This is a genomic window from Methylobacter sp. BlB1 (assembly GCF_015476545.1).
Classification (GTDB): Bacteria; Pseudomonadota; Gammaproteobacteria; order Methylococcales; family Methylomonadaceae; genus Methylobacter.
In genome coordinates, this window is sequence record NZ_JADMKV010000023.1 from 15,644 (window position 1) to 62,624 (window position 46,981).

37 protein-coding genes and 1 tRNA gene are annotated in these 46,981 nt (G+C 53.6%); 20 read left to right on the forward strand and 18 right to left on the reverse strand.

What is annotated here, in order from left to right:
• Nucleotides 1-78: 78 nt before the first annotated feature.
• From IT781_RS10710 to orn, 8 genes are all read right to left on the reverse strand, one after another.
• A tRNA-Ala gene (locus IT781_RS10710) sits at nt 79-154 on the reverse strand.
• A 31-nt stretch (nt 155-185) separates the two neighbouring features.
• The gene (gene gltX, locus IT781_RS10715; protein ID WP_194970150.1) at nt 186-1,604 is read right to left on the reverse strand and encodes a glutamate--tRNA ligase; all 1,419 of its coding nucleotides are present in this window, start codon (nt 1,602-1,604) and stop codon (nt 186-188) included.
• Nucleotides 1,605-1,611: 7 nt separating this feature from the next.
• Nucleotides 1,612-2,061, reverse strand: coding sequence for a tetratricopeptide repeat protein (locus tag IT781_RS10720; RefSeq protein ID WP_194970151.1), 450 nt, complete (start codon nt 2,059-2,061; stop codon nt 1,612-1,614).
• Nucleotides 2,062-2,633: 572 nt separating this feature from the next.
• Nucleotides 2,634-3,137 carry a hypothetical protein gene (locus tag IT781_RS10725; RefSeq protein WP_194970152.1) on the reverse strand — a complete coding sequence of 168 codons (504 nt, stop codon included), beginning with the start codon at nt 3,135-3,137 and terminating at the stop codon, nt 2,634-2,636.
• Nucleotides 3,138-3,443: 306 nt separating this feature from the next.
• Nucleotides 3,444-4,715, reverse strand: a complete 1,272-nt coding sequence (gene serS / locus IT781_RS10730; protein WP_194970153.1) for a serine--tRNA ligase — start codon at nt 4,713-4,715, stop codon at nt 3,444-3,446.
• A gap of 23 nt (nt 4,716-4,738) precedes the next feature.
• The gene (locus tag IT781_RS10735; RefSeq protein WP_194970154.1) at nt 4,739-5,056 is read right to left on the reverse strand and encodes a DUF190 domain-containing protein; all 318 of its coding nucleotides are present in this window, start codon (nt 5,054-5,056) and stop codon (nt 4,739-4,741) included.
• Nucleotides 5,053-5,760, reverse strand: a complete 708-nt coding sequence (gene crcB / locus IT781_RS10740; protein ID WP_194970155.1) for a fluoride efflux transporter CrcB — start codon at nt 5,758-5,760, stop codon at nt 5,053-5,055. Before crcB ends, IT781_RS10735 begins: the two co-directional genes overlap by 4 nt.
• Before the next feature lie 6 nt (nt 5,761-5,766).
• The gene (gene orn / locus IT781_RS10745) at nt 5,767-6,330 is read right to left on the reverse strand and encodes an oligoribonuclease (RefSeq protein WP_194970156.1); all 564 of its coding nucleotides are present in this window, start codon (nt 6,328-6,330) and stop codon (nt 5,767-5,769) included.
• Nucleotides 6,331-6,420: 90 nt separating this feature from the next.
• On the opposite strand from orn, the gene IT781_RS10750 reads away from it, so the two are divergent.
• From IT781_RS10750 to IT781_RS10760, 3 genes are read left to right on the forward strand one after another with little or no spacing between them, the layout of a single operon-like run.
• Nucleotides 6,421-7,671, forward strand: coding sequence for a M48 family metallopeptidase (locus IT781_RS10750; protein WP_194970157.1), 1,251 nt, complete (start codon nt 6,421-6,423; stop codon nt 7,669-7,671).
• Complete coding sequence (gene rsgA / locus IT781_RS10755; RefSeq protein ID WP_194970158.1) at nt 7,671-8,558, forward strand: ribosome small subunit-dependent GTPase A; 888 nt, start codon at nt 7,671-7,673, stop codon at nt 8,556-8,558. The genes IT781_RS10750 and rsgA overlap by 1 nt, the downstream gene beginning before the upstream one ends.
• Nucleotides 8,559-8,615: 57 nt before the next feature.
• Nucleotides 8,616-12,332, forward strand: a complete 3,717-nt coding sequence (locus IT781_RS10760; protein WP_194970159.1) for an FAD-dependent oxidoreductase — start codon at nt 8,616-8,618, stop codon at nt 12,330-12,332.
• Between the two features lie 56 nt (nt 12,333-12,388).
• Here IT781_RS10760 and IT781_RS10765 read toward each other — a convergent pair whose 3' ends face one another.
• From IT781_RS10765 to IT781_RS10785, 5 genes are all read right to left on the reverse strand, one after another.
• Nucleotides 12,389-12,841, reverse strand: coding sequence for a hypothetical protein (locus IT781_RS10765; protein WP_194970160.1), 453 nt, complete (start codon nt 12,839-12,841; stop codon nt 12,389-12,391).
• A 184-nt stretch (nt 12,842-13,025) separates the two neighbouring features.
• Entirely contained in the window at nt 13,026-13,754 is a 729-nt protein-coding gene (locus tag IT781_RS10770) for a response regulator transcription factor (RefSeq protein WP_228779074.1), read from the reverse strand.
• The gene (locus IT781_RS10775) at nt 13,751-15,349 is read right to left on the reverse strand and encodes a HAMP domain-containing sensor histidine kinase (RefSeq protein WP_194970161.1); all 1,599 of its coding nucleotides are present in this window, start codon (nt 15,347-15,349) and stop codon (nt 13,751-13,753) included. Before IT781_RS10775 ends, IT781_RS10770 begins: the two co-directional genes overlap by 4 nt.
• A 5-nt stretch (nt 15,350-15,354) precedes the next feature.
• Nucleotides 15,355-15,927, reverse strand: a complete 573-nt coding sequence (locus tag IT781_RS10780; RefSeq protein WP_194970162.1) for a hypothetical protein — start codon at nt 15,925-15,927, stop codon at nt 15,355-15,357.
• 7 nt (nt 15,928-15,934) lie between these two features.
• Nucleotides 15,935-17,395: an ATP-binding protein gene (locus tag IT781_RS10785; protein WP_194970163.1), complete on the reverse strand. Its 1,461-nt coding sequence runs from the start codon at nt 17,393-17,395 to the stop codon at nt 15,935-15,937.
• A 370-nt stretch (nt 17,396-17,765) separates the two neighbouring features.
• Here IT781_RS10785 and IT781_RS10790 point away from each other — a divergent pair, with 370 nt between their 5' ends.
• From IT781_RS10790 to IT781_RS10840, 11 genes are all read left to right on the forward strand, one after another.
• Nucleotides 17,766-21,416 (forward strand): hypothetical protein, encoded by a 3,651-nt coding sequence (locus IT781_RS10790; RefSeq protein WP_194970164.1) that lies wholly within the window; start codon nt 17,766-17,768, stop codon nt 21,414-21,416.
• Nucleotides 21,417-21,878: 462 nt separating this feature from the next.
• On the forward strand, nt 21,879-23,303 hold the full coding sequence (locus IT781_RS10795; protein WP_194970165.1) for an undecaprenyl-phosphate glucose phosphotransferase: 1,425 nt from the start codon (nt 21,879-21,881) through the stop codon (nt 23,301-23,303).
• A gap of 14 nt (nt 23,304-23,317) precedes the next feature.
• Nucleotides 23,318-24,436: a polysaccharide biosynthesis/export family protein gene (locus tag IT781_RS10800; protein ID WP_194970166.1), complete on the forward strand. Its 1,119-nt coding sequence runs from the start codon at nt 23,318-23,320 to the stop codon at nt 24,434-24,436.
• A 51-nt stretch (nt 24,437-24,487) separates the two neighbouring features.
• Nucleotides 24,488-26,884, forward strand: a complete 2,397-nt coding sequence (locus IT781_RS10805) for a polysaccharide biosynthesis tyrosine autokinase (protein WP_194970167.1) — start codon at nt 24,488-24,490, stop codon at nt 26,882-26,884.
• 3 nt (nt 26,885-26,887) lie between these two features.
• Entirely contained in the window at nt 26,888-28,135 is a 1,248-nt protein-coding gene (locus IT781_RS10810) for an O-antigen ligase family protein (protein WP_194970168.1), read from the forward strand.
• 22 nt (nt 28,136-28,157) lie between these two features.
• Nucleotides 28,158-29,471 (forward strand): lipopolysaccharide biosynthesis protein, encoded by a 1,314-nt coding sequence (locus tag IT781_RS10815; protein ID WP_194970169.1) that lies wholly within the window; start codon nt 28,158-28,160, stop codon nt 29,469-29,471.
• 90 nt (nt 29,472-29,561) lie between these two features.
• A complete protein-coding gene (locus IT781_RS10820) occupies nt 29,562-30,506 on the forward strand; it encodes a bifunctional 2-polyprenyl-6-hydroxyphenol methylase/3-demethylubiquinol 3-O-methyltransferase UbiG (protein ID WP_194970170.1) in 945 nt (314 codons plus the stop codon).
• 40 nt (nt 30,507-30,546) lie between these two features.
• Entirely contained in the window at nt 30,547-31,323 is a 777-nt protein-coding gene (locus IT781_RS10825; protein ID WP_194970171.1) for a glycosyltransferase family 2 protein, read from the forward strand.
• Nucleotides 31,324-31,334: 11 nt separating this feature from the next.
• A complete protein-coding gene (locus IT781_RS10830) occupies nt 31,335-32,216 on the forward strand; it encodes a glycosyltransferase family 2 protein (RefSeq protein WP_194970172.1) in 882 nt (293 codons plus the stop codon).
• A 30-nt stretch (nt 32,217-32,246) separates the two neighbouring features.
• Nucleotides 32,247-33,449, forward strand: a complete 1,203-nt coding sequence (locus IT781_RS10835; protein WP_194970173.1) for a glycosyltransferase — start codon at nt 32,247-32,249, stop codon at nt 33,447-33,449.
• Nucleotides 33,442-34,383 carry a glycosyltransferase family 2 protein gene (locus IT781_RS10840; RefSeq protein WP_194970174.1) on the forward strand — a complete coding sequence of 314 codons (942 nt, stop codon included), beginning with the start codon at nt 33,442-33,444 and terminating at the stop codon, nt 34,381-34,383. The genes IT781_RS10835 and IT781_RS10840 overlap by 8 nt, the downstream gene beginning before the upstream one ends.
• Before the next feature lie 95 nt (nt 34,384-34,478).
• Here IT781_RS10840 and IT781_RS10845 read toward each other — a convergent pair whose 3' ends face one another.
• Together IT781_RS10845 and IT781_RS10850 are read right to left on the reverse strand one after the other, a co-directional pair.
• Nucleotides 34,479-35,219 (reverse strand): TSUP family transporter, encoded by a 741-nt coding sequence (locus tag IT781_RS10845; RefSeq protein WP_194970175.1) that lies wholly within the window; start codon nt 35,217-35,219, stop codon nt 34,479-34,481.
• A 379-nt stretch (nt 35,220-35,598) separates the two neighbouring features.
• The gene (locus IT781_RS10850) at nt 35,599-36,327 is read right to left on the reverse strand and encodes a hypothetical protein (RefSeq protein ID WP_194970176.1); all 729 of its coding nucleotides are present in this window, start codon (nt 36,325-36,327) and stop codon (nt 35,599-35,601) included.
• Nucleotides 36,328-36,428: 101 nt separating this feature from the next.
• Between IT781_RS10850 and IT781_RS10855 the strand changes: the two genes are divergently transcribed.
• The 5 genes from IT781_RS10855 to IT781_RS10875 all read left to right on the forward strand — a co-directional run bounded on the left by IT781_RS10855 (nt 36,429) and on the right by IT781_RS10875 (nt 43,891).
• Nucleotides 36,429-38,585: an amylo-alpha-1,6-glucosidase gene (locus IT781_RS10855; RefSeq protein WP_194970177.1), complete on the forward strand. Its 2,157-nt coding sequence runs from the start codon at nt 36,429-36,431 to the stop codon at nt 38,583-38,585.
• 530 nt (nt 38,586-39,115) lie between these two features.
• Nucleotides 39,116-41,275: a S8 family serine peptidase gene (locus IT781_RS10860; RefSeq protein WP_194970178.1), complete on the forward strand. Its 2,160-nt coding sequence runs from the start codon at nt 39,116-39,118 to the stop codon at nt 41,273-41,275.
• 20 nt (nt 41,276-41,295) lie between these two features.
• Nucleotides 41,296-41,955 (forward strand): hypothetical protein, encoded by a 660-nt coding sequence (locus tag IT781_RS10865; protein ID WP_194970179.1) that lies wholly within the window; start codon nt 41,296-41,298, stop codon nt 41,953-41,955.
• Between the two features lie 179 nt (nt 41,956-42,134).
• Entirely contained in the window at nt 42,135-42,785 is a 651-nt protein-coding gene (locus tag IT781_RS10870; RefSeq protein WP_194970180.1) for a hypothetical protein, read from the forward strand.
• Between the two features lie 164 nt (nt 42,786-42,949).
• Nucleotides 42,950-43,891, forward strand: a complete 942-nt coding sequence (locus tag IT781_RS10875) for a hypothetical protein (protein WP_194970181.1) — start codon at nt 42,950-42,952, stop codon at nt 43,889-43,891.
• A 77-nt stretch (nt 43,892-43,968) separates the two neighbouring features.
• Here the strand turns inward: IT781_RS10875 and IT781_RS10880 are convergent, their stop codons facing one another.
• Complete coding sequence (locus IT781_RS10880; RefSeq protein WP_194970182.1) at nt 43,969-44,577, reverse strand: nitroreductase family protein; 609 nt, start codon at nt 44,575-44,577, stop codon at nt 43,969-43,971.
• 11 nt (nt 44,578-44,588) lie between these two features.
• Nucleotides 44,589-45,287 carry a pirin family protein gene (locus tag IT781_RS10885; RefSeq protein WP_194970183.1) on the reverse strand — a complete coding sequence of 233 codons (699 nt, stop codon included), beginning with the start codon at nt 45,285-45,287 and terminating at the stop codon, nt 44,589-44,591.
• A 421-nt stretch (nt 45,288-45,708) separates the two neighbouring features.
• On the opposite strand from IT781_RS10885, the gene IT781_RS10890 reads away from it, so the two are divergent.
• Nucleotides 45,709-45,969: a hypothetical protein gene (locus IT781_RS10890; RefSeq protein ID WP_194970184.1), complete on the forward strand. Its 261-nt coding sequence runs from the start codon at nt 45,709-45,711 to the stop codon at nt 45,967-45,969.
• 395 nt (nt 45,970-46,364) lie between these two features.
• On the opposite strand, the gene IT781_RS10895 is transcribed toward IT781_RS10890, so the two are convergent.
• Nucleotides 46,365-46,571, reverse strand: coding sequence for a C2H2-type zinc finger protein (locus IT781_RS10895; protein WP_370526984.1), 207 nt, complete (start codon nt 46,569-46,571; stop codon nt 46,365-46,367).
• Between the last annotated feature and the right edge of the window lie 410 nt (nt 46,572-46,981).

The window sequence follows — 46,981 nt, forward strand, 5'->3', positions numbered from 1 at the left end:
GTTACCGCCGTGAAAGGGCGGTGTCCTAGGCCACTAGACGATGGGGACTAAAACGGGTTTAGTCAGCCTTTGGCTTCTTGGTGGAGCCAGGCGGGATCGAACCGCCGACCTCAACACTGCCAGTGTTGCGCTCTCCCAATTGAGCTATGGCCCCTTAGTTAAGAACCGCCATTTTACAGGTTTTTTCAGCTTTGTCCACTATTATTTTGAGCTTTTATATAATTTATCGCTCGCAGTATCCGAGACAGGGTTTTTTCTTGGCCAAGAAGCGATAAAGTCACATCGATCGCCGGTGAAACAGAAGTCCCGGAAACAGCGACACGTAAGGGCTGCGCCACTTTCCCCAAATTGAGTTCCATCTCTTCGGCAAGGTTGACGACGATCTGATGTAATTTATCGCCTTCCCATTCGGCGATTGCGGAAAATTCATCATGCAATCGGGCCAACACTTCTTCCGTCCCTGCCGTGAAATTCTTTTTAGCCGCTTTCTCGTCATAGGCATCGAAGTCTTTATAGAAGTAAACACTTGCTGCCGCCATTTCAACCAATGTTTTGCTTCGTTCCCTTTGCGCTTTTACGATATCAATCAGATCCGGGCCTTCCGAAGGATCAATGCCCAGTTCGCCCATATGCCAGCTTAAATGACGTGCAACATGAGCTGGATCACTGTTCATAATATACTGATGGTTCAGCCATAACAGCTTTTCAGGATTGAATGTGGAAGCCGATACGTTGACATTTTCCAGTTTGAAATACTCAACCATTTCATCCAGGGAAAAGACTTCCTGATCACCATGAGACCAACCCAGCCTGACCAGATAATTAAGCAGCGCATCCGGCAGATAGCCATCATCACGGTATTGCATGACACTGACGGCGCCATGCCGCTTTGACAACCTAGCGCCATCCGAACCCAATATCATAGGCAGATGGGCATATTTCGGCAGTTCAGCGCCCAATGCTTTCAGGATATTCATCTGCCGAGGCGTATTGTTTATATGATCATCGCCGCGAATAACATGCGTCACCCCCATATCCATATCGTCAACCACAACGGTCAAATTGTAAGTTGGCGTACCATCCGCCCTGGCAATAATCAAATCATCGAGTTCTTTATTGGCGACGACAATTTCACCTTTAACCAGATCAGGAATGGTAACAACCCCGTCAGTCGGATTCTTGAAACGAACGACCGGCATCCCCTCGCCGTGGGGCACGGCAGAATCCCGGCATTTGCCGTTATAGCGCGGCTTTTGCTTGTTAGCCATTTGCTCGGCGCGCAACTGCTCGAGTTCTTCTTTGCTACAGTAGCAATAGTAGGCATCGCCTTGATCCAGCAATTGTTGAATAACTTCTTTATAGCGATCGAAGCGATGAGTTTGATAAAAAGGTCCCTCATCGTACTCTAGCCCCAGCCAGGTCATACCTTCCAGAATGGCATTCACCGATTCCTGTGTTGAACGCTCCAGATCGGTATCCTCGATCCTTAAGATAAACCTCCCTCCATGCTTGCGCGCATAAAGCCAGGAAAACAAGGCGGTACGAGCGCCGCCTATATGCAAGTAGCCCGTTGGACTCGGGGCAAATCGTGTTTTGATACTCATTTGATATTTATTTCTTCAGTAAAATTTTTTTCGCATATTCTGCTGGAATTTGCCTGGCTGCAGTTAAGCGGGCCGTTTTGTAATTAAAGGCAACGCTGCCTTTAGCCGTCTCATTCCTTCCCAGAAGTGCAAGCGAGGCACCATGACCTTTGACAGCGGCTTTTTCATACCATTGCGTTGCCGTATCAACATTTTGCGGCACCCCCATTCCTCTGTCATATAGCGCCGCCATAACCACTTCCGCTTCAATAAGCCCCTGCTTTGCGGCTTTCAGCATCCACTCGGCCGCTTTCTGTTCATCTTTGTCTACGCCATCCCGTCCCAATATGTACATCGCGCCCAATTTAGCCTGAGCTAAAGCGTCACCCTGCTCCGCCATTTGTTGGATATCGCTTTCGACTGCTTGTATGGCACTACTTGACGCTAACAGCACTGATAAAACCAATACTCTAATCATTTCCAACCCCATAGTTAATAAACCATTTGTATTATTTCACGTCATATTATAAAGATGAATTATTCATTTATGAAAAGTCAATGATCTGCATTTTTAACTAATTGATAGTAAATAGAAATATCAATATTTCCACTCAGCATAATCAGAGAGAAAAAATAAAAATTAGGCAAGTTATGGAATGTTGCGAACTGCAATTACGACATAACAGTTGATAGCATCGACATTCCTGGCGATATAAGTAAATTTATCTGTAGCATTTTACTAAAATGCTGCCGTACCGGTCGCAATTGAAGTCGATGATGACGGGGCGGCGTTCCTAAAAGCCGGGGCTAATGCCCAGGTACAATCAGCTCATCCGATTTAATACATCAAATACACTGTTGGAAGCACAGCTATGAATTGAATATAAGAAAGGCAGACAAAAAGGGGTTAACTTTGAGTAAATCAAGCGGGAACCAAGTTAAAGTTCTGCAAGTTTCACAAGCATAGCGGCGCTTGTCGCTCATGAATTTAAAAAATAAAACCGAGGATGCAACTCTACATCCTCGGCCTCTTGAATGATTGTTTACAAATTAATGTTTGTGATTGTCATCAGCATGATCATCGTCAGTACCATGATGATGTTCTGAATCAGGGAATCCAACGACTTCCCAATTCATGGAACTGCCACGCTGTTCCATTGTAATATCATATCTTTTACCGTTGACATCTAAGCAAGGAATGAATAACTCTCCTTTATGCCCATCATTCAAGTTAACAACCGGCTCGGCATCGCAATAGCTTGATACGCACGAGCTGACATCAACTGTAGCCACAGCTCCAGTGCTTGTAGTAACAAATGCTGTGCCGTCTTTAACAACGACATCAGTTGCATTGGGTACTGGAGTAGTTGCTGGACACGAAGCGTCTGATGGCAGAACCAGCTTGAGCGGATCAACTGCATCAACCAGTCGGACAGTCAATGAACCATTAGCCGCTGTAAAAACGGCCCCGCCCTCTACTACAGTAGGAGCAGCTACCGCTGCGTTAGCCGCCAATAAGCCGGCAACCAAAGAACTTAAACCAAATTTTTTCATTATTATCTCCCAAATATACGTATCACCATGATACATATTGGGTATAAGTATATACGCTTAAAACTTAACAAAGCGTTAACCGGCTCGCATTTTTTTTAAGGAAAATGTGTTACGAAATTTGTCATTTTGTTACCAAATTTGTCACTTGCATTATTATATAATTCATTTAAAAAAATATTATGTGGAACTGTATGTTTATTCCGTTAAGCACAAAATCGAATATTGTCGCGCTTTTATTTCGATTAATAAAATAGCCGGCAGATTTCATAATCTGCCAACTTACTTAATGAATACATTGATATTCAATTACTCAATAATCTCCAGCCCGCCCATATAAGGCAGCAACACATCGGGAATGCGAATGCGTCCCTGGCCGTCCTGATAATTTTCCATAATCGCGATCAAGGTTCTGCCGGCCGCCAAGCCTGAGCCATTCAAAGTATGCACCAGTTCAGGTTTGCCGGTTTCCGGATTGCGCCAGCGTGCCTGCAGGCGACGGGCCTGAAAATCCTTGAAATTACTGCAGGAAGATATTTCGCGATAGGCGCCCTGCCCCGGCAGCCAGACTTCGAGATCGTAGGTTTTTGCTGAGGAGAAGCCGGTATCACCGGCGCACAGCAACACCTTGCGGTAAGGCAGTTTCAGTTTTTTCAGGATATTTTCGGCATGCTCGGTCAGTTCTTCATGCGCTTTGGCGGAATCTTCAGGCTTGACGATCTGCACCAGCTCGACTTTTTCAAACTGATGCTGACGGATCATGCCGCGCACATCCCGCCCGTATGCACCGGCTTCGCTGCGGAAGCAGGGCGTATGGGATACGAACTTCAGCGGCATGTCCTTGGCGTCGACGATAACGTCTCTGACCATGTTCGTGACCGGCACTTCAGCAGTCGGAATCAGATAGAAAGGCGTGTCATTTTCGACCTTAAACAAATCGGCCTCAAACTTCGGCAACTGGCCGGTACCGCGCAGACTATCCGCATTGACCAGAAACGGCACATAGGTCTCGCTGTAACCATGCTCCAGCGTATGAGTATCCAGCATCAACTGAATAATTGCGCGCTGCAGTCTTGCCAATGGACCGCTCAAAACCACAAACCGGGCGCTGGCAATTTTGGCGCCCAACTCGAAATCCATGCCCCTCTTCGCTCCCAGATCGACGTGATCCTTGGGCTCGAAATCGAATGCGGGAATGTCGCCCCAGCGGCTGATTTCAACGTTATCGTCTTCGCTTTTGCCCTCCGGCACGCTGACATCGAGTATATTGGGAATACCCTCCATCAAGGCAGCCATTTGCGCCTGGACTTCGGACAATTCCGTTTCCGCCTCTTTCAATTGATCGCCCAAATGCTGAACCTGATCCAGAAGAGGCTGAATGTCTTCGCCTTTGGCCTTGGCCTGCCCAATCGCTTTGGACCGGCTGTTGCGCTCGTTCTGCAATTCCTGGGTTTTAACTTGTATGTCTTTGCGTCTGGCTTCCAGCGCGGTGTAGAACTCCGAATCAAAACTGAATGAACGTCTGTTTAATTGTTCTTTTACAAAATCAAGATCAGCTCTAAATAAATGGGGATCTAACATGACGGTGTAGTTACCTTCTAAAATTAAGAAATTGAATGAATATGTGCCGTTGCGGGCCAACTAACGATATGTTTGAGATTCAGCCTTGACTGAAGTTCATGGATGGCTTTTTCGACTTTTAAAGGCTCATCGTAAAACTCGATGATCAACGGCAATTCCAATGACAGATCAAGCAGCGATGAAGTATGGATCTCACCTGACGCGCCCGCTCCGGCAATACCGCGAATCACTGTGAGGCCCTTGATCTTCTCCTCGTTATGCAGAATATCCAGGATCCGATTAAGATGATCGCGCCCTTCCATGGTATAAACTCTGGCAATTGTGATTTCAGTTGTAGTCATATCTGTCTGCCCACCCATAAGCCCGTCCAGAGCACCAAGATACTGATTAAACCGTTGCCGGCAAAAATGCCGAGCATTAAATTCAAATGGTTTTCAAATGAATAACCATGCTCGATCATATATAAAATTAAATATAAACCGGATAAGGTTAAGTAAAGACCCACGATAACTATCATAATCGCAGCCCGATACTCCATCGATAGCGACGCTTTCTGCAATAAAATAGTTGCTACAATACCTATTAAAAAAGCGCCGATGGCATTCACGATAACCAGGGCGTAAGGAAATAATCCGCCCGGCCATTGTATGGCGCCGCCCGAGTAAAGAAATAACGATCGGCCGGAAAGCAGTCCCAGCCAGACAGCCAGCAGACACGCAGCAATGCTGATCAAAATATTCAGTGCGGCTTTAGCGAAACTGCCCTGTTCGATCAAATAGATCGTTTCCAGCGAGAAACTCGAAAACGTCGTAAAGCCGCCCATGATACCCACCAGAATTCCGGCCCGATATTCCAAGGCAAAGGCGATACGTTGCAGAATAAGGGCTTCAGCCAGCAAGCCTATTAAAAACGAGCCGATCACATTTACGGCTAACGTGCCATAAGGGAATCCTCTCCCTAGCCATTGATAAGTTCCCGTTGAAACTAAAAAGCGCAGCACCGAGCCAAGCGAGCCGCCCAATGCCACAGCGATCAATTGATTCATGTTGACTCAGGCGCTACCTGTGCCCTTATAGGCAATGAAATGATCCCGATAATAACGCAGCTCTTCAATCGATTCGATAATATCGCTTAAAGCCATGTGTGTAGCTTTCTTGCTAAAGCCGCTTCTCAATTCCGGCGCCCAACGGGCAACCAGTTCCTTCAGCGTTGACACATCCAGATTGCGGTAATGGAAGTAGGCTTCCAGTTTAGGCATATACCGATAAAGAAAACGCCGGTCCTGGCAAATACTGTTGCCGCAGATAGGTGATTTGTTTTCGGGCACCCATTCCTTGATAAACTCCAGAGTCAGCCGTTCGGCTTCGGCATCATCAATGGTTGAAGCTCTGACTCTATCAATCAAGCCCGACTGCCCGTGGTATTTCTGATTCCAGTCATCCATAGCCGTCAGCGCTGCATCGGATTGATAGACCGCCAGCACAGGCCCTTGAGCCAGGATATTCAAATCTTTATCGGTAATGACCGTGGCAATCTCAATGATTAAATCAGTATCAGGATTTAATCCGGTCATTTCCAGATCTATCCAGATGAGATTCTGTGAGTCCTGCGCCATATTATTGTTTCCATAATATTAATAAGGTTGCGGTAAATTGTAGCATTGGCTATCTTGTATGCCTAATTCTTAAACTTTTGCTTCAAACCCATGAATACTTTTACCATTATCTTCATAATCGCATTGATTATTTCCTACTCGGTTCAATTCTGGCTGTCCAAACGCCAGGCCGCTTATGTTAAAAGTCATCGCAACGCCGTGCCTGAAGCGTTCAAAAACAGCGTCTCTCTGGAGGCCCATCAAAAAGCGGCCGACTATACCATCGCAAAAGGAAAACTCGGCGATATCGACAGCATTATCGGAGTAATCGTCTTGCTGCTTCTGACGGTGGGCGGCGGCATCAATGCCGCTTTTGAATTATGGGCCTCTTTTGACTTGTCGCCGCGAATAGCCGGCATCGGAGCCATAGCCACTCTTTTTCTGGTCATGCATCTGATTGATCTCCCGACCAGCATTTATCAGACATTCGTCATTGAAGAAAAATTCGGTTTTAACAAAAGCACTCCCAAACAGTTCATCAAAGACCAGTTTCTGCAACTGGCTTTATCTGCCGCTATCGGCCTGCCTTTGCTGGCCCTGATTTTGTGGATCATGGACAGCATCGGCTCCCTTTGGTGGCTATGGACGTGGGTAGTTTTGATCAGTTTCTCATTGCTGATGAGCTGGCTTTACCCTACCGTCATCGCGCCGCTGTTCAACAAATTCACGCCCATGCAGGAAGGCGCGCTGAAAGACCGGATCCAGGGATTGCTGGCCCGCTGCGGTTTCAACAGCCAGGGCATCTTCATCATGGACGGCTCGAAGCGCTCAGGCCATGGCAACGCCTACTTTACAGGCCTTGGCAATAACAAGCGCATCGTGTTCTTTGATACGCTGGTCAATTCACTAGAAGATGAAGAACTGGAAGCCGTGCTGGCTCATGAATTGGGACATTTTAAATGCAAGCATGTCATTAAAATGCTGATCGCCACCTCGCTCATGAGCTTGATCAGCCTGGCTATTCTTGGCTGGCTGATCAATGAGCAATGGTTCTATACCGGACTCGGCGTACAACAACCGTCCAATGCCGCAGCCTTATTGTTGTTCACGCTGGTTTCGCCTGTCTTTACGTTTTTCATGCAACCGGTCATGGCGTACTTTCAACGCAAGTTTGAATTTGAAGCCGACGATTTCGCCTCGAAAAACGCTCAGGCCAGCAAAATGATCAGCGGACTGGTCAAGCTGTACGAGGAAAACGCCAGCACGTTGACGCCGGACCCGCTCTACTCGGCCTTCCACTACAGCCATCCGCCGGCGGCTATCCGTATCGCCCACCTGGAATCCAAAATGCAGAGCGCATAATGGCTGAACTGCTTGAAGGCTTGGTCCTCTCCCACTTAGGCCAGGGCATTGCCGTCGAAACCGACGGCAAAATCTACCTGTGCCAGACCCGCCGGCGGCTCGATACCGTCGCTGTCGGCGATAAGGTTTTATGGATGCAATCTGCTCCCGATCAGGGCCGTATAGAAGAAGTTCTGCCCAGGCGCTCATTACTGGCCCGTCCGTCCAGAAACGACAAAGTCCGCCCGGTGGCCGCCAATATCGACACCGTCTTCGTAGTCTTCGCCATCGAGCCTTACTGCGATTTTCTACTGATCGATCAATACCTCGCTGTCTGTGAAAACCATAATATCAACGCCGCTTTAGTGTTCAACAAGATCGATCTGGGGCAATCGGACACTATCGAACAGGAGTTGCCGGATTACCAGAAACTGGGCTACCCGTTATACCGGGTCAGCACCAGAATTCCGGGACACGAAGGTTTGGAAGAACTGAAACAGGCGTTAAAAGACCAGGTTAGCATCTTTGCGGGCCAATCAGGCGTCGGCAAATCATCTTTAACGAATACCCTGATCCCGGATAAGGAACTCAAAACCAATACCATTTCGGCAACGACCAAACACGGGCGTCACACGACCACGGCCGCGACGCTGTATCACATGGATCAGGGCGGTGATCTGATCGACAGCCCCGGCGTAGCCATTTTCGGACTGGCAGGTCTTAACGAACAGCAACTGGCTTACGGATACAGGGAGTTCCAACCGTTGATTGACAGCTGCCAGTTCAACGACTGCCGGCATGTCAATGACAAAGGCTGCGCCGTGCGGGCGGCGGCCGAAAACGGCGAAATTTCAATGAAGCGCTATCAGCGATTTTTGAAGCTTAGGGAGAAAATGCCGCCTGCATAGCCTCTTAATTATCAAGAGCCCTGAACAGATTTTTGAGCTGATCGGAGTAAAGAAAGTATGGCACAGAACACCTTTAAGCTGGGAATCCCCGGCTTTCACTACGCGGATCTCTATGACGCCACGCGCCTGAAAGACCTGCTGGACGTATTCGACACGACGGTCGAACAGCAAAACCCTGAACTGTTCAGGGCCTTTCAAGACTATCGGCTGAGCCAGGGCGAAGACCTGGAGCCGACGGAAATCTCCGATCTGCTTGTGCGCATGGGGCCTTATGTCGGCCAGTTCGTCGCCAAACTGTTCAATGTAACCGGGCAGCATCAAGCTCAAACCCTCAAAATCAAGGACGAATTCGATACGGTCTATGCCTATAAACACGAAGTCGTCGACAAGCTCGATGCCCTGTTTAAAGGCCAGGACGTCAGCCAGTGGGATATCTCCGCCGTAACAAGCCGTTTTGACCTGCTGATCGAGGCGGGATTCCCGGAAACGAACACCGATGCCGAGCACCGTGTAGCCCGTGCCGGCTCCGAACTGGCACGACTAGCCAAACATTACGCGCTGATCGCCAAAGGCCAAGACAGCGGCTACGAAAATACCGATCAGGCGGTAGAGGCGCTACGCCGGAATCTGAGCGCGCATGGGTCAGCGGCTGTCGCCTTTGCCGACATTCTGGCGCTGCAGGATGCGCCAGAATTCGTAAGCCGTCTGCTGGACATCGTTCAACGCTGGAGCTTTTCAGCGCTCCACGACGAACAAATCAGCCGGACAGTCAACGATTGGCTCAGCTTCAAAACACCCGGCAAACAGGACTTTGACGATCTCGTCGAACATGAAATCGCCGATCGCGGACTCTACAAAGCATGGGTGGGGCCCAAGCAATTACGCAAACGGCGCGACGGCTTTGCGCTGACCGATCCGCGCTTCAACGAAAGACAGGTACTGTACGAAGTCGACCATTGCATCTATTGCCACGAGCGCGACACGGATTCCTGCTCCAAAGGCATGCGCAACAAGAAGACCCATACTTATAAGACCAACCCACTGGATGTCATCATCACCGGCTGCCCGCTCGATGAAAAAATCTCCGAGATGCATGTGGTCAAGCGCCAGGGCGACAATATCGGCGCGCTGGCCATCATCATCATCGACAATCCCATGTGCCCCGGCACCGGCCATCGCATCTGCAACGACTGCATGAAGGGCTGCATCTTTCAAAAGACCGACCCTGTCAATATTCCGCAGATCGAAACCAATGTCCTGACCAACGTGCTGTTCATGCCCTACGGCTTTGAAATTTACAGCCTGCTGACGCGCTGGAACCCGCTGAACGTCAAACGCCCTTATGCCCTGCCCTATAACGGCAAAAACGCGCTGGTCGTGGGACTGGGGCCGGCCGGCTACACCATGAGCCATTACTTGCTGAATGAAGGTTTCGGCGTTGCGGCCATCGATGCCTTGAAGCTGGAGCCGTTGCCCGTCGAATTGGTCGGCGATGCCGATGCGCCGCCCGACCCGATCCGGGATTTCAGCGAACTCTACGAACAACTGGACAAACGCAGGCTGGCCGGCTTCGGCGGCGTGGCCGAATACGGCATCACGGTGCGCTGGGACAAGAACTTCCTGAAAGTCATCTATATCAACCTGCTGCGGAACCGGAACTTCCGCGCCTACGGCGGCGTTCGCTTCGGCGGCACGCTGACTATCGACGATGCCTGGAACATGGGCTTCGACCATATCAGCATCGCCACCGGCGCCGGCAAGCCGACCGTCATTAACCTGAAAAACAACCTGATCCGCGGCATCCGCAAAGCCTCCGATTTCCTGATGGCGCTGCAGCTGACCGGCGCGGCGAAAGCCTCATCGCTGGCCAACCTGCACGTGCGCCTGCCGGCCGGCGTCATCGGCGGCGGCCTGACCGCGATCGACACCTGCACCGAACTTTTGGCCTATTATCCGGTACAGGTTGAAAAAATACTGACGCGCTATGAAAAACTGGTGCAGGTGTTCGGCGAGAAAACCGTGCGCATCCGTTATGATGAGGAAGAAATCAAAATCCTTGATGAGTTTCTGGCCCATGGCGAGGAAATACGGGCCGAACGCCAGCGCGCCGAAGCGGCCGGCGAGAAACCGAACTTCCATCCGCTGCTTGAAAAATGGGGCGGCGTTACCCTGTTCTACCGCAGAGGCATCAAGGATTCCCCGGCCTATCGGCAAAATCACGAGGAAATTGCCTCAGCGCTCACTGAAGGCATTGCCCTGGCCGAAGGCATGAGCCCCATGCAGGCGCTGGCCGATGAGCATGGCCATCTGAAAGCGGTACAGTTTGAGAAAATGGTTCAGGACGATGACGGCAGCTGGGTCATCTCGGGAAACGACGTGACCGTGCCGCTGCGCAACCTTTATATCGCCGCCGGCACCTCGCCTAATACGATTTACCAAAGCGAGCATCCCGGCACTTTCGAGATGGACCGGCAGTTTTTCCAACGCTATCAGCCTGAATGGCTGGACGGCGGCCTGGAACTGGTGCCTATGGCTGACAAAGCCGCGCCGAAACTGGGCAAGCCGGCGCCGCTGACTTCCTACCGGAAAGGCGATAAATTCATCAGTTTCGGCGGCGACAACCATCCGGTCTATGCCGGCAATGTCGTCAAAGCCATGGCCAGCGCCAGAGACGGTTATCCTTACATCGTCAAGCTGTTCGAGAAAGAACTGGCCAACCTGGACCCGGCCCAGCAGCCGCAACGCGATGCAGCGCTTCAGGCCTTTTTTACGGCTCTCGATGAAGCCCTAACAGCCACCATAGTCGCCATCAACCGGCTGACGCCGAACATTATCGAAGTCGTCGTCAAGGCACCGATGCAGGCTCGGCGGTTCCGGCCGGGCCAGTTCTACCGGGTGCAGAACTATGAAGCCCTGGCGCCGGCCGTTGAAGATACGGTGCTGGCGGCTGAAGGCATCGCCCTGACCGGCGCCGAAGTCGATAAGGAAAAAGGCACGATCTCGCTGATCGCACTGGAAATGGGCGCCTCCACGCGCCTGTGCGCCAACTGGAATATCGGCGATCCGCTCATCGTCATGGGCGTTACGGGCACGCCGACGGAAATCCCGCATGGCGAAACCGTGCTGCTGCTAGGAGGGGGCCTGGGCAATGCCGTCTTGTTCTCTATCGGCAAAGCGCTGCGGGCGGCAGGTAATCGCGTCATTTATTTTGCCGGCTACAAAAACAAGCATGATGTTTTCAAAGTCGAGGATATCGAAGCGGCCTCGGACATCATCATCTGGTCCGTCGACAAAACGCCTGATGTTGAAGAACCTATCGTACCGTCACGTCCGCAGGATAAAACCTTTATCGGCAATATTCTGGAAGCCATGCTCGCCTATGCCGGCGGCAAGCTGGGCGACCAGCCCATCAGTCTGTCCGAGGTCGACCATATGGTTGTAATCGGCTCGGACCGCATGATGGCGGCCGTCAAGGAAGCCCGCTTCGGCGTACTGCAACCGTACCTGAAAGCGCACGTAGCCATCGGCTCCATCAACTCGCCGATGCAATGCATGATGAAAGGCGTTTGCGCGCAATGCCTGTGCAAGCACACGGATCCGACAACAGGCGAAGAATACTTCGTCTATTCCTGCTATAACCAGGATCAGGAACTGGACCGTGTGGACTTTACGCATCTGCATGAACGGCTGCGGCAAAATTCGGTACAGGAGAAGTTGACCAATCTTTGGCTGGACTATCTGCTGGAAAAACAAAAAGAAGCGGATCGGCCATAAACTCTATGCCATGCCGGTGTGCCTATAATTGCACCGGCATGGCCTTGAAATTGCGATTACATTCTTACCGCAGTTAAAGCCGCCTCGGCGCGATCGCCGATATGGCTCTTTTCAAAGTCGCCCCGCAAAATCTTCAAGGCGTATTTCTCCCGGTCGATTTCCTTGCGAGTGCGAACGCCCAACCGGCGCAAAATCGGGACTGGAGGGCACCAGCCCTGGACGGCATGCTGAAATAAAAACGGCAACACAATAGTGGGAAGCCAGAACCAGCGCCTGTCGTATTTTCTGCCGAGGAAAAGGCCGGTAAAAGCTAAAGCTGAAGCATTGGTTTCCAGCACGCGTTCTATATCCCATTCGCGGTCAAGCTCCCATATGCGGCGCGTAATGTCTTCTCTGCTTCGAGCCACATACCGACGAACCCTAGCCTCGATCTCTCGGTCTATGTGACGATTAATGGTTGGTAAGGTATGGGATCGCACCCTGTCTGAAGTATCAACGGAGTCTTTCATCGCTAACCTCCTTTATGGAGCATTTGAACCGGAATATTGGCCGTAAAATCAGGCAGTGTCGGTGCGGAAACGCACACTTGGACATTCGCCAATACATGAGAGCAATTATCTCGCCTTTATGTCGGATCAGGCGCGGGAATATAGAATAAAGACTTTAACGATCTTCACATCATTGCAGCAACGCTCAGGAAGCATCCATTTTATAGCCGAACCCACGCACGGTCTTGAGAAGCTTCAGCTCATAGTCATCATCGATTTTGCGCCGCAACTGGCGAATGTACACATCCACCACATTGGTCAACGGATCGGCGCTGTAGCCCCATACCTGTTCCAGAATGCGGGTTCGGCTCAGCATCTTGCCCGGCATGCGCATGAAACATTCGAGCAGGGCAAATTCCTTGGGCGTCAGATCAATTAAAGCATCGCCGCGCCTGACTTCATGGGTTTCAATATTCAGGACCAGATCGGCTATGTGCAATTCCTTGCTTTCCGGCTTGACCTCGACGCCGCGGCGGCGCATCAGTACTTCGATGCGCGCCAGCAGTTCCTCAAATGCGAAAGGCTTGGTCATATAGTCATCGGCGCCGGAGCGCAGACCGGCCACCTTGTCCTGCACCGTATCCCTGGCCGTCAGCATCAGAATCGGCGTGTCGACGCCATTGCCGCGCAGGCGCTCGCAAATTTCCAGGCCGTTAAGATCGGGCAGGCCCCGGTCCAGGATGATGACCTGAAATTGCCCCTCGGTGCCCAGCGGAATGGCCTCCTTCCCGCTGCGGGCCACTTCAACGGAAAAGCCTTCGGCCTTCAGCCCTCGCCGGACAAAATCGGCAATACGCTCATCGTCTTCCACCAGCAGCACACGCATGTAGCCGGCGCCTGACGGGCTATCGGGTTTAAAGTATTTTTCGTTCATGCAACAGTGTCCTGTTCTGCCGAAATCAGCGGCAGCGTTATCGTGAATTTCGAGCCTGAATTTTCGGCGCTGGTTACGGTAATCCGTCCGCCGTGCGCCTTAACGATCGACTTGGCCATGGGCAGGCCCAGGCCGGTGCCGTCTGCCCGCATATGAAGCGCGTTTTTGCTGCGGAAGTTGCGGTCGAAAATACGCTCCAGATCCTGTGACGGTATGCCGATGCCCTGATCGCTGAGGCTGAGGCATGCCTCATCGCCGTCCGTGAATAATTCGACCGCGATGTGCCCTCCCGGATTGGAATACCGGCAGGCATTGTCGCCCAGAATGAACAGCACCTGCCGAAGCCGCTGTTTGTCGCAGTGCACCCACACCGGTTCGGCCGGCGCATCCAGAGAAACTGAAATCGAGTTTTCCTGGGCCATGACCTGGAAATCCTCGACAGTGCTGGCCACCAGTTCAGCCAGGTCCAGCCTGTCCCATTCAAATTGCATATTGGCGGATTCGGCGCGGGCAAGAAACAACAGATCGTTGACGTATTTGCCCAATTGCATGGACAGTTCGAGGATGCGCTGCAAAGCGTCCTTATACTCCTCGGTATCCAGTTCGTCTTCCATCAGCGTCACTTCCGCCTCGCCGCGAATGACGGTAATCGGCGTGCGCAGTTCATGGCTGATATCGGCCAAAAACTCGCACCGCTGAACATCCATGCGCTTCAATTCTTCATTCAATTGATGAAGTTCGAAGGTACGCTCCGCCACCTTTCTCTCCAGCACGGCGCGCCCCTCCTGCAGCTTTTCCTGCTGAACCTCCAGCTTCTGGGCCATTTCATTGAAGTGGGCGGCCAGATAGCCGAATTCGTCACGCGTATCGAGGGCAATGCGATGAAACAAATTGCCGGAGGCTATTTCATCGGTGCCTTTCATCAAGGCTTCGATAGGCTTTCTAACTCCGCGAAAGAGCAGCACGCCGGACATGAGGCTGAACAGCGCCGCGCTCGCTGAAGCCAGAATGGCGATCCAGCGCGACTGGGCAACCAACCCTTCCAGTTCTTCCCTGGCTTGTCCAGCCTTTTCCCGCTCGGCGTTGATGGCGGCATCGATCAAAGGCTGGAATTTTCCGTCGATTTCCTCTTCGGAAAATTTCGACAGCGCCAGTACCGCCATATCGCGCTTGCCTTGCTGGCGCAGTTTTTCAACTTCATCGAACCGATATTCGCTGGCTTCCAGGAAAGCGGTGAAACGGGCAACCCTTTCCAGCTCACCCGGTTTGTCCTGCCAATCCTCAGAATTCTCCGCAGTCTGGGGGTTTATCGCCGTGTTCCTGAGCACCTCCATCGCCTCGTAGAGATGCTGTTTGGATGACTCCACGCCGGCGCCTGCCACTGGCGTATCCGCCACCAGCCGGTCCATGCGCTGCTTGAAGTGGCGATAGGCTTTCTGGGACAGTTGCTCGTAATGATCGAAAGTCTCGTACGCGGCCTGGCTGCGCTGGAAATACAATTCAACCCGGTCGGAACCCCAATGGAGCACAAGCCCCAGAAACAGGACAAAACCAAACGAGACGGCGATAACTGCCGCCAATCGAAAGCGAAACATACTGACTAATTTTCGTCGGCGCTCTCGCTCTCGTCCATTTGCTTTTCCATGGACCTGATGGCTTCCAGCTTTTCCCGCAACAGCCGGTTTTCATCTTTCCTTGATCCTTTTGAATCATTCGGTTCATACACGGTTTGGGCTTTTTTCGGTCTGCTGTCCACCGATACGGACGACCTTCTCGATCCACTGTTCATGCGTTTTAAGGCTTCCGTATTAATGGAAACAAATCTCTGCAGACGCGAGTCGGTCAGGGGAACCGTCTCCACCCCTCTCAACACTTTAGAAATCGAACCGCAGGAATCGGAAAGCAGGCGGCCCACCATAAGGTGCAGCTGAACGCCGGGATCGCGCGATCCTTTCTGGCGTCTCACTAATGTCCGGCACACGTCGGCGCGCGATGAGGCCGACATGTGGGCCATGTTGTCGCCGAAAGTAAGCAGTTCTTCATAATCGGAACGGGCATAGGGATCGCTGTAATTGTTTGAAAACCCGCCTCCGAAACCGGAATTGAACTGGGCGCATCCCGTCATCAGCAAGACTGACGCCAGGCATATAAATCGTATAGGTTGTAACAGCATAGTTTTCTCAGGCCTCTCCGGTTAACGGTATTTGAACCCGGATGCGGGCCCCCTGTTGATCTTCTCTTGCGTCAATGATATCGACCTTGCCCTGGTGGTTGGCGACATATTCCTTGACCATAGCCAGCCCGAGTCCGGGGCCTTGGGCGTAGTCGCCGTTTTGAGCAGCCTTGCCGCGATAAAAGGGTTCGAAGACATGCGGACGTTCATCAGGATCGATGCCGGGCCCTTCATCTTCGATTTCCAATTCCATTTGCGTGCCCGCATCGCGCAGCATGATGCGTATTTCGCCGTCTATAGGCGAATATTTCAAGGCATTGTCAAGCAGTTGTTCGATAATGCCCCGCAATTGCTCATGGACGCCGGAAATCTCGACCGGCCTGACCAGCTTCTTCAGCGCGATGGCTTTTTCCTGCAGCAGAGGTTGAAAATCCTCGATGACGGATTCCAGCAAGTTTTTCATATTGACGGTATTCTTGAGCTTCATTTCCGGCATCGAGTTGATCTGGCTGTAGCGGACCAGTTCCTCGGACACGGTTTTCAGCTTTTCGCTGTTGGCGCACAGCGCCAGCGCGATCTCCTGCCGCGCCCTGTCCGATTCGCCATCCGCCTCGTCGGCAAGCCGTTGCGCGCCCTCGCGGATGCTCTCCAGCGGCGCCTCGATCTCGCGGGCGACGTTGTGCATGAACTGTTGCTTTGAAACCTCCAGTTCCATCAAATGCGTGCGCAGCCATTCGAGGCGATTGCCGAGATAGCGCAAATCCGAAGGGCCTGTCACCAGGATGGGTTCTGCGAGATTTCCGGACCCCAGGCGGCGAATGGAGGCATCGAGCTGCCGCATCGAACGCGAGAGCACGACCAGCAGCATCACGATGAAGACAACTGAAATCAGCAGCAAGACAGCCCCTTTGACCAAGAGAGCCTGTTCAAGGGATTCGGACTGCTGGCGCAATTCATTGAATTCATGATCGACATGTTTTTCGAATTCGCGCGAAAGGGTATTGGAGGCTTCGCGCAAGCCCTGGAAAGCCTCGTCGATCGGCAATTCGGGATTATTCTCATCCGCCGCGCCCATGATCTGTTGATAAATCAGATTTTCCTTTTCCGACAGTTCGTTGACCAGCAGGGCGATTTTGTTATCCACATGCAGTTTCAGCAATTCATTCAGGCCCTGCTTGAACGATGCCCGCGCATTTTCATACGATTGCTGCTCATAAGGCTGGCGCAGAGACGGGTCCGACAGCAGAACGAACAGTCTGGCTTTGCGCTCGATGTCGGAAGCTTTCTGCAGAACCTGACGGATGGTCTTGGTCTGCTCGAAGACCTGGAAATTGATGGTCCGGCCCAATGTCGCCGTGTCGCGCATGGCGTAAGCCGCATACATCACATCCAGGAAAAGAGGAATGACCGCAACGACAAAACCCAGAACGATCAGGGATTTTAACGACAGGATGTTTCTGAATTTCATCCGCGCACAAACCGATGCAAACCCGCTCCATAGGATGGAGAAATCCGGTTTTTTGAAGTTTTTTTGAATAAAAGAGGAACTGAAATCTTTCATTGATTGTTGTGTTGGATCGTCAAAAGTAACCTTGCTTTCCGATAATCCATTTGAGATACCAGAGCGGCACGAAAGCCTGTTCCCGGCATTGAAAATCCAAGTATTCTATACAACCCTGATTCGGATAGGGTCACTATGATACATTTATTTACCAGGCTCCGTGAAATTTTAAGCTCATCTTAGGATTTAACCTTTAATATTGGCTTAATCGATCAAGATTAATTTTTGCTTCATTTGTGCCGCATCAAGCCTTACCCGCCAAAAAACATTTAACCTCATGAATTCATTGAAAATATTCCCTCTTATAATACAGGCAATGCTGGTTGTGTCGGCCGGGTTATCCAATGCCGGCGCCGCCGGGCTCGCGGGATTATCGATAACGGGCACGGCCGAGAACCCTGCGCTTCTGCTTGATCTGGGCAGCGAGCCGGCCGGCGCCGACAACAAGGCCGTGCAGGTCTACAGAGGCGAGGTTTCCGGTCATGAGGGCGACGCTTCGATTCAAACGGACAAAGATGAAATCACCTCGCTGCACCCCGGCTTCGGCACATGGCAGGTCAACTTCCGCTTCAAGATAAAACCCGGCGCACCTGCCAAGCCCTATACTTTCTGGGCGCGCTGGCGGCAGGGCGGCGAACCCGATGTCTGCGTACAGTCTTTTGAAGTCTGGGCCGGGCCGAACCAGTCCAGACTGGAACAGCGCGCCGTACTGTCCATGAAGCCCAAGGGTTGGGACTATGCCTGGATAGCCGCGGAGTCGCCCATAACTCTCAAGGCGGATGATGCCGTCATCGAGGTGCGGGATAATGGCGCCGGGCATGACGCCAAGGTCTTCGACGCCTTCCTGCTCTCGCCTCCCCTGCCCGCAAGCGGCACAGCGGACAGGCCGCTGGTGCTTCTGGATTTAGGCAAGACGCCAAGCGCATCGGCGGAAAAAGACCCTGCAGTGCAAGTCCAGCTCGGCACTGCCACGCCCGGCCCCGGCGCCGGATCGCTGCTGACTGAAAAGGACGAGGTTCAGATATTCCATCAGGGCTTCGGCGACTGGGGTGCCAATTTTCGCTTTGAACTCAATCCGGCGATCACGCCCGGACAGTATCAAGTTTTCGCCCGTTACAAAAGCGGCGGGGAAGTCTCCCAGGTGACCCAGAATTTCACAGTCAAGGCCGGTGCAAAACAGGAAGAATTGGCTGCACGCGGCAGCTTCGATCTGACTAACACCTCGCCCTGGGAATACCAGTGGCTGCAATCGCCGTCGACTGTTACCGTATTGCCCGGCGACCGCTGGCTGGAAATCAACAATGCCGGCAAGGCGGATGGCGCCAAAGTCTTCGACGCTTTCCTGCTCAAGCTGGAAGCGCCGCTTGGGGACTGGATGAACCCTGAGCAGGCCCAGGCCAGAAACCGCTTTCTGGCGCTGACCAAAACAGCGTCTGCTGCCAAACAGCATCTCTATGTGCTCGACGGCAAAGGCGAAAAAGATGAGATCCTGTTTCGCGGCCTGGCTGCCGATGCTGCACGGCCTAATTATGAAAAATTCTCAGTTTCTTATCTGGTCGGACCGGAAGCCGAATCCCTGGCCCAAAATTTGAACCTGCCGGCACTGCCAGCGGCAGTAATGACCGATGATCATTACACTATTCTGGGCGTTCTGGCGCAGCCCCAAAGCGAAGCAGAAGCCGCGAAATTCCTTGCCGACCCGGTTAAAGCCGGCACGATGCCCAAGCCTGCTGTAGCCAGCAAGGCTGAACCCAAGCCGCTTCATGGCGGTCTACCCGAAGCGTGGCTGGTCGGCGGCCTGCAGGATGGCCTGGCAGGCGTTTCGGTATACGGGCTGGATAGTGAGGCCGTCCTGCGCCCTAATCCCGATCAGCCTTACCTGAGCCTGCAAATGATGGGCGGGGAAATGCGGACATGGCAGGCTGCCGCCACGGAATCCGACGGCACCGCGATCATCGAGCCCAGCACCCGGCATTCCTACGGCTGGTCGCGAGGCAGCGGCTATGCGCAGCTCTATCTGCATGTCGATCAGGCCATGCAGGCCCTGCTGCATCTGAAACAATCCGGCATCCGGACCGCGGGCTGGCTGGATGGGCAACCTGTCAAACTAACCAACGACTCTAACCCTCCGTCCGGTTTCTCGTCAGTCGGCGAAACGGTAAAAAACCTGCTCAAAGGCTTGACCACGGAAGGACTAGTGGCGACCGCTTTATCCGAGCGCCCCGAAGCGCCGCAGGTCGCAATACTGAACCTTTCGCCGGGCTGGCACAGTCTGCTGGTCAAACTGGTGATGCAGCACGACCAGGGCCAGCGTTTCTCCTTTACCGGCAAATTTACCGATTCGTCCGGCCGACCGCTGAATTCGATCAAAACGCAGCTGACCGATCCCGCCGTCGATCCCGCACTAAACAGCGTGGCTACCAAACTGCGCCCGCTGATCTCCGTAGATGCTCCTGCCAATCTGCCTCATCCGGGCGACCCGCTCAAACTGCGCGTGGATATGCGCTGGCATCCTATCCTGGAGGAACCCAAACTGCAGGCGCCGCTGCCGCGGTTTCAGGCCAAGCTGCGCCTGCGCCTGGTCGATTACAGCGGCAGCGAAATCGCGACGAAAGACATAGCGGGGCTGTTCCCCGGCAAAGCCGAAGTCGATTTCGGCAAAGCGCCGGAAACCGGCTATTACGCAGTTTACCCTGTCCTGTATACGCCCGAAGGTCGGTTGATCATGGCCTATCCCGCCGACGGCTTTACGGTCGTGGGCGGAAATGCCGGGCAAAAGCAGCGATTGGACAGCAAAAAGCTGTGGAACAACGACTATTACGCCCTGGCCGACGGCGATAAGAGCTTTGGGCAGGCAGACGGTTATTTCAATTGGCTGGAGCGGATGGGCATCTATAAAAGCTATGGCACTTACCCGGGCTTCGATCCTCAGTACCGCGCCAAGTGGGAGCAGGCCAAGAAACGCGGTCTGGTGCTGTTCGCCGATTCCTCGGGCGACAGTTCCTGGCTCAACGACAATACCAAAGACGGCCAGAAATTCATCAGCGCCGCAGCGCCGTTTACGCGATTTTTCAAAGCGACCAACGAGATCGACATCCGCCCGGAAGCTGAATGGCAGAAACTGCGCAATCCCGAGCACTGGGTGCAGCGGGCCAAATGGGAATACGAACAGGTGCACAAGGCGCGCAGTGACGCCCATTACGTCGGCGGCAGCCTGGTCCGGCCGGGCGATATGAACGGCAACGGCTCGGGCCAGTGGTTCAAAGACGTACTGAAGCTCGGCCTAGATCATTATCAGGATGCCTGGGACGTGCACGCCTATCCGCAAAAACCGCCCCGTTTCGGCGGCCCTATCGGCAATGGCGACAGCGAAGATGAGCGGGGCGTGCTGGCCGCTTACGCCAGCCTGGGCAAGAAAAACAGCCTGCCGTTCTGGCTGGGCGAGACCGGCGCCAAGGCGATGCACGGTTTCACGGGACGGCGCTGGCAGGCGGAACAGGCCGCGAAAATAATTGCCTGGGTCAACAGCCGCAGCGACTACCTGGGGCTGGCGTTCTGCATAGCGCATGAATACGACCTGGCTTACGGCCGGCTCTGGGACTATTCCATGGGACACAAGCCAGGGGAAGCGGCCTTGTATACTGCGAGCGCCCTGATAGACGGCCTGCCCTATAAGGCTTTCGATACTCAAGACGCCAACCTTCAGGCGGCCTACTTCGGCCCGACCTTGATGATCTGGCGAACGGATGAGGCGACCGGCAATTGGCCGATGCGGCTGGATTCGGGCAAATCCTGGGTGCTCGTCGACGTGGTAGGCCATGTCCAGGCGCTTCAGGTCGATGCGTCCGGAAACGCAGGCATTCCCGTTTCCGCCAGCCCGGTCTATGTGCTGACCCGAGCCGATTATGAACGGCTGACCGAAAATTGACATTGACAGGACTTACTCACACCTGTGGAGGCGACTTCGCCTAGAGCTCCTACTGTTGGCAGTCGCCTTTTATCTGAATGGGCGGCTAAAGTCGCTCCCACAGGTTTAAAAAACCCAGCGGGACGAGGTTTGCAACCTCGTCCCCAACATTTCCATGATGTTCGGACCAAATGGCGCATTTGACCAACGCCAAACATCCCTGACGGGGCAACATGCCCCGCCAGGCTATTAATATCCGGGTTAGCGCGGCGGCCCAGCCCCCTCCTCCCTCTTCCTCATCCAAAATTAATAAAATCTTCATCTAATCTTAATCAAACTCTTCGGTTGTCTCTCATCTTGCCTCTGTAATCTTTACGCTAAATCAATGCGGTCGGCTTATGCCGCCAGTCTCAAGTTGACCTTCGGGACACGCGGTTGCTGCCGATCATTATCAAGCATATAAAAAACAGAGGTTTAGCGAATATGCCACCCAGTGTTGGAAATATCTTCAACGGACTCTTCAAGCAATATGGACATACGGCGATCTTATTGCTGAGGTTTATCGACATTGCCATGCTGTTTTGCGCCGCCTGGACTGCCTACTATTTATGGCACGGACAGCTCGTCATCGATACCTATCACCGCATAGTCATCGCGCTTGGCATTTTGGGAGCCATCATTTTTTTCGAAATCGGACAGGTTTACCGGCCCTGGCACAATGACGTGATGCGCGGCGAAGTCGCCCGCATCGTCAGAGCCTGGTTCTCTGCCCTGGCAACTGTTATTTCCATTGTCGCCTTGGTTCGTCTGCAATTCTGGTTCGGTTCCAGTTATCGCTGGATCGCCACCTGGGGCGGACTGGGACTGGCATACGTCCTGGTTGCCCGCAGCCTGTTTTCCCGTCTGTTGCGCTGGATGCGCGCGCATGTTCTGTCGCAGGGCCGGGTCGTCATGGTCGGCTTGAACCAGATGGCGGTTGCGTCCAGCCGCCAGTTGAATCAATCCCCCTGGGCGGGCCTGCAGGTCATCGGTTATATAGACGATCAATCCGGCGCTCAAATTGCGGCGGACGAGTCCTTGCCCTGCCTTGGTGAACTGAATGATCTGGCTGACATCGTCACGCGGGAGGGCGTCGATGAAGTGTGGGTCTCATTCCCGCTGGAAGGCGTATCGCAAGCGGAACGTGTGCAACATGAACTGCGCCATCTGCCGGTCAGCATCCGTCTGGTCATCGATTGCTTCGCTTTCAAACAAAGCAAATTCCTGAGCCTGAACACGGTGGCCGGCATCCCGACGCTGGATGTATCGGTCTCGCCCCTGCATGGCGTCAACCGCTATATCAAGGAACTGGAAGACCGCCTGTGCGCATTCATCATCCTGGCACTGATCAGCCCGTTGATGCTGCTGCTCGCCATGGGCGTCAAAATGAGTTCGCCGGGACCGGTGTTTTACCGTCAGGTACGGGTCGGCTGGAACAACCGCAAGTTCACCATTTTAAAATTCCGTTCCATGCCGGTAAATGCTGAAGCCAAAACCGGCGCGGTCTGGGCTAAGGCCGGCGAAAACCGGGCCACCAAATTCGGCAGCTTCCTGCGCAAAACTAGCCTGGACGAATTGCCGCAGCTGATCAATGTGCTGAGAGGCGACATGTCGCTGGTGGGCCCGCGCCCTGAACGCCCCGACTTCGTGGAAGTGTTCAAGGACCAGGTGCCGAACTACATGAAAAAGCACATGGTCAAGGCGGGCATGACCGGCTGGGCGCAGGTGAACGGCTGGCGCGGCGATACCGACCTGAACCGCCGCATTGAACACGATTTGTATTACATCCAGAACTGGTCGATCTGGTTCGACCTGGAAATTGCGCTGCGCACGATTGTGTCCGGCTTCATCAACAAAAATGCCTATTAAGGAAACCTACGTCCATGTTTAGATCCCTCTTTAGATCAACTGCTCTGTTACCCGTCTTGATGTTGCAGGCGTGTTCCCTGACGCCGGGCATGGAAATGGAGACCAACAGCCCGCTGTCGCATATCGAAGTGCCGACCATGAAAAACGGCAAGTTGGTCAAGGAAAAAGCGCCGATCATTCCGATTACCGCGGATCTGATCATCGAGAAAGAAAACCTGAAGCAGCAAGCGTCCATGAACAGTCTGCCGACCGACAGCACGCCGGTAACGCCTTACAAGATCGGTCCGCACGACCGGCTGCAAATCACCGTATGGGACCATCCGGAGCTGAACGATCCAGGTAGTGAGAAAATCGACCCTACGCTGGCCGGCAAGACGGTTCAGGACGACGGCACGCTCTATTATCCTTATGTGGGCAATATTCCCGTGGCCGGAAAAACCGTCGACGAAGTGCGCGAGTCATTGACGCAAGGACTTTCCAGATACTTCAAGAAAGTCAAACTCGATGTCCGGGTCTTGTCTTTCCAAAGCCATCGGGCTGCCGTCGTCGGCCAGGTCAAAACGCCCGGCGTCCAGTCCATGAACGAGACGCCAATGACCATTGCGGAAGCCATCAGCCGCGCCGGCGGCGTGACCGAGGAAGCCGATACGGCCAACGTAACGCTGGCTCGCGGCGGCAAGCTCTATAAGATCGACGTCATGAAACTGTACGAAAAAGGCGGCATGGACCAAAACCTGATGCTCAAAGACGGCGACGTGCTGAACATCCCCGACCTTAGGGACAACAAAGTGTTCGTCATGGGCGAAGTCGGCCGGCAGCAGGCCCTGCAAATCGGAAGCGGCCAACGGATGACGCTGGCCCAGGCGATTGCGGAAGCTTACGGCGTTGATTTCAACTCGTCCCGTCCGGAAGAGATTTACGTGATCCGCACCAGTGAAATGAAGCCGGAAATCTTCCAATTGAACGGGGAGTCGCCTGACTCCATGATTCTTGCGGACCAGTTTGCCCTGCAGCCGCATGATACCGTTTTCGTAGGCACGGCGGGCGTTACCCAGTGGTCACGCGTACTGAACCAGATCCTGCCGTCATCTTTCACTTCGGTCATGTCGCGCGCCGCCTTCATGGGCATGTAATGGCATCCGCAGGAAAAAGTTTGTTTTCACACGATCAGGAAAAAAACGATTATGTATTTACAGAATGAAGTTAACTCAATTCCGCCGCTGAATCCGCAACCGCTCCCGCGGATTGAAGAACGTAGCGTAAGTATTCGAGATTATATCGATCTGTTGATTGAAGGCAGAAAGACCATTCTGTTGGCTACACTGGCAGCATTGCTGATAGCGACGGTCTATCTGGTGCTGGCGCCGCGCACTTACAAGGCGGACGCGATGCTGCGGATCGACAAGAACAAGGCGCTGCTGGCGGCGCCGCTGCACAGCGACAAGAACCAGGCGCCGGCCGAAGCCGACGGTCCCAATGCGCAGCGTGAAGTGGAAATCCTGCGTTCCCGTTCGGTGCTGGGCAAGGTGGTGGAAAATCTCAACCTGACCGTGCAAGCCTCTCCGCGCTATTTTCCTGTCATCGGTGAGACACTGGCTCGCAAGCATGACGCTCATGACGGCCTGGCCAGCCCCTGGCTGGGATTTAGCCGCTGGGCCTGGGGCGGCGAAAAGCTGAAGGTCGATACTTTCGATGTGCCTGACCGCTATCTGGGCAAGGAATTCACCCTGATCGCGCTGGAAGGCGGCCGTTTCCAGTTGCTGGGCCCGAAAGATGAGCCGCTGGCCGAAGGCTCGGCCGGCGAGTCCGTCAGCGGCGACATCGGCGAAAGCGCGCCTGTGGTCATCCAGATCTCTGAGCTCGAAGCGAACCCCGGCACGCATTTCAATTTGGTCAGGAAAACTTCATTAGAGGCCATCGAAACGCTGCAAAAGGCTTTCGCCGTCAAGGAAGTCTCCAAGGACACGGATATTCTCAGCGTCGAGCTGAAAGGCAAGGACCCCGAGCAACTGGCTAAGTCGGTCAACGACATCGCCACGATTTATGTCAACGCGACCGTCAATTGGGAATCAGCGGAAGCCGGACAGAAACTGGCGTTTCTGGAAAGCCAATTGCCTATCGTCAAGGAACGGCTGGAAAAGGCAGAGCAAAGCCTGAGCGCCTATCGGCAGAAGCACGGCGCAGTCGACATCTCCGCCGAGGCTGAAATTCTGCTGAAACAGGCTTCGGACTTGGAAACCCTGGGCATCCAGCTCAGACAGAAGCACGACGAGCAAAGCCAGCGTCTGGAATCCGAGCATCCGGATATGATTGCCACCAACACCCAGATCAAGCACGTCAATGGCAAGCTGGCTGCGCTGAACAAGCGCATCAAGGATCTGCCGCGCACGCAGCAGAGCGTGGTCAGCCTGTCCCGCGATGTACAGGTCAACACCGAGCTTTATACCTCGCTGCTGAACAGCGCGCAGGAGCAACGCATCGCCGCGGCCGGCTCCTTAGGCAACTCGCGCATCGTCGATTATGCGGTCACGCCGGAAAAGCCTTACTGGCCCAGACCCGGCCTGCTGCTGGCCATCGCCGGCCTGCTGGGCCTGACTGGCGGTTCGGCGACGATATTTCTGAGATATTCCCTGCAGCGCCATGACAATTATCCGGCCCTGCTGGAATATCAGGTGGGCCTGCCGCTGTACGCAGCCATCCCGCACAGCAAGAAGCAGCAACGGCTGGCGCGCCTGATCGATCAGGGCAAGGCGCGCGAGCCCGGCATTCTGGCCAGCCAGGACCCTCAGGACATTTCCGTCGAATCGCTGCGCGGCCTGCGCACCACGCTGGAAGCGACCCTGGCCAACAGCGAAAGCAAAGTCATCATGGTCAGCAGCCCGGCGCCCGGCATGGGCAAGTCTTTCGTCAGCACCAACCTGTCGGCGCTGCTGGCCAGCATCAAGAAGCGCGTATTGGTCATCGACGCCGACATGCGCAACGGCAAACTGCACAGCGCGTTTTCCGTCGACCGTCAGCCCGGCCTTTCCGACCTGTTGGCCGGCAGGGCCACGCTGGGCGAAGTCATCATCAGCCTGCCCGAAGTCGGCGTGGACTTCATACCAAAAGGCAACACGGTCCTGAATCCGGCGGAATTGCTGGTGATCGGCAATCTGGAAGAGATCATCGAACAGTTGAAGAGCTTTTACAACCATATCGTGATCGATTCACCGCCGATTCTGGGCGCCACAGACCCGGCCATTCTGGGCAAGCACGCCGACGCCACCTTCCTGGTCGTCAAGGAAGGCCGCTATACGGCGCAAGAGCTGGAAGTCAGCTTCAAGCGCTTCCAACAAGTCGGCATCAAACCGAACGGCTTTATCATCAACAACATGAAGGAAGGCTCATCGTATTCGCCTTATTATGGCTACGCCTACAGCACCCAAATCGATGAGAACCAAAAGAGCTTGTCTGAAAAAATCCCCGGCTATCAGGCGGTCGAGGAGTGGTTCAGAAGAAACCAGGAGCCGGAAACCGAAGTGCTTCCGCCTTTGGCGATGGATGATGAACTGCCTTTAGTAATGGATGAGGAACGGACTTAAGCGATGAATCTGCGCCTGGAGAAAGATCTGCCGATGCTGCTGTTTGCGTTGGTCTGCGCATCGACCGTGGCGGCTCTGCCCCAGATGGAGTCGAACTGGAACGGCGTGAAAGAGGTTTACGGCGAGCAGGATTTCGGTTTGCGCATACTGCGTGAAGTCATGCTGCTGGTGCTCATCGTCTATGGATTTCTTGAGACGCGCCTGCGGCAAGGCATCTTGATCGCGCCCGTGTTTGCCTTTCTTACCGTAATAGCCACTTATGTACTGGGTGAAATCGTCTATGCGCTTTCTCTGGACCTGCCTTTGGTCGTGCCGATGGCGGGGCTGCGTATTTTCGAATATCTGCCCGTGGCGTTGATCGGTTTTGCGACCAGCCGTTTGGGCGCAGGCGAATATGTCCTTTATAAATTCGCGCATTATCTGCGTTATTACATTGCACTCCAGACCGTATTGGCGATCACCCAGGCCTTGTGGGCGCCGCCGATACTGGGCGTGTCGCTGCTGGGCGGCGGACGGCCTTTCGGCACCTTCGTCAGCCCCAACCTGTTCGGTGCCGCCATGGCGACCTGCTCGTTGCTGTTCGCCCTGGTGCCGGGCATGCGCAAGTGGATGGCGGTGAGCATCTTTCTGGCGCTGCTGAGCGGTTCGCGTACGGCGCTGATCAGCTCCTTGCTGGTGGTGTTCTTCCAGATTTATGCGGCGCTGCGTCCGCGCGACCGTTGGGCGCTGGTCATGCCGGCGCCGCTGCTGGCTGTCGGCGCCTTAGTCCTGGCCTCCAGCCCCTTGCTTTCCGGCCGCGACGACGCGGACCCGACCCAGGACGGCCGTCTGGACTTGTGGCAGCGGATCTTTTCCAATTATATTGATGGGCCTGAGGATGTTCTGTTCGGCTGGGGTCTGGGGCTCAGCTCCAATACCATCAACGTCCTCTATGGCGCCGAATATTTCCCTGGCCAGTTCGATTCCGACAGTCTGTATTTATTCCTGCTGAATGGCTATGGCGTGATCGGCCTGTTGGCCTATGTCGGCTTTTTATGGATGACGACAAAGGTATCCGTCCATTCCAATAAGGGATTGGTCATCATGTTTATTCTGGTGGCGGGACTGACTTTCAATATGTGGGAGTATTTTCCGCAAAATGCGATGCTGATGTACCTGTGGGGAACCGTATTAGGAACCGGACTTCCCAATGCGATCCCGTTGAAATCCGGCCCGGTAGCTTCGGAATCCTATTATCAGCGTCCCAACTGACAGCAAGCCTTTAAAAGACACTATGGGACTATTGAAAGAAAGACGATTATTCGGCGATGCGTTCTGGGCGCTGTTCGGACAACTGGCATCGGCTCTGGCCTTGCTGGCAGGCACGCGCATTCTGACCGAACTGGTCGCGCCGGAGACCTATGGACAGGTCGCCTTGCTGAACGGCTTTGTCGCACTGGGCGTGAGTCTTTTTTCCTATCCTTTCATCTGTGCCGGCATGCGGATATTGCCGGAGTGCCAGAACAGGCAGGAGCGCGCCGACCTGCATGGCGTCGTGGCCAGCCTGACTGGAAGCTCTACGATGCTGGCGATTGTTTTTCTGGTATCGGGCGGCGCCGTCTACGGCTATCTGACCCATAATGACAGCTGGCTGTACGCGCTGGCAGGCATCCTGTTGGCGGTGACAGTGCGCCGGGAACTAGGCATTCAGTTGCTGATCGGCGAGCGCAAGCAGCGGGGCGCGAGCCTGTGGCAGACCACCGATAGCATCCTGCGGCCGGTGATCTCGATCTCGCTGGTCTGGTATCTGGGCCGGCAGGCCGAATGGATCTTGCTGGGCTACATCCTGGCCAGCCTGGTCTCCAATACGGTCTGGTCGCTGATCCACCGCGTGAAAGCTGAGGACAAACAGCGCCGGCCGGTCAGGTCCCGCAATTTCAGGCGGGATGTGCTGGCTTATGCCCTGCCCTTGATTCCAATGGAGTTGATTTTCTGGCTCAACGGCCTGGGCGATCGTTATGTCATCGGCTACATGATGACGGCCGCGGACGTGGGTTTGTATGCGGCGACCTACCTGATCATCAACGAGGCGTTCAACCGCAGCGCGATGGTGCTGCTGCGCACTTTTCAGCCGGCCTACTTTCAAAAATGTTCGCAGAACCACATAAAGGAAGGCTGTAGGCTGTTGTGGCTGTGGATAGGCTGCGTGATTGCCATGGGCATTATCGGCGTGACGCTGTTGCTGTTGACCAAGGATTGGGTGGCGACTTTGCTGTTGGCAAAATCGTATCATTCAGCGGTTGCGCTAATGCCGGCCATTGCGGTCGGTTCTGCCTTGCATGCCTTGGGAACTGTCGTGGGCCAGCCGCTGCTGGCCAATAAAAAAACCCGGCTGTTTTTGCTTGGCCGCGTCTGCGGCGCTGTGGCGGCGGTCATCAGCATTCCGTTGATGGTGAAACACTACGGCCTGATGGGCGCGGCCATGGCCAATCCTATCTATTACGGCGTCGAGACGTTGGTTCTGGCGCTCCTGGCCAAGCCGTGGCGAATCATCAGCTTGCAGCACAATGACGATATCGAGGCGGCAGGCTGCAATACCGCAGCCTGAAGCGTTCGTAATGATCGGCTAATGATTGAGAGATAAAATTGCTGAACCCTATTTTTAACCAACAGGCCCGTTAAAGGAAAAATAAACATTATGGCGTATGCACCGGCAACATCAGAAATCTATGGCGACGTTTTACACGAATGTGTGGCCTGCGGCAGTCAAAAAATAAGCTATTGGCGGACGAAAAATTTTCAGTACACGGATGGCGCTGACAACAAGGAATTCCATATCTATCGCTGCGTCGACTGCGGCACCGGTTTCCTGAACCAACCTCCGCATGTGCAATGGCTGCAGGCCATTTACCAATACTCGGGTCAGGCGCTGACCCAGCCTGTTACCATAGAGGATGTGCTGGCCAGGGAAGCCGAGTTCCCCAACTGTACGGTCGATGCCGAGCGCATGGCTAAGAATGCGGACCAGTACAATTATTCCGACAACCGCCGCGCGCTGGATATCGGCTCAGGCTTTGGTTTCTACACGCGGGCGCTGAAAAAAGCGGGCTATCAGACGGTCAGCATCAATCCGGGCGAATACGAAAACGAAGTGTTCCGAAAATTGAATAGCGATGAGCCGGTTCCTGTCATGTTCGAGGAGTTTGAACCGGACGAACCATTCGGCGTGGTGCTGATGTCGCAGGTGCTGGAGCATTTGCTTGAGCCGAACCGCTCCATACGCAAAGTCTCAGACTTGCTGACCACCGGCGGCGTTCTGGCCTGCGCCGTGCCTAATTATGATTCGTTCCTGGTCAAGCTGCTGGGCACGAAGGATAATGCCTGTCTGTGGGTGCCGGAGCATGTCAATTACTTTACCGAGCAAGGCCTGACAGCCCTGCTCGAACAGAACGGCTTCCATGTGGTTAAGGTGGAGCAGATCACCCGGGTGCCGTTCAATGCGCTATCCAGACGCTTGGGGCTAAGCGGGAGACCGGCTGCCGCAGCCGACGCGCTGGTCAGGTTTGTGCAAATCCCGTTCGCCGGTCTGATGAATTTCTTCGGACTGGGCATTTACATCAATCTCTATGCGGTCAAGAAATAACCTTGCCGTGCATGCAAACCGGAAATTTCAGAAAGAACCTATGCTGACAGTCGCTATTCTGACCAAAAACGAAGAAGCCAACCTGCCCCGTTGCCTGCAAGCCATCCCCGACCGCTATCCCATCGTCATCGTGGACTCAGGCAGCACCGATAATACATTGGCCATCGCCGAAAGCCGCGGCTGCAGGATTTATCACAACCCGTGGCCCGGCTTTGCCGAACAGCGCAATTTCGCCATCAATCAGTGCGGCATCGACACGCCCTGGATATTGTTTGTCGACGCCGATGAAATCTATCCTGAAAAATTCTATGACTGGTTTGAATCCGGAATGCCCGACAATGAAGCGATCGATGTGCTGATGGTGCCGTCTATCCTGTATCTTCGGGAAAAGCGCCTGGATTACGCGCCGGGCTATCCCATTTATCACCCGAGACTGGTGCGCAGGGAAACCACGCGATTTGTCCGCAACCATACAGGACACGGCGAAGCCGTTGTTAACACGTGCCGGATCGGCTACACCGACATTCCTTACGAACACTATTTTTACCACGGCGAAATCATTGAATGGATGCACAAACATATCGGCAAGGCCGCGCAGGAAGTGCAGCTCAAGCCGACCACCGGCGCCGTGATGACCACGCGCGGGCGACTCAGCGTCTTATTGGGGCGGTCCTGGTTAAGGATTGTCGCCCGGTTTCTATACCACTTCGTGTTGCGAGGTGGTTTTCTGGACGGCTTTGCAGGGCTGGAGTTTGCGCTCATGTTTACCTGGTATGAGGCAACCATCTATGTTCAGGCAAAGGCCGCCACTCAGTGAAGGTAATCAATATGAAAGTTTCACTCGTTTTGGCAACGCTGGGAAGAGACAGCGAATTGGTTGATTTTTTGAAGTCTTTAAAAGACCAAACCTATAAAGACTTTGAGTTGATCATTATCGACCAGAACAAGGACGGCAAAATTGATGCTATCGTCGAATCGTTCAAAGGCTGCTTTCCGGTAAACCATATCAAAGTGAATTTTGCCGGCAACGCCAGGGCGAGAGATTATGGTATCGGCTTTGCCAAGGGCGGCATCATCGCCTTCCCTGATGACGATTGCGCCTATGATCAGGATGTGCTGAAAAATGTCGTATCCGAATTTGAAAGCCGCACAGACCTCGCCATCCTGGTGGCGGGCTCGTATGACTTTGCATCCGACCGGTTCAGCATTGGCGTCAACAGTCCCAAAGCCCAATATTTTTCACGTTTCCGGATGATGGGCGTCGAGTTCACGCAGTTTTTCAACATGAATAGGATTGATCGCAAGCAATTTCACATGGATCACGACTTCGGCATCGGCTCAAAGTATTCCGGGGGCGAAGGCTTTGAGCTCCTGTATCGGCTGCTGCGCGCCGGCTGCACGGCTTTCTATACGCCAGACATCAGGATTTATCACGCCGACAAGGATCACTATAAGCTTGGCACCTCAAGGATGCTGATGTATTCCACCGGCGTCGGCGCTTACATCAGAAAATTCGCCAATCAGCTGGACGTGTTCATTCTGTACTACATCATCCGCAAGATGTTCGTCGCGCCCGCCATCAAGATGCTGCTGGCCCTGGTTCTGCTGAACCCGAAAAAGCTGGCCTACTCTTTTTACAATCTCGTCGGCATCTGGCGCGGATTTCTGGCCTATCAAAGCCCCGAACGCGAGCCCCACAACAGTTTTTAATTATTCACAGACAGATTCAGGAAAACTATTATGAATGCAGGTATCGTTACCACGCATATACCTCCGGCCAAAGGTTACGGCGGCGTATCCGTCACAGCCAGCGTTTTGACCAAGGCCTGGGCGGAACGGGGGCACAGGATGGCGGTGGTTTCGTCCGACGAATCCATCGACGGCCGGCTGCGTCCCGAGCAGGTACAGCTTGGCGAACAGGTGGAGGTCGATCTCTATCATTGCTATGGCTTCAGACGCTGGGGCTTCGGGCTCGGCGCCATTCCGGCCTTGTTCAAATTATGCCTGCGGGCGCCGGTCGTCTATATCCACGGCATCGCCACCTGGCCTTCCACGCTGGCGGCTGTTTTCTGCGTGCTGCTGCGCCGCCCGTTCATGGTCGCCGTGCACGGCGGGCTGATGCCTGAACATGTTGCGCTGATCCGCCGGCAGAAACCTCACAAATGGCTTTACTACAAATGGCTGACCTTTCCGACCCTGCGCCGAGCCATCGCCGTGCATTGCACCAGCGACACCGAAGCCGAAGGCGTGCGCGATGTGCTCGGCGAAGACGCGCGCATACTGCAGGTTCCCAATGGCATCGACAGCCGTGAAATTGAAGTGGCCCAACACCCGGCCGGAGAAGGCATGAAGCTCTGCTTTCTCGGCCACATTCAGCAGGAGAAAGGCATCAACGCTTTTATCCGGGCATGGCTGAAAGTTCGCCGGCTCGCCGATCGGCTGGTGATCGCCGGCCGAAGCGTCGACGGCGACTATTTCGAAGAGTTTCAGGCGCTGGTCGAACAGGCGCAGGGCGCTATCACTTACCGGGGCTATCTGCAGCGCGATGAAGTCATGGATTTGCTGGCGTCCAGCCATTTTCTGGTGCTGCCTTCAGGGCTGGAAGAAGCGGGCGGCATGCGCGAGAACTTCGGCAATGTGGTGGCCGAAGCCCTGGCGGCTGGGCGTCCGGTTCTAGTGGCCAGAGGACTAGCATGGGACCATATTGAATCTGCTGGCGCCGGCTTCATCTTCGATAGAAATGAGGCTTCGGTATGCGAGGTTCTGCGTAAAGCTCAAGCGTTGAACCTGCCGGAATGGCAACAGCTGTCATCCAAGGGCCGGCAATACGTCGAGCAACAGCTCGATCCCGTCAAGCTGGGCGATCGGGTCTGGCAGGTGCTGACGAAACCCGGCCTTGGCCGTGCGCCGCAAAAACTGGCGGAGGGTTCATCGTATGAGTAAGATCGGCCTTATCGTCCCTACCCTGAACGCCGGCAAGCTTTGGCAATCCTGGCTTGAAGCGTTCGAACAACAAACCCGGAAACCGGACTACCTGCTGGTGATCGACTCTTCGTCCAACGACAATACCGCAGCCCTGGCGCGCGCCCATGGCTTTACCGTGAAAGTGATCGCCAGGGCCGATTTCAACCACGGCGGGACGCGCCAAATGGGCGTGGAGATGATGCCGGATGCCGAAATCATCGTGTTCCTGACGCAGGATGCCTTATTGGCCAACCCCGATGCCATCGAGCAGCTATTAGCCGTATTCGAGAATAAGCGGGTCGGCGCGGCTTATGGACGCCAGCTTCCGCATCGGAATGCCGGGCCGATTGCCGCCCATGCCCGTCTTTTCAATTATCCACCGGAGAGCCAGCTGCGCGGTCTGGAAGACCGGGCACGTTTTGGCATTAAAACGGCCTTTATCTCCAATTCCTTCGCCGCCTACCGGCGCAGCACACTGACCCATGTGGGCGGGTTCCCTGCCGATACCATCATGAATGAAGACACGCATGTGGCCGGGCAAATGTTGACGGCCGGCTGGCAAATCGCTTATTGCGCCGAAGCCCAAGTGTTCCATTCTCACGACTACCATTTTATGGATGAATTCAAGCGCTACTTCGACATCGGCGTTTTCCATACTCATACGCCGTGGCTCCAGCAGTTATTTGGCGGAGCATCCGGCGAGGGACGGCGCTATGTCATATCGGAGATGCGTTATCTGCTGAAAAAAGCACCGTGGCTGATTCCTTCCGCCATGCTGCGGACGGCACTCAAGTGGCTAGGATTCAAGATGGGGGGCTCCCTGCCCCGGGCTGTCAGCCAGTACCTCAGCCTGCATCGCTCTTACTGGCTTAACATCCTGCCAGACTCTGAAGCAAAATTGAAACAAATGTAGATAACGCCCATATACAGGCGGAGCTGTCCTGCTAAAGCCATAAACAGCTTATAAGCAGGATGCTCTCTTAAGATAGCAAGCCTTTCTGGATTGTTTCAGATCCATAAGTTCCATAACCCCAAAGCGCTAACAATCACCAGACCGCCGCCAATCCAGCGCTTAAACAGCAAATCATTGCGCATAATGGCGTCATGCGCTTTCAGCCCCAGCATATGTCCGACAGCGGCAATCGGTATCAGCGTCAGCGCAGCCAGAAAATGCAAGTCAACCGACAGGGCGACGAAGGTCGTCATTTTGATGCTGACCAGGATAAACCATAGTACAAACAAGGTATCGCGCAATTGCTCCCTGCTGACATTGCGCATGTATACGGCCACCATCAAAGGGGCTCCGGTCAGAGACGTTCCGGCGATATAGCCGCCCAAGATCAACAGCAGCTTGTCCACCCAGTTCCGGCGGCTTTCAATGGCGCGGTTGAACAGCCATGTCAAACCATAAAACAAGGTGATCGAATAAATGAACACGTTCAGCCACAAGGTCGGTAGGTTCACCAATCCGAATACGCCTATGATGGCCGGGGGAATAATGTAAATCGAAGACTGCCGCAAATACCGCCAGTCGACATTATGCAGGCGGGTACGCAATGTTAAACCGGAAAAAAACAGTAAATGCGTACTGATGATAGGCAGCCATAAGAGGGGATCATTGTGTACGAACAGCATCAGCGGCAAACCCAATGCGGCGCCGCCAAAACCAAGTCCTGTCCGTACAAAACCGGCCCAGACAAACAATACGGCGATGACCAGCGTTTGATCAAGCGAGAAATCGAGTAACATAGTTCAAAAATTATAAAACGGCGCTCAACAATTACCGGTTTTCAGTGTCCGCTTTATCAATCTTTTTATTTCTCGGATAATTCACGGCCATTCAGGTCGCGCTAGTTTAGCAAGAAGTGAACTAGAATAATACTGACGCTGACAGTCTCAGTTCGGCCAGAAGCGCTCTATCAAAAAATTGCTTCAATATCTGCAAAGGCCTTTAAAAGCGGCTATTTAATGCCGCGCTAATTTTTTAAACTTATAAATTGATGTTGTACATGGACGATTTTATCCCGTTTGCCGCGCCGAGCACCGCAGCTTTTAGCGGCGGTAGGCTGGGTTTCCGCTAAAACTCCACCCCAGCCTACACAAGCTCTTCCCAACTATCTGACTTGGTTTATTCCCGATAAACAGGGGCTTGAGGGTAACCTTGTTGTTGCGGGTAACCTGGTAGCTGGGGATAGCCCTGTTGTTGAGGATAGCCTTGTTGCTGGGGATAATATCCTCGTTGTTGGGGGTAACCCTGTTGCTGGGGATAGCCTTGTTGCTGAGGGTAATACTCTTGCTGTTGCGGGTAGCCCTGTTGCTGCGGATAACCTTGTTGTTGGGGCTGTTGATAACCATAAGGCCTAGTCGGCGGCAGTCTGCTGCCCGTGATCACTTTTTTCAGGTAGCCTTTTTGCTGCATGCAGCTATCGATTTGATTTGCCGGAATCAAGGCCTTGGTCGCTACATCTATAAGGATACTCATCATATCCTGGCTTGCCGGGCCTTCATCAGCTGTGCTGGCCTGATCTTCGCAGTCCGCCGTTTCACTGGGATCGGCAAGATAGCCGTCACGATCAACCCATATTGTTCTTTGTTTAGGTGCGGCATAGGCGGATGTTAATCCAGCCGAGACCATAACGGTTAACAGCAGACCGGCTGCTTTTAAATAATGACCACGGTGTAGAATGGGTGCATGATTCTTAGAAATCAAATTCATGGTGAGCTCTTTATGTTTAAACCAAAACAGTAATTTTCCAACTAATAGCCGAACTACAGATAGAATATAGTATAAATCAATGGGTTCGGGATGTCCTGTTGTCAAATCTAAATAATGTAACGGTGTATTTTTGGGCTCCATTTCTCACATTCCAATAAAGGAAAATGCCCAGGCGGGCGACATGAACCTGCCTGAATCCGCCAGGTCCAATAGCATGCTTTCCTCTTTGTGGAGACAGTTCAATGGCTCTGGAAATCACGGTCGGCCCTCCCGTCATCACCATCAATTATGGCAATACCTTCCTGGTCTCCGAATTCGACGGTTCCATCACGAATGCTTCCGACCAGGGACTCTATTCCCGGGATACCCGCTACATCAGCCACCATCAACTCTACATCGATGGTCAGCCGTGGACCCTCCTGAACTCAGCAGAGGTCACTTATTACGCGTCGCGGACCTACCTCGTGAACCCCAGGGTTGTCACGGAGCATGGCGAAATTGCACCGGCAATCCTGGGGCTCGCTTTGAGCCGCGTCATAGCTGAAGGACTGCATGAGGACATCGATATCCGGAACTACAGTTGCCAGCCTTTGCACTTCAATCTCGAGATCCTGATCCGCTCCGATTTTGCCGATATCTTCGAAGTCAAAGCCAAGGAATTTACGCGCAGGGGGCACATCGAAACCGAATGGCAGAGCGATTCCCAGCAGTTGGTCACCCGCTATTCCCACGACGATTTTCAGAGATCTTTCATCGTGAGGATGGAGCACTGTACCTCAAAGGCCATATACGGCAACGGCCGCATCAATTTCGTGGTGGATCTCCCACCCGGCGGCAATTGGCATACCTGCTGCAAATACGAGATCCTCGAAGACGACTTCCTCCATGTGGCGCCAAAGGAATGCGCCCATGCGCTTTATCGGTCCCAAACCGCCCACAATCTCTCGCGCTGGAAGCAGGTCACCACGCAGATCACCACTTCGAACGAAGATTTTTATCGGCTGTATCGGCAATCCGTCGAAGACATGGCGGCGCTGCGCCTGCCCCGTGGTGGTGAACATCGGCACGAGATACTCGCGGCGGCCGGAGTACCCTGGTTTGTCAGTGTTTTCGGCCGTGACAGCCTGATCGTGAGCCTGCAGAACCTGATCGTATATCCGGATTTCGCCCGCGGTACGCTGCAGCGTCTGGCGGATCTTCAAGCGACCGAAATCGACGATTACCGGGACGCCGAGCCCGGCAAGATGCCCCACGAGCTTCGCTCCGGCGAGTTGGCGCATTTCAGGCGCATACCGCACACGCCTTATTACGGCACGGCCGATGCGACCATCCTGTATCTGATCGCGCTGCATGAAGCCTGGAAATGGCTGGGCGATGATCTGCTTTTCCCCCATTACGAAGACGTGGTACGGCGGTGCCTGGAGTGGATCGATCATTACGGCGACCGCGACGGTGACGGCTTCCAGGAATATCAGACCCGTTCCGCACGCGGCTACGAAAACATGGGCTGGAAGGACGCCGGCGATGCCGTGGTTTATCCGGACGGCTCGCTGGTCAAAGGCCCGAAAGCCTTGTGCGAGCTTCAAGGCTATGTTTTCGATGCCAAGCTTCGGGCCGCGGATGGGGCCGAATACTTCGGCCATGCCGAGCAGGCCGCACGGCTGCGGAAAGAAGCCGCCGAACTGCAGCTACGCTTTGAGGAGCAGTTCTGGTGCGAGGATCTCGGCTACTACGCCTATGCCCTGGACGGCGACAAGCGGCAAGTCAAGACGATCGCATCCAATGCCGGCCATCTGCTCTGGAGCGGCATTGTGCGCCCGGACCGCGCCGAACAGGTGGTCCGGCGGCTGCTCAAGCCCGACCTGTGGAGCGGCTGGGGCATTCGCACGCTCTCCGAGAGAAACCCGGCCTACAACCCGTTCTCTTATCAAAACGGTTCGGTATGGCCGCACGACAACGGCATCATCGCCATGGGCTTCAAGCGTTACGGATTTGCGAAAGAGGCGGGGATGATCGCCCGCGATATCAGCGAAGCCGCCAGTTACTTCAGGTTCCATCGCCTGCCGGAGCTGTATGCGGGCATCCGGCGGAGGTCCGGGACTTTCCCGGTCCAGTACCTCGGTGCCAATGTGCCTCAGGCCTGGGCCGCGGGCAGCGTGTTCCATCTGATTCGCGCCATCCTGGGACTCGACGCCGATGCCCACAAGAAGACGCTCTACATCGATCCGGTGCTGCCTGACTGGCTGCCGGACATCACCCTTCGCCAGCTGCGGGTGGGCCAGGCAACCGTCGATATCCGCTTTTGGCGCGAAGGGGAAGCGACCCGGCATGACGTACTCGCCGTCACAGGTGAGCTGAAGGTGGAAGCGCGCGAAACTCCCGGCCTGAAAGAAGATTGAACTCACTGCGTGTGCCTGGGTACCTGCGTGCATGAACCGAGTGTCCTCAGGGCGGATCATCGAGCCGTTGTTTTCAATGCTGATACAAGCGCCTCTGTTTTTGCGTGTCAATCAATCGTTAACTCTATATAAACAATAAAAGAACGCTAGACGATCCATTAGTTACTTTTTCTGACTAATAAAGCCTGCTTCGCGTACTGGATGCAGCAGTCATTCGCGTCACCAGCCGCCATTTCGATCAATACGCTCAATATAGAGATCGAACTGCCCATAGGGGATTGCGTGCTTTCTTTCAAATCAGTGGGATAACACAGCATAGCCGCATAACTGACCGGCATAAACGGGAAATTCTTGACCTTAAAAATTGTGCAGGCTGAAATCATATGTTAGAGTGCGCCCCCTGCTGCGTACCTTACTGACTAGGCTGGTTTCTTCCGGCCTGCTGGCTGTTCTGGTTTGCTCGCCGCATCTCATACTGGCTAGTATGGAAATAATTAAAATATTACTTTAATGGAATAATAAAAATAACCATGTTTGGACCAAAAACAACAGCCCTATTGGCGCTGTCTACTGTGCTTGCGACGCCTGTTGCCTTTGGCGCTCAATCCGACCCTGCCGACTATGCAAGATTGCTCAACGAAGCGCATTCCAAAGGTGCGGTTCGCGTCTTGGTGACGCTGGATAACTCGGTAACGCTGGAAAGAATGAAAAATGACTTGGCATCCGTAAACGCAGAAACAGAAGCGAAAGCGGAAGCCTTGTTAGCAGAACTGGGGCAAGATGCGATGACGTCGGGATATTGGAACAACGGCATCGGCCAAGTGGGGGTCTATGTCAATGCAAAAGGTCTTGGCATTCTAGCGAACAGCACTAACGCGATAGATTTCTCGCCTGATGCCACGCAGGCCTACCGGATTCGGGCTTATGGCGCCGATGGCAGCCTCGACGCCATCGAATCCATTATCAATGAAAAAGGCTTTGCCGTTGTTGAAGTGTTTCTGAACATCGATGAAGGCGACTACGATATCGACAGAAACGGCAAGACCGTGTTCAGGCCTTCACCGGAACTGTCAGACCAGATCGCCAGGCGCCTGAATAATATCAATGCGCATCCTGTTGCCCGGACCTTCAAAAACTATGACGCCAGTCCGTCCCGGGCGCCTGCGCCCAGCCCGAGTTTTCGGGCGAGAATTGACAAAAATGCGTTTTATGAACTGCGTGAAAGCGAGGACGTAAGGGCAATCAAGCCGATAGGCTTTGTTGATGCCCGTCCGGCCCAATGGCCGGCTGATGTGCTAAAATCCGCACAGACTGACGGATCGGCCGAAGTTATTATTACGCTGCGCGGCGGCGCTATTTTTTCCGCGAAGGCCGGCTTCATGTCGCCCAAAGCGTTAAAGGCTCAAGCCGACGCCAATCAGCGAGCCTTTGATGATATATTGGCCGATGCCGATACATCGTCAACGTCCGCAACTGTGGCAAGCTATGCCGCAACCGGGGCTATTCATGCACGTGTTCCATACGACGTCTTAGCGCGGTTGTATAAAAATGCCGATCCTAGAATTCTCAGCATCGAATTGAACCAACCTGCCGCCGAGGCGATGCTGACCAACAGTACCGGACTAATGAATATGCAATCCGCATGGAACGCCGGGTATCGCGCTGCCGGACAGAAAATTATCGTTATGGACACCGGCATACGAAAAAATCACGAGCTCTTCAAAATGAACGGCGCGACCAAGGTCACCTATGAGGCTTGCTTCGGCACGGATGGCAGTGATGGTTATCGTTCGATCTGCCCCAGCAAGGATGTCAAAGGTGACAGCCCATTAGGCCTGGCCGGCTCCGGAGAGCCGTATGCAGACGTGACAACCTGCGCTTCTTTGGCCGCAGACAACATCGATTATCATGACTGTTCGCACGGCACGCATGTCGCAGGCATCGCGGCAGGCCGCCAAAGCCCTTATATTTCGCCATCGAGCCTTCAAGGCGTTGCACCCGATGCTGAATTGATCTCAGCTCAAGTGTTCTCGTATGATAAAACGAACTTAAAGGCAGGAGCATTTAACGGAGACATTCAGGCTGCCCTCGACGCCGTATTATCGGCCACGACGCCTGACACGAACAATCCTTACGTGGTCAATGTGAGCTTGGGCGGAGAGATCTTTTCTGGAGATTGTCCAAATTACTCTATCAACGTGAAAAACGCTATAGAAAGCTTGGCTTCTCGGGGAGTTCCGGTTGTGGTCGCAACAGGGAACAATGGGAGTAGCGATGGAAAAAGCGGAAGCCGTAATGGAATCAGTTGGCCTGCCTGTGTCCCTTATGCTATCAAAGTCAGCTCAGTTTTTAACGACACAAATGGTACAGCCCTTGCTGAATTCGCAAACATCGGCGATCCCGCCAACTTTACAGGACCAATTCTGTTGACTCCGGGTGGCGGAGGGGGAACATTGGTCAGATCTGCGGATCGCGCTTCGACTACCGCCACCAAACAGCTGCAAGGCACGTCACAAGCAGCCCCGCACGCTGCCGGTGTGTATGCTGCCATCAAGGCCGCCATTCCCGGCATCAGCGTCGCGGATGCCACGGCCTGGATCATTACTACGGGCAGCATCCCTGTCACTTACAACTTGCCCGCACCCGTCAATACCCAAACTTATCGGCGGATTCGTATCCCCAATTTCTAATAGTATCCGGAGACATGATAATGAAACGCTTTATCCGACACGCGCTATTGCTTGGCGCATCCACAGCCTGTCTGCTAGGAGCCCCCTTTTCGCAGGCCGAAACCGGGACTCCGGAACTTAACCCCATAGGGGCCACGCAATATGTGGAAAGTACCAGGGAATTTTCGGAACCGGGACGGTATTGTTTCCCACAAACGACCCGGCGGGGCAAACTCGACAAGACCTTTCTGGATTACCATCTGCTCATAGCGCCGGAAGACCACTTAAAGACCGGGGACATATTCGTCGGCTTTCGTCGCAATAGCCAGCCTGATGCACTATGGCTATACAATGGTTCTACATGGGTTGCTGCTGACGATAACCAGTACCCATACCACAAGGCCTTTATACCTCTTTCAACACTGGAGCCGATCATACCGACCAGCATTTCCACTTCAGGCCCGGTAGATGTGACCGAGTTTGCCGGAGACGGGGAGATATGGGTAGGTTATGGGTTAAGGAAGGACGCGGAAGCGACCGAAGAGGATTCGTTTCAGGATATGATTAGCAACCAGCGCTATTACCGAGTGTGGCAAATAGGCGACTCCGATGCGGAGGCGAAGGAATCAACTATTTGCCTACCTATTAGCCAAATGACGGTGACTACAGGTTATATGGAGATTATAGCTACGGAGAAATAAGACACAATCTCCTATTTCCAGAATTGCAAATAATCAACAAATCGTCCAAGAACGATGACAAATTTGCAGAAGCAGTCTCAACTAGCCGAGCGGCTGATTTTTTGAGGGCCGCTTCCCAAGCGGGCCGGAGTTTGCACCCCAGCCAGCCCCAATTTCTAACAGTATCCGGAGACATGATAATGAAAAGCTTTATTCGACACTTGCTATTGTTTGGCACATCCACAGCCTGTCTGCTGGGTGCCTCCCTCTCACAGGCTGATGACATCGTCAAAACTACGGAGTTCTCAAAACCGGGACAATATTGCTTCGATCAAACCTCCCTGCGAGGTAAACTCGATAAAACCATCCTGGAGCACCATTTGATCATACCGCCGGAAGACCACTTCAAGACCGGGGATGTGTTTGTCGGCTTTCGCCGCAGCAGCCAACCCGATGCTTTATGGTTGACGGATGGTTTTCAATGGCGCGCTTATGACGACAATGAGCTCCCGTATATGCCTTTTAAAGGAGATATAAAATTGGAGCCGGTGATCAAGGCTGAAGTTTTTCATACCCCGAAGGATGTGACCGAGTACGCAGGCGATGGGGAGATATGGGTAGGCTATGGCGTGAGGCAAGATGAAACGGAGACCCGGGAGGATTCCTTTCAGGACATGATCAACAACCAGCGCTATTACCGAGTTTGGCGAATAGGCGATCTAGTAGTGGATGGCCTGAATCCAGAAATCTGCCTGACTACCACAAAGATGGAGGAGCGTATATTGGTAATCGGTATCTCCCCGATAAAAGAAGGCGAGGGCGAGCCCGTTCCGGCAGTACCGGAACAGTAGTTAGCCGGGTCCAGGCAGCTTTCTGCCTGGACCACAGCATCAGATATAGATGGCTCTTCGCGATTTCACCCGATGGCCGCAATACCTAATGTTAAACATATACAAACAAACCTTATCGACGGATTCGTATCCCCAATTTCTAATAGTATCCGGAGACATAAATAATGAAATACTTTATCCGACACGCGCTATTGTGCGGCGCGTCCGCAGCCTGTCTGCTTGGCGCCCCCTTTTCGCAGGCCGAAACCGGAGCGCCGGAACTTGAGTCCATAGGTGCCGCGCAATATGTGGAAAATACTATGAAATTCTCGGAGCCGGGGCGGTATTGTTTTGAACAAACAACTCTGCGAGGCGCGCCCGACAAAACCATTCTGGATCATCATCTGCTCATACCGCCGGAAGACCACTTAAAAACCGGGGATGTGTTTGTCGGCTTCCGCCGCAATAGCCAGCCTGATGCGTTATGGCTATACAATGGCTCCACGTGGGTTGCTTCTGACGATAATCAGTACCCATACTCCAAGGCCTTTATAATTTCATCAAAACTGGAATCGGTCATACCGACGAGCATTTCCTATTATGCCCCGATAGATGTGACCGAGTTTGCCGGGGATGGGGAAATATGGGTAGGTTATGGGTTAAGGAAAGACTCAGCGGCGACCGAAGAGGATTCGTTTCAGGACATGATCAGCAACCGGCGCTATTACCGGGTGTGGCAAATAGGCGGTTCAGTGGATAGGCAATCAGTGATCTGCTTGCCCATCACTCAGATGACGGTAGGCACAAGCTCTAGCGATATTATTATGCCGGGTGAGAAACAGCCTCAGCCTCCTATTCCGCCGAAAGCACACTTGGTAATCGTCCCAGTTACCGACAGCCCCTTAAAAATAGCTAACCGCCGAGCGGCTGGTTTTTTGAAGGCCGCTTCCCAAGCGGGCCGGAGTTTGCATCCCCGGCCCGCCCCAATTTCTAATAGTATCCGGAGACATAAATTCAGATATAAAACCGTTGGTATTCGCGGAGAAACGACCCGGCATGATGTACTCGCCGTCACGGGTGAGCTGAAGGTGGAAGCACGTGAAACGCCCGGCGTGAAAGAAGCCTGAACACGCGTCAGGATCAATCGCCTTCCTTTTGGCCGCTCAAATCAGCTTTATCCTCCATATCGGAGCCCAGTGATTCGCTATTTGCCGATCTCGGTCGGTTCAGCCCAGGCGTTCTCGAAAACGAAGGCGCTGATTGGACGCCGCGAGCGCGGCGTGCGGTCCCGCTCCTGAAGCGCCTCCGGAAGATTGCCGCCGTCGCCCAGATAGCCGATGGCGATTGCGGTCAGAGGCTCAGCCCCTTCGGGTACCCCGTACAGCTCGCGCACCCGCTCCGGGACGATACCGATCATCTGGTGAACGAACAGCCCGCGGGCCGTGGCTTCCACGCACAGATTCCCTGCCGCGAGGCCGAGATCATGCAGCGCCGCCTTGTTCGGCTTGCCGTTTTTCAGAAACGCGAGCATCGCAACACCGATGAGGAGAACGGGCGCATGCTGCGCCCACACCTGGTTGCCCTCGACCAGACAGGACAGAAGCTTCGCAAACGCTTCCGGCTGCGACCGGCGCGCCAGCAGGTAGCGCCAGGGCTGCTCGTTGTAGGAGGACGGCGCCCAGCGCACGGCCTCGAGGATGGCGAGCAGGTCTTCCGTGGCGACGTCCCGGTCGGCGAAACCGTAAGGACTCCATCTCTTCGCCAATGATTCTTCGATCGGGTAGTCGGTATGGGCCTCTTTGGCTTGGGTCATTGTCGTCACTCCTATCCAAGGTCAAACACCAGCAGTTCGGCCTCACTGTCGGCCGTTATCTCCACCTGTGGCTCATCGCTGAGGGCGGCACCGTCGCCTTCCTGCAGGGAAAGGCCGTTCAGGCGAATGCGGCCGCGGATCACCTGCACCCAGGCATGGCGTCCCCCGGCAAGCGCATGGGTCACAGACTGACCGTTCTCCAAGACCGCGGCATACAGCTCCGCATCCTGATGCATGCGCAAGGAGCCGTCCCGGCCGTCCGGGGAAACAATCAGCCGCAGGCCATTGCGCCGCGCCTCGACCGGGAAGTGGCGCTGCTCATAGGCCGGCGCGAGCCCCTGCTCGTCGGGAAGAATCCAGATCTGGAGGAAATGAACGAGGTCTTCGCTCGAAGGATTGTACTCGCTGTGCGTGACTCCGGTGCCCGCGCGCATGAGCTGAACGTCCCCGGGGCGGATCACCGAGCCGTTGCCCAGGCTGTCCCGATGCTCTAGCGCACCGTCCAGCACGTAGGTGATGATCTCCATATCCCGGTGCGAATGGGTGCCGAATCCCTGCCCCGGTTGGACCCGGTCCTCGTTGATGACCCGCAGTGCCCGAAAGCCCTGGTGCTGCGGATCGTAATACTGGCCGAAAGAGAACGTGTGATAGCTCTCCAGCCAACTAAGACGGGAGCGCCCTCGCTCGTCAGCTTTCCGGATCTGAATCATCGCTAGCCCTCCGCTTGGTGAACCGATTGACTGATAGACTCCGAACCGGCAAAAATTATCCATCATGTATTTGGGGATTGCTGTAGATAGAGTTACGGACAAATAACGTTGGACCTCGAACGATCGCTATCTGAAAAACAATCGAACAATTTCGAAAGACGGAGCACTTAGACACAAGCTTGAGGCTGGCTCGGCCTAAAAATAGTCATTTAAAGCCAGGTCGAACAGAAGGCAGTCAATGTCATGTGCGAAGGTTTTAAAGAGTTGCATTGAGATACAGGGAATGATAGAAATTTTTTTGTAGATGAATAAAACCATCTATACCTAAGTCTAATCGCTTGAGCATTCAAAACCGCATCGAAAAAATGCTCAAACTTTATCTCAAAGATTAATAACTACTAAAAAACCGAGGAGATCTAGAATGAAAAAACTTCTGTTAGCAATGACTGCATTGGCTTTAACTGCCTTAATGCCATCCCTATCAATCGCTGGCGAATCAGATAGCTGCAAAGGTTGTCACAATGGTTCGGTTTCCCCAAGCTTTGACACTTTAAAAAGTAAATACAAAACTGTTGATGAATTAGTCGCAGCTGCTAAAAATTCTAAAAATGACATGATGAAACCCGCTCAAGCCAATGAGGCCAAATTAAAAGCGGCTGCCGAAGAAATCATGAAGCAATAGGCTGAATCAGCCAGCCTGATAAATCATAAAAACGGGCATAAGCTTAAGGGAATCTCGAAAAATCTGTGCTTTTGGGTTGAAAAATTCCAAACCAGAAGAAAGCCCGATGTTTTTCAGTATCCGGTTTATGTTTTTGGCCCAAAATGCAGGCTTCGCGCATTTTGGGCCAAAAACATAAACCAGTCATTTCAGCGATTGCCGACAAAGACCATTAAAAGTCGATTTTTGCTGTAACGCGACGGGGTTTACAACCCCGCTGCTTACCTTGCCTTTCGTGAAGCCGGCAATGGCCAACTGCATGAAACATTACAGACGGGGCAACAAGCCCCGTCCGGCTTTAGGAAACCAACAGGCGCGTCCGCAACAGCAATTCTTCCCGCTTTGAGGTATTGCTGTCAGGGCTCTTGTTCTCCTGCATGCGCCCGAATGTGATGCGCTCCGAGCGCTTCTTCGGTGTTGAAGCGCTGACCGCATCGACCGCACTTGTATTTGAATTCTCCTTCCGGGGAAACAAACTCCCCGCCGCATTCATTTCGGTGTTCCCTGAGGTCATCCCTATTGTCGAACACCGCCCCGCATTGCGGACATGCCATCTGTGCCATGACTAGCCTCCTTTTTGATGTTTTGTGAAACCTGAGTGTTCTCAGGTTTGCATTTCTTTACAGTCGCTCAACAAATTATTGTCCAGGTCCGGTTAACATATGTCTTTTTACAGTTTACTGTCAAGGATGAGCTTGAGCGCCAGATTTTCTAAACGGTTTAACTACATTTTATGCATGAAATGGGCCGGGATAATTCCAAAGCCACATTTTGAATGACCGAAATATCGCTCTGAAACGACATTTAAAAAACGCTATGCATAGACGGCTTAGAATCCAACTGAAACGGCCGCTATCAGGCTCAATCTAAACCAGCATTTAGAAATGCCAGATCAAATCCAGTTTTTTCAAACAATCATTGTTAACACCAAGGGACTTTGTCGTACTTTAACTACCAAGCGATTTTGTCGTAA

Bases quoted from the DNA above. Each gene is read 5' to 3' on its own strand.
- gltX (WP_194970150.1), bottom strand. From the start codon at position 1,604: ATGAGTATCAAAACACGATTTGCCCCGAGTCCAACGGGCTACTTGCAT.
- IT781_RS10720 (WP_194970151.1), bottom strand. From the start codon at position 2,061: ATGATTAGAGTATTGGTTTTATCAGTGCTGTTAGCGTCAAGTAGTGCC.
- IT781_RS10725 (WP_194970152.1), bottom strand. From the start codon at position 3,137: ATGAAAAAATTTGGTTTAAGTTCTTTGGTTGCCGGCTTATTGGCGGCT.
- serS (WP_194970153.1), bottom strand. From the start codon at position 4,715: ATGTTAGATCCCCATTTATTTAGAGCTGATCTTGATTTTGTAAAAGAA.
- IT781_RS10735 (WP_194970154.1), bottom strand. From the start codon at position 5,056: ATGACTACAACTGAAATCACAATTGCCAGAGTTTATACCATGGAAGGG.
- crcB (WP_194970155.1), bottom strand. From the start codon at position 5,760: ATGAATCAATTGATCGCTGTGGCATTGGGCGGCTCGCTTGGCTCGGTG.
- orn (WP_194970156.1), bottom strand. From the start codon at position 6,330: ATGGCGCAGGACTCACAGAATCTCATCTGGATAGATCTGGAAATGACC.
- IT781_RS10750 (WP_194970157.1), top strand. From the start codon at position 6,421: ATGAATACTTTTACCATTATCTTCATAATCGCATTGATTATTTCCTAC.
- rsgA (WP_194970158.1), top strand. From the start codon at position 7,671: ATGGCTGAACTGCTTGAAGGCTTGGTCCTCTCCCACTTAGGCCAGGGC.
- IT781_RS10760 (WP_194970159.1), top strand. From the start codon at position 8,616: ATGGCACAGAACACCTTTAAGCTGGGAATCCCCGGCTTTCACTACGCG.
- IT781_RS10765 (WP_194970160.1), bottom strand. From the start codon at position 12,841: ATGAAAGACTCCGTTGATACTTCAGACAGGGTGCGATCCCATACCTTA.
- IT781_RS10770 (WP_228779074.1), bottom strand. From the start codon at position 13,754: ATGAACGAAAAATACTTTAAACCCGATAGCCCGTCAGGCGCCGGCTAC.
- IT781_RS10775 (WP_194970161.1), bottom strand. From the start codon at position 15,349: ATGTTTCGCTTTCGATTGGCGGCAGTTATCGCCGTCTCGTTTGGTTTT.
- IT781_RS10780 (WP_194970162.1), bottom strand. From the start codon at position 15,927: ATGCTGTTACAACCTATACGATTTATATGCCTGGCGTCAGTCTTGCTG.
- IT781_RS10785 (WP_194970163.1), bottom strand. From the start codon at position 17,395: ATGAAATTCAGAAACATCCTGTCGTTAAAATCCCTGATCGTTCTGGGT.
- IT781_RS10790 (WP_194970164.1), top strand. From the start codon at position 17,766: ATGAATTCATTGAAAATATTCCCTCTTATAATACAGGCAATGCTGGTT.
- IT781_RS10795 (WP_194970165.1), top strand. From the start codon at position 21,879: ATGCCACCCAGTGTTGGAAATATCTTCAACGGACTCTTCAAGCAATAT.
- IT781_RS10800 (WP_194970166.1), top strand. From the start codon at position 23,318: ATGTTTAGATCCCTCTTTAGATCAACTGCTCTGTTACCCGTCTTGATG.
- IT781_RS10805 (WP_194970167.1), top strand. From the start codon at position 24,488: ATGTATTTACAGAATGAAGTTAACTCAATTCCGCCGCTGAATCCGCAA.
- IT781_RS10810 (WP_194970168.1), top strand. From the start codon at position 26,888: ATGAATCTGCGCCTGGAGAAAGATCTGCCGATGCTGCTGTTTGCGTTG.
- IT781_RS10815 (WP_194970169.1), top strand. From the start codon at position 28,158: ATGGGACTATTGAAAGAAAGACGATTATTCGGCGATGCGTTCTGGGCG.
- IT781_RS10820 (WP_194970170.1), top strand. From the start codon at position 29,562: ATGGCGTATGCACCGGCAACATCAGAAATCTATGGCGACGTTTTACAC.
- IT781_RS10825 (WP_194970171.1), top strand. From the start codon at position 30,547: ATGCTGACAGTCGCTATTCTGACCAAAAACGAAGAAGCCAACCTGCCC.
- IT781_RS10830 (WP_194970172.1), top strand. From the start codon at position 31,335: ATGAAAGTTTCACTCGTTTTGGCAACGCTGGGAAGAGACAGCGAATTG.
- IT781_RS10835 (WP_194970173.1), top strand. From the start codon at position 32,247: ATGAATGCAGGTATCGTTACCACGCATATACCTCCGGCCAAAGGTTAC.
- IT781_RS10840 (WP_194970174.1), top strand. From the start codon at position 33,442: ATGAGTAAGATCGGCCTTATCGTCCCTACCCTGAACGCCGGCAAGCTT.
- IT781_RS10845 (WP_194970175.1), bottom strand. From the start codon at position 35,219: ATGTTACTCGATTTCTCGCTTGATCAAACGCTGGTCATCGCCGTATTG.
- IT781_RS10850 (WP_194970176.1), bottom strand. From the start codon at position 36,327: ATGGAGCCCAAAAATACACCGTTACATTATTTAGATTTGACAACAGGA.
- IT781_RS10855 (WP_194970177.1), top strand. From the start codon at position 36,429: ATGGCTCTGGAAATCACGGTCGGCCCTCCCGTCATCACCATCAATTAT.
- IT781_RS10860 (WP_194970178.1), top strand. From the start codon at position 39,116: ATGTTTGGACCAAAAACAACAGCCCTATTGGCGCTGTCTACTGTGCTT.
- IT781_RS10865 (WP_194970179.1), top strand. From the start codon at position 41,296: ATGAAACGCTTTATCCGACACGCGCTATTGCTTGGCGCATCCACAGCC.
- IT781_RS10870 (WP_194970180.1), top strand. From the start codon at position 42,135: ATGAAAAGCTTTATTCGACACTTGCTATTGTTTGGCACATCCACAGCC.
- IT781_RS10875 (WP_194970181.1), top strand. From the start codon at position 42,950: ATGAAATACTTTATCCGACACGCGCTATTGTGCGGCGCGTCCGCAGCC.
- IT781_RS10880 (WP_194970182.1), bottom strand. From the start codon at position 44,577: ATGACCCAAGCCAAAGAGGCCCATACCGACTACCCGATCGAAGAATCA.
- IT781_RS10885 (WP_194970183.1), bottom strand. From the start codon at position 45,287: ATGATTCAGATCCGGAAAGCTGACGAGCGAGGGCGCTCCCGTCTTAGT.
- IT781_RS10890 (WP_194970184.1), top strand. From the start codon at position 45,709: ATGAAAAAACTTCTGTTAGCAATGACTGCATTGGCTTTAACTGCCTTA.
- IT781_RS10895 (WP_370526984.1), bottom strand. From the start codon at position 46,571: ATGGCACAGATGGCATGTCCGCAATGCGGGGCGGTGTTCGACAATAGG.